Below are 55,723 nucleotides of genomic sequence, written 5' to 3'. Positions count from 1 at the left end.
GTCTGGCAGACCCTGCGCAACCTGGTGGTCCGCGCAGCCCAGGCGCCATTCAAGCTCATCGGCGGGCTGGTGGCCGGCGGTGGCTCGGAAGACCTGGGGAGCGTGGCATTCGCACCGGGGTCCAGCGAATTGAGCAAGGAAAACGAAAGCGTGCTGCTCAAGCTGTCCGAAGCCTTGGGCAAGCGTCCCGAACTGCGCCTGGAAATCGAAGGCACCGCCGCCGAAAGCAGCGACGGTCCGCTGCTCGCCGGCCAGCGCCTGGAACGCGAATACCAATACACCTATTACAAGATGCTGCAGCGCCGGGGCGACAAAGTCCCGGCCAAGGCTTCGTTGCTGCAAGTACCGGAAGATGAAAAACCTCCCCTGCTGGAAGGAATCTACCGCACTCGCCTGAAAACCCAGCCACCGGCTGAATGGACGCAGTTGGACAAGAAGGCCCGCATCGAGAAACTCCGGGAAGGGGTCATCACGTTCTGGAGCGGCAGCGACCTGCTGTTGCGTGAACTGGGCCAGGAGCGCGCCAGCAGCATCAAGGATTTCCTGGTGGACAAAGGCAAGCTGGCCGATGACCGGGTGTACTTCATCGACGCGAGCCTGGGCCAGGCCGAAAAAGACGGTACCGTCATCACCCCAATGCATTTGGATGCGGAATGAAATGAAGTCTCTGTACGGACTCAGCCTGAGCCTGCTGCTACTCGCAGCCGGCCAGGCCTCGGCCGCCGATACATTGCGTTGCGGCAGCCAGTTGATCAGCGTCGGGGATCGTTCGAGCGAGGTGCTGCAAAAATGTGGTCAGCCTGCGGCGCGTGATGACCTGGGCTACAAACGCAGCGTCAACCGCCGGGAAGAATATCCGGTGGAGGAATGGACCTACGGGCCCAACAGCGGGATGTACCAGTATTTGCGCTTCGAGGGGAACCGGCTGGTGCAGATCACCAGCAAGCGTGGGCGGTGATGGGCTGGGCTATTCCAGGATATCTGCAGCGACAGTGCCGACGCCTTCGCGAGCAGGCTCGCTCCCACAGGGGCCGGGTTGTTTCTGGAAGAAAGCGATCAAATGTGGGAGCGAGCCTGCTCGCGAAAGGGACTACCCGGTTTCCCTGACTGGCTCACATGCTCTCTCCCAGAATAGAACAGGCCCCCGGCACGAATGCCGGGGGCCTGTAATGGCCACGTCCGTGTGGCCTTTCGCATGAACTCCAAAGCGACGGCAAAGCGTATAACCCGGCCCGCTTGCCGCGCCTTCTCCCGTCCAGGCGAGAAGCCTTTCCTTATTCGGATTTCAGGCCAACAGCCGATACGGCTTTGACGCCTTTGATTTTCTTGGTGATCGCGACGGCGGTGTCTTTCTGCGCATCGCTCAAGACAGTGGTCGAAGACAGCGACACAACACCCTTGTTGGTTTCAACCTTGATGTCGGAGCCTGGAATGCCTTTCTCGGTGACCAGGTCGGCTTTGACCTTGGTGGTGATCCAGGTATCGGAAACGTCTTCCTTAGCCTCTGTCACTTCGCCCGCAGCCAGCATCATCGGGGCCTGAGTTGCTTGAGTGGTCTCGGCGAAAGCGCTAGCCATGGTCAGGGTCAGTGCAGTGGCAGCAGCGGCAGTGATAGCGAACTTCTTCATACGAGTAACTCCTGTTTTTCTCAGAAACTGCCGAAAGTGCATCGCGGCAGGTTGTCAGGAGTAGTGCGAAGGCTGTGCCAGTTTTGAAACAAAAGAAATTTCCTGATAAATCAAATAGTTAAGCGAAGCGGTTGTTTTCACAATCATGCAAATTGCATGACCGGGGATTTTGGTACATGCAACTTGCGGGTTTAAGCCGTTCGCTAACGTTATGAATTAACAAGATTTTCCGTGGCGAGGGAGCTTGCTCCCGCTGGGCTGCGTAGCAGCCCTTAATGTAAGCCAGACGGCGCAAGCAATCTTGCGCCATGGTGACGGACTTGAGCCTCAGGTGGATGAGGTATTTACGGTGCAGCCGCTACGGTGCAGCCGCCCGCTGGCAAGAACTCTTCAGCAACATTAGAAGCACAGGTCCAGGCGCCCGTTCCGGCACGACTGAGAGTGATCGTTTTACCAACAATGGAAGAAGGCGCTTCCTTGATGGTGCAAGTGACGGTGGCGGTCCCGGCAGCAGCATCACCTGAGACAGCCATTGTGCAATTATTGCTTGATGCCGGTACGCCCGTGTTGGCAGCGGTTGGCGTCGTACCTTTATTCAGAAGGTCTTCAACCGGCACCTTCAACGAAGAAGCCTCCGCCAACCCGACCGTCACCTTCGCCCGCGCCTGATACTTCGAATACTGCGGCAACGCAAACGTCGCCAGGATCCCAATGATCGCCACCACGATCAGCAGCTCGATCAGCGTAAAACCCTTTTGCTTGTTCATAGACATCTCCCATGCATGAGTCGGAATCTCATGACCTGAAACGGCCGTTGCAGGGCACATGCCAACCCTGGAAAGCCCAGCCACACAAGGCCTTCCCCGCCGCAAAGGACCAATGTCCTACCCCAACAACCGCACTATCTGACGCTTTTTGTCACCTCTGCTCGCTGGTCAGCCGCCTATGCTTGACTAGGCTATAAATCATGAACAGCCCGCGTCCGGTATCCCCATGAATGACATCGCCCTCAGCGGCCTGGCCAAGCAATTGGTGCTGGCCGAACTGATCACCGAACAAAGCGCGCAGCAGGCTTTTCAACAGGCCCAGCGCAATCGAGTGCCCCTGGTCAGTTACCTGGTGCAGAACAAACTGATCCAGAGCCGGCAGGTGGCGGAAATCGCCTCGGAGCATTTCGGTATAGCCCTGCTGGACCTCAACAGCCTCGACAAGGACAACCAGCCCGCTGGCCTGGTCAGCGAAAAACTGGTGCGCCAGCATCACGCCCTGCCGCTGTGGCGGCGCGGCAACAAGCTGTACGTGGGCATTTCCGACCCCACTAACCATCAAGCCATCAACGACATCCAGTTCAGCACCGGCCTGACCACCGAAGCCATCCTGGTGGAAGACGACAAGCTCAGCGATGCCATCGAGAAATTCTTCGAGTCCAGCAGCACCGGCCTGGAAGGCATGGCCGATGTCGACCTCGACGGCCTGGACATCGAGTCGACCGATGACCGCAAGCAGGACAGCATCGTCGGACAGGACGGCGACGATGCGCCGGTGGTGCGCTTCGTCAACAAGATGCTGCTGGATGCCATCAAAGGTGGCTCTTCCGACCTGCACTTCGAACCCTATGAAAAAACCTACCGGGTCCGGGTGCGCACCGACGGCATGCTGCGGGAGGTCGCCAAGCCCCCCATCCAACTGGCCAACCGTATTGCCGCGCGCCTCAAGGTCATGGCCAGCCTGGACATTTCCGAGCGGCGCAAACCCCAGGACGGTCGCCTGAAGATGCGCCTGTCGAAGACCAAGTCCATCGACTTCCGGGTCAACACCCTGCCCACGCTCTGGGGCGAAAAAGTGGTGATCCGGATCCTCGACCCCTCCAGTGCGCAAATGGGCATCGACGCCCTGGGCTACGAGCCGGAACAGAAAGACTTGTACATGGCCGCCCTCAAGCAGCCGCAGGGGCTGATCCTGGTGACCGGGCCGACCGGGTCGGGCAAGACCGTGTCGCTCTACACCGGCTTGAACATCCTCAACACCGTGGACATCAATATTTCCACCGCCGAAGACCCGGTGGAAATCAACATGGAAGGCATCAACCAGGTCAACGTGAACCCACGCCAGGGCCTGGATTTCGCCCATGCCTTGCGCTCCTTCCTGCGCCAGGACCCGGATGTGATCATGGTCGGCGAGATCCGCGACCTGGAAACCGCCGAAATCGCCATCAAGGCCGCCCAGACCGGGCACCTGGTGCTGTCCACCCTGCACACCAACAGCGCCGCCGAAACCCTGGTCCGCCTGCATAACATGGGCATCCCAGGGTTCAACATCGCCACGGCGGTGCACCTGATCATCGCCCAGCGCCTGGCGCGAAAATTGTGTACGCATTGCAAGAGAGCCATCGAGGTTCCTGAGGAAACCCTGCTCAAGGAAGGTTTCCCCCGGGAACGCATCGGCTCATTCACGATCTATGAGCCGGTCGGTTGCGAACAGTGCAACAACGGCTACAAAGGTCGCGTGGGGGTATACGAAGTGGTCAAGAACACGCCGGAGCTGCAACGGTTGATCATGGCCGAGGGCAACTCCCTGGAAATCGACCTGCAAATGCGCAAGGACGGCTTCAACGACCTGCGTACGTCGGGGCTGGCCAAAGTGATGCAAGGCATCACCAGCCTCGAAGAAATCAACCGGGTCACCAAGGATTGAACATGGCGGTCAAGGCAGTAAAAACCGACGTCTACGTGTGGGAAGGCAAGGACCGCAAAGGCACGAAAATGTCCGGCGAACTGACCGGCCAGAGCCCGGCGCTGATCAAGGCGCAACTGCGCAAACAGGGTATCAATCCAGGCAAGGTGCGCAAGAAATCCACTTCGATATTCAGCAAGGGCAAGCGCATCAAGCCGTTGGACATCGCCCTCTTCACACGCCAGATGGCGACGATGCTCAAGGCTGGCGTGCCGTTGCTGCAAGCGTTCGACATCATTGGCGAAGGCTTCGACAACGCCAACATGCGCAAGCTGGTGGACGAGGTGAAACAGGAGGTCGCCGCCGGCAACAGCTTTGCTGCGGCGTTGCGCAAATGCCCGCAGTATTTCGATGAGTTGTATTGCAACCTGGTGGACGCCGGCGAGCAGGCCGGTGCACTCGATACGCTGCTGGACCGGGTCGCGACCTACAAGGAAAAAAGCGAGGCCCTCAAGGCCAAGATCAAGAAAGCCATGACGTATCCCGCGGCCGTGGTAGCTGTCGCGGCCGTGGTCACGAGCATCCTGCTGATCAAGGTCGTGCCGCAGTTCGAGTCGGTATTCGCAGGCTTTGGCGCAAAATTGCCGGCCTTCACGCTGATGGTCATCGGCCTGTCGGAATTCTTGCAGGAATGGTGGTGGATACTGCTGGGTGGGTTGGTGGGTGGATTTTTCGGCGTGAAATATGCGCTGAAGCGCTCCCAGGCATTCCGTGACTGGCGGGACAAGTGGCTGCTCAAGCTGCCCCTGGTGGGCACCCTGATGTACAAGTCCGCCGTGGCTCGCTATGCCCGTACGCTGTCCACGACATTCGCCGCCGGCGTGCCGCTGGTCGAAGCCCTCGACTCGGTGTCGGGCGCCACCGGCAACGTGGTATTCAAGCGTGCGGTGCTTCGCATTCGACAAGACGTCTCGACCGGCATGCAGCTGAATTTTTCCATGCGTGCCTCCGGCATCTTCCCCAACCTGGCGATCCAGATGACGGCCATTGGCGAGGAATCCGGCGCGCTGGATGACATGCTCGACAAGGTGGCGAGTTTTTACGAAGCCGAAGTGGATAATCTGGTGGACAACCTCACCAGCCTGATGGAACCCTTCATCATGGTGATCCTGGGGGTGGTCGTCGGTGGCCTGGTGGTTGCCATGTACATGCCCATCTTCCAACTCGGCTCTGCGATCTGACATGCCCTTGAGCGAATTCTTCCTGCTTTACCCCTTGGCTTTCGTGCTGACGGCACTGCTGCTCGGGCTGATCATTGGCAGTTTTCTCAACGTGCTGGTTTGGCGCCTGCCGAAGATGCTTGACCGTGAATGGCGGCTACAAGCCCAGGACTTGCTCGGCCTGCCGGCCGAAGCTCCCGGCCCGGTCTACAACCTGATGCTGCCCCATTCCCAGTGCCCGCACTGCGGCCACCGCATCCGCGCCTGGGAAAATATTCCACTGCTCAGCTACCTGGCGTTGCGCGGGCGCTGCTCCAGTTGCGCCGCCCCCATCGGCAAGCGCTACCCATTGACCGAGCTGGCTTGCGGCGCCCTGTCTGCGTTCGTCGCCTGGCATTTCGGCTTCGGCTGGCATGCGGCAATGGCGATGGTGCTGAGCTGGGGCTTGTTGTCCATGAGCCTGATCGACGCCGAGCATCAATTGCTGCCCGACTCTCTCGTACTGCCCTTGTTGTGGCTGGGCTTGATCGTCAACAGCTTCGGGCTGTTCGTGTCCCTCAACCAGGCATTATGGGGCGCTGTCGGCGGTTATCTGGTGCTGTGGGTGGTGTTCTGGGTGTTCAAGTTGCTGACCGGCAAGGAAGGCATGGGCTATGGCGACTTCAAGCTGCTGGCGATGCTGGGCGCCTGGGGCGGCTGGCAAATCCTGCCAGTGACGCTGCTGCTGTCTTCGCTGGTGGGCGCCGTCGTCGGCGTCGTCATGCTGCGCATGCGCAACGCACCGACATCGACACAGATCCCCTTCGGACCCTATCTGGCGATTGCCGGCTGGATTGCCTTGCTCTGGGGTGGTCAAATAACCGACTTCTATTGGCACTCAGTCGGTTTCTAATGAACAGCTCCGCGGAAAAACCCTGGATTCTCGGCCTGACCGGAGGCATCGGCAGCGGCAAGAGCGCGGCGGCCCAGCACTTCATCGACCTGGGCGTGCACGTCATCGACGCTGACCATGCGGCGCGCTGGGTCGTCGAACCCGGACGCCCGGCGCTGGGAAAAATTGCCGAGCACTTTGGCCCGGGTGTGCTGCAAGCGGACGGCGCGCTGGATCGAGCCGCGCTGCGCACGCTCATCTTCGAGAATGCCGAGGAGCGCCGCTGGCTGGAAGCCCTGCTGCACCCGCTGATTGCCGAAGAGATCGCCCATCATCTGGCCCAGGCAAGATCGTCCTATGCGATCCTGGTGTCACCGCTATTGATCGAGTCGGGGCAGTACGCCATGACCCAGCGGATCCTGGTGATCGACGCACCTGAACAATTGCAGGTCGAACGCACCTTGCAGCGCGACCAGACCAGCGAGCAGCAGGTCCAGGCGATCCTCAAGGCCCAATCAAGTCGACAGGATCGCCTGAGCCATGCCGACGATGTGGTGGTCAACGACCGCGACCTCGCCTGGCTGTACAGCGAGGTCGAGCGCCTGCATCACTTTTACCTTACCTTGCGTGGAGGCCAATCATGAGCCAACCCCCAATCGTTGATTGCCCAACCTGTGGCGCCCCGGTCGAATGGACCCCTGAAAGCAAATTCCGGCCGTTCTGCTCGGATCGCTGCAAGCTGATCGACCTCGGCGCCTGGGCATCGGAAGAACACAAGATTCCGGTGGCCCCGGACGCCGAGGATGAGTTGTTCAGCGAAGACTTCAATCCCCGCTCGCATCACTAAGGCCTGGCCTGAATCATTGTGGCGAGGGGATAAATCCCCTCGCCACAGAGTCATCGGGCAGCATTCACCCCCTAAGGCCGCATGAACCCGTAATCCTGGCTGTCGTCGAGATTTTCCGCGAGGAAACTCAACTCATCGGCCAAATCGTCGACACTGCGTACGGTCTTGCTCTGCTGCACGATTGCGCTGAGCAAGGCCCGCAGGCTCAAACCCGGGTCAAAGCCGATCTCCATGGCCGCGTCGTGACTGCGCCGGATTTCTTGCCTCGCCCACTCATAAACACTCATGGTTGCACTCCTGGAAATTTTCCAAAGCATGCAGCGCGGCAGGCGGTGCAGCCTTGACGTGAATCAAGGCTTGTCCTCATCGTTCCAGGGCGCCGACAGGTAGCGCGTGCGGTTGAAGGTCTCCAGCCATTCGGGACTGAACACCACCAGCGCGCTGACCACCATGCCGTTGATGAAGGCCTCGGGGAAGATGATCAGCCAGAGGTAACCGATGAAGTCCTCCAGCCAGTACGGCATGACGAAGATGCCGTCGTACCAGAGCAGGCCAAGCCCCAGCAACAGGCACCCCAGCGCCGAAAGCGCGGCGGCGAGAAACCCGGAACAGAAGATATACACAAACAGATTGCGCGGCTGGGCACGCTCCACCAGGACGGCGCAACCTTCAGTGATCAGCACCGGCAGGAGAATCAACAACGCGCCATTGATGCCGACCGCCATCATGTCCTGACGGCCCAGCAGCACCAGCGCGAGCTGCGCACAGAGCCCACCGAGGATCGCCAGCGGCCAGTCCAGCAGCAAGGTGACGGCGGTCATGCCGAGGAAGTGATACGAGACGCCCGTGTCGAAGTCTCGCCGCACCAGCCATAACAGGAACAACGCCAGCACCGTGCCGAACAGCAAATGCTGGCGACGGCTGTCAGTAAACAACTCGACCCACCGCGCCCGCGCCACTGCCCAAGCCAGCACCGGCACGTAAACCAGCCAGCCGACCGTCAGGGTCTGCGGTGAGAGCAGTTCGGCACCGATCATGGCAACTCCTGCGAAGGCGTGAACGTGGTACAGCGCGGGTTCGAGCACCGGTTCAACAGGCAGCTCGTTCGCTATTCAGTAACGATGCTCCCAGGCTGTTGCACCAATGCCATTGCAAACTTGCCGAAGCCCACCGACCAATCCGAATAGTCATTTTCGTGCATGAAAATGAACACGTCTTGCGGGCGAACCTGGGCTTGGCCGGCGAGATTGTCAGCGATGCCTTTATAGAGGTCACGCTTCATCGCATCGCTGCGGCCTCTGCGCATCGTAATCTCAATCACGATCAAATTGTCTGAACGAGCCACACCATTGAAAGTTCGGCTGTAGAAGAACTGTTGCGGATCATAGTCCGTCACCAGGTTGAACAATTCATCCTGGGGCATACCAATGCCGTCGACCAACGCTTGGTGTATGCCATCGACGATGCGTTGGCGCTGTTGCTGGCTGGTGCTTTTGGTGACAGCTGTACGTACAAACGGCATGTGAGTTGCTCTCAATTGGATTCTCGAATAGTCCACCACCTGAACAGTGTGCGGATAAGCGCAAGCCCAGCGATTTTGCGCAAACCTCACGTTCGCCGATAACGATTTATGCGGCCGGAGTATTTGAGTTAAAGTCACTTCATGAGACGTCGCCTGCCCCCATTGAATGCGTTGCGTACCTTCGAGGCTGCGGCTCGACTCGGGAAAATGACGTCCGCTGCCGAAGAGCTTTCCGTCACGCCCGGCGCTGTGAGTCGCCAGGTACGCCAGTTGGAACTGAGCCTTGGCGTCGATCTGTTCGAAGGGCCCAAGAACAAGCCGCAGCTCACCACGGCCGGCAAAGAACTCTTGCCTCAATTGACGGCCGCGCTGGACCAGATCGAGGCGGCAGTGGGCCGGGTCCGCGATACCGCGACAGGCACCCTGGACGTCTCCTGCTTCAGCACGTTTACCGTCAAGTGGTTGATACCTCGCCTGTTCGACTTCAACTCGACTTACCCGGATATCAAGATTCGCTTGAGCTCACCGGTCGCTGGGGCCGATCCGGGCCGGGATCGCTATGACGTGATGATCACCGCGGAGCAGGACGTCATTGGCGAACCAGAAAATACGGTCCTGCTGTTTCCTGAACGACTGGGCATCGTTTTGTCGCCGGCATTAGCCGCACGCCTGCAACTCACCGATCTGAGCTCGATCTTCAGTCATCCGCTGCTGCATACCCGAACGCGTCCAGACGCCTGGGCAAACTGGGCCAACGCGGTTGGCTACCGGGACACGCCCCCGACCGGACTGGAATACGAGCACTATTACTTTACTTTGGAAGCGGCAATTGCCGGCTTGGGGATTTGCGTCGCCCCTTGGCATCTGGTGGCCGACGATATTCGCCTTGGCCGCCTGGTGGCACCGTTTGGCTTTTATCCGAGCCGTTATGTCTACCTGGCGAAGCGAAGCGGGCAACACAGCAAGAAACTGGAGCTGTTCTGCGCCTGGCTGGCGCATCAGGCTGAACAGGACGGCCCGCCAGGCCCTGCCTGAGCGATAATTTGCCCTCAGCGACACGCTTTATTTTTTATCAACACATTTGAACGCTAAGCTTGGGCTCATGGATGATTCCGATTATTTACGCCTGCTGACGATCGCTGCCGAGCAGGCCAACGCCTTTCTCTCCAATGCCCGCAAATGGGAGCGTGAGCGTTGGGTCTGCCAGCGCCTGCTGCAAGGGCTGAACGTGCCCTATCGCGCCGACGAGTTTGCGCCGGCCGGGGAGCCGCCAGACGTCTTGTTCCGCGATGCCAACTTCGAAGTGTTCTTTGTGCTCGACGAAGGCCGTCGCCTCAATGACGAATGGCGCGATGAACTACAGCGTCGCCGCAGCGCCTTCTCCCTGAGCCAACTGGTGCGCCGCGAGGCCAAGCCCCGGCGGATCCCCGCCAACGAATTCCTGATGCGGCTGGCGCCGACCCTGCGCAAGAAAGCCCACAACTACACCGAGCGCGGCATGGACCTGGGAGAGTTGGACATCATCGCGTTCGCCAGCCTCAAGCGCGAAGTGCTGGACCTCAACAGCCACTTTCCGCCGCCGACCGAATACCTGCGCCAGGGTTGGCGCTCCTTGTCGCTGGTGGGGCCGACCTTCGCCCGCGTACTGTTCGCCCATCCCGATGCGCCGGATTTCCTGCGGGGCAACCTGGGTCGCAGCATCGTCTTCGATGTCGGGATCAGCCTGTGAGCCCCTTGCAGGAACTGATCGCCGCCGTGCCGCAACAGGGCCGCGTGCGCTGGATCGGTGTGCGGCCCCAGGGTCACGCGCCGATGATCGAGCTGGACGCCGTGGAGGCGCGCCTGGAGGCCGGTCTCACCGGCGATCATGCGCGCCCCGGCGTGCGCAATGCGCGGCAGGTGACGTTGATCCAGTGGGAGCACCTGGGCGTGATCAGCTCGCTGATGGGCCGTCCCGACGATCAGCCCATACTGCCGCAAGAGCTGCGGCGCAATATCGTAGTCAGCGGGATCAACCTGTTCAGCCTCAAGGGCCGGCGCTTTCGCATTGGCCAGGCCATTTTCGAAACCACCGGCTGGTGCCAGCCCTGCGCACGGCTGGAGCGAAATCTTGGCGAAGGCACGTTCCAGGCGGTACGCGGCCATGGCGGAATCACCGCCCGAGTGTTAAAAAGTGGAATCATTCGCCTGGACGACAGCCTGATCGTCGAACCCGTTCCGGCGAGCGGCTACGCGGCTTTCAATGCCGGCTAGCCGGACGCTGTAACGTCTTCACATCCCGCAACGTCTACCTGACGAGGCCTTTATGACCAGTCGCCTGAACCCAGATGACCAGAAGCATGTCGAAGAGTACCTGCAACTGTCCCAGCACCGAGTCGAGCGCCGGCCTTTTCGGCCGTGGATGCTCCTGGTGGTGGTACTGGCCGTGACCATCGGCCTGGGCCTGTTGAGCCGACTGATCAGCTACCTGACGCTATGAGCCGCTTTTTGTCGCTGATGCTCGCGCAGGTAACGGCACCGAATTCCTTTAGCCTTGCGAGATATCCCCATGACTCATCGTATTGTCATCGTTGGCGGCGGCGCCGGCGGCCTGGAGTTGGCTACCCGTCTGGGTAAGACTCTGGGCAAGCGCGGCACGGCCAGTGTGATGCTGGTCGACGCGAACCTGACCCACATCTGGAAACCCCTGCTGCACGAAGTGGCTGCCGGTTCCTTGAACTCCTCCGAAGACGAACTCAACTACGTCGCCCAGGCGAAATGGAACCACTTCGAGTTCCAGCTCGGGCGCATGAGCGGCCTGGATCGCGAGAACAAGAAAATCCAACTGGCCGCCACCTATGACGAGGCGGGTGTGGAGCTGTTACCGGCCCGGGAGCTGGGCTACGACACACTGGTAATCGCAGTGGGCAGCACCACCAACGACTTCGGCACCGAGGGCGCGGCGCAACACTGCCTGTTCCTTGATACTCGCAAACAGGCCGAGCGCTTCCACCAGCAATTGCTCCACCACTACCTGCGCGCCCATGCCGGGCAGACCGATATCGTCGAGCGCATCAGCGTCGCCATCGTCGGCGCGGGCGCGACGGGCGTCGAACTGGCGGCCGAACTGCACAACGCCGCCCACGAATTGCATGCCTACGGCCTGGACCGGATCAAACCGGAAAACATGCACATCACCTTGATCGAGGCGGGTCCACGGGTCTTGCCAGCGTTGCCTGAGCGTATCGGCGGACCGGTGCACAAGACCCTGGAAAAACTCGGGGTCAACGTCATGACCAACGCTGCCGTCAGCCAGGTGACCGCTGACAGCCTGGTTACGGCGGATGGCAAAGTGATCGACGCGAGCCTGAAGGTTTGGGCGGCCGGGATTCGTGCGCCGGAATTTCTCAAGGACATCGATGGGCTGGAGACCAACCGGATCAATCAGCTGCAGGTGCTGCCGACGCTACAGACCACGCGCGACGAGAACATCTTTGCCTTCGGCGACTGCGCCGCCTGCCCGCAACCGGGCAGCGACCGCAACGTTCCACCCCGCGCCCAGGCCGCGCACCAACAAGCCTCGCTGCTAGCGAAATCGCTGAAATTGCGGATCGAAGGCAAGGCCCTGCCGGAATACAAATACACCGACTACGGTTCGCTGATCTCGCTGTCGCGCTTCTCGGCGGTGGGTAACCTGATGGGCAACCTGACCGGTAGCGTGATGCTCGAAGGCTGGCTGGCGCGGATGTTCTACGTGTCGCTGTATCGCATGCACCAGATGGCGCTGTACGGGATGTTCCGCACGGCGATGCTGATGCTGGGCAGCAAGATCGGGCGCGGGACTGAGCCGCGGTTGAAACTGCACTGAGGATAAAAAGCGAAGCGCCAGCCGCGTGTGGTGGCGCTGAGCTATAGAGATGCATCGCCTGTTCCATGGTCTTCGCGAGCAAGCCCGCTCCCACAGGAGATCGAGTAGTTCACGAGTACGCGATCAACTGTGGGAGCGGGCTTGCTCGCGAAGGCGGCCGTGCAGTCAACAGTATCCAAACGATAAAACTCAATCTGCGCGGCCAATCATTCAAACCTGAAACCGCTGCACCATCGTGCGCAGTGAATTCGCCAGTTGCGACAGCTCGTGGCTGGACGCGCTGGTCTGGTCCGCGCCGGTGGCCGAGCGCACAGACAGATCACGAATATTGACCAGGTTACGATCCACTTCGCGGGCCACTTGCGCCTGTTCCTCGGCCGCGCTGGCGATCACCAGGTTGCGCTCGTGGATTTGATGCACCGACGCTGTGATGGTCTGCAATGCCTCGCCTGCCCGCTCCGCCATCGCCAACGTGCTCGCCGCGCGACTGGAACTGGCCTGCATGGAATCCAGCGCCTGGGTGGCGCCGTTGCGCATGCCCTGGACCATCTGCTCGATCTCCTGGGTCGATTGCTGCGTGCGATACGCCAGCGCTCGCACTTCGTCGGCAACCACGGCAAAACCACGACCGCTCTCCCCCGCCCTGGCCGCTTCGATGGCCGCGTTGAGCGCCAACAGATTGGTCTGCTCGGCAATGGCCCGGATCACATCCAACACCTTGCCGATGTCCTGGGACTGGCTCGCCAGCGACTGCACCAGGCCACCGGTCACTTGTACATCACTGGCAAGCGCGCTGATGGCCTCGACGGTGTCGCTGACCCGCTCCTGGCCCAACGTCGCCGATTCGCTGGATTGGCGAGTGGCATCGGAGGTGGACACGGCGTTGCGCGCGACTTCTTCCACGGCAGTGGTCATTTCCGTGACGGCGGTGGCGGCCTGTTCGATTTCGTTGTTTTGCTGTTGCAGGCTCTGGGTGCTGTCGAGGGTGACGGCGTTCAGCTCATCGGCAGCGGTCGCCAATTGTGTTGCCGAGCCGCTGATGCTCTGCAAGGTTTGCCGAAGGTTCTGTTGCATGGTCGCCAGAGCCTTGAGCAAGCGGCTCACTTCATCGTTGCCGTGGGTCTCGATAGGCCGGGTCAGGTCGCCCCGGGCCACGTTCTCGGCCGCATTCAACGCCTCGCCCAGAGGCTTGACGATGCTGCGCGTCAACAACATCGCCAGCACAACGGTGGCCAGGGCAGCCAGCACGACGAACAGGCTGACGATCATTCGCGAATTGACGTAATGCTCCTGGGATTTCTGGCTCTCGATGGACACTTGCTTGGAGAACAACTCCGCAAGGTCGTTGAGCTGCTTGCCCGAGCCATCCACCACGGTTTTCATGTCCACCAACAACAGCTTGATCAGTTCATCCCGACGGCCCTGCTCCGCCAGGATGAACGATTGCGCGATACCGGCACGGTAAGCGGCAAAGGTTTGCTTGAACTGATCATAGAGGGCCTTGCCTTCAGGCGTCACAACGAGCTTTTCGTACGCCGCGATTTTTTCGCTCAGTTCCTTGTCGCGCGTGTCCATTTGTCCGCGGTACACAGCAACGTTCTTCGGGTCCTGATCCAGGGCCATGCGCAGGGAAATGGTACGGATCCGCAGCATCCACTCGCGGATTTCGTCACCCCCGCGAATGCTCGGCAGCCATTGAGTCTCCACCGCGACCTCACTGTCGCGAATGCTCGACATCTGCCCCAACGCAAACACCCCGAGCAACGCCACCAACAGGGCGATCAAGGCAAAACCCAGCGCGGCACGGGGTGCGATATTCAATTGACGAAGAAACATAACGGGCGCCTTTCTTGTTGTTAGCCAAAAGTAAGGGCGTCGGTCCATGCCCTCTCGGCGGGTTATCGGCAGGTTGTACGACGACTTGATGCCATCGGCACTTTTCGCAGGCAAAAAAAATCCCCGTATCTTTCGATACGAGGATTTTCAATATGGTCGGGGTAAGGGGATTCGAACTCCTGACATCCTGCTCCCAAAGCAGGCGCGCTACCGGACTGCGCTATACCCCGGTAAAAAAAAGGCGACCCTTGCAAGTCGCCTTCCTCGATCAGCGCTTTTGGCCTCTGATCTTAAGATTCGATTCCAGCGAACTGGTTTCAAAAATGGTGGGTCGTGTGGGATTCGAACCTACGACCAATTGGTTAAAAGCCAACTGCTCTACCAACTGAGCTAACGACCCAAATATGGTCGGGGTAAGGGGATTCGAACTCCTGACATCCTGCTCCCAAAGCAGGCGCGCTACCGGACTGCGCTATACCCCGATTGAAATGGCTCCGTGACCAGGACTCGAACCTGGGACCCAATGATTAACAGTCATTTGCTCTACCGACTGAGCTATCACGGAACTGATATTTCAAGTTACTGCATTGAAGCTAGCTTCAACCTCTTCTACCCGTCTGCATCGCTGCGTTCGTGTGTCTGAGGCGCGCTATTCTACAATTTTCAAAACCTCTGTCAACCCCTTAAATTGCTTTCAAGACAATGATTTGCAACTTATTTTGGGTTGCCTCTCGCTGAGAAGTGACCCCGGGGGTGACGTACTGCGGGGCGCACTTTACAAGCCTTTTCCTTTGAGTTCAACGACCTGATGAAAAAAATGGCCTCGTAAGTCGAGGCCATTCCAATATCCGGCTGTGCCGGCCTTCAGTTGAAGACGATTTCGTCGTTCTCCACCGTACCGGTCACGGTTTCGCCCGGCATGAAGCGACCGGACAGAATCAACTGCGCCAGCGGGTTTTCGATCCAGCGCTGGATCGCTCGCTTGAGCGGCCGCGCGCCGTAGACCGGGTCGTAACCCACCGCGATCAGCTTGTCCAACGCCTCGTCGCTCAGTTGCAGCTTCAGCTCGCGCTCGGCGAGGCGGCTGCGCAGGCGCCCCAGCTGGATCTCGGTGATACCGGCGATCTGATCCCGGGCCAACGGCTCGAAGATCACCACTTCGTCCACACGGTTGATGAACTCCGGCCGGAAGTGGGTGGAGATCGCATCCATCACTGCGGCACGTTGCGCCTCGCGATCGCCCACCAGCTCCTGGATCTGCGTCGAACCCAGGTTGGAGGTCATCACGATCACCGTGTTGCGGAAATCCACCGTACGGCCGTGGCTGTCGGTCAGGCGACCATCCTCCAGCACTTGCAGCAAGATGTTGAACACATCCGGGTGCGCCTTCTCGACTTCATCGAGCAGGATCACCGAGTACGGCTTGCGACGCACGGCCTCGGTCAGGTAGCCGCCCTCTTCATAACCGACATAGCCCGGTGGAGCGCCGATCAGCCGCGCCACGGAGTGCTTCTCCATGAACTCGGACATGTCGATGCGCACCATGGCTTCCTCGGTATCGAAGAGGAATTCGGCCAGCGCCTTGCACAATTCGGTCTTACCCACGCCGGTCGGGCCGAGGAACATGAACGAGCCGCTCGGACGATTAGGGTCAGACAACCCGGCGCGGGACCGGCGCACGGCGTTGGACACCGCCACCACCGCTTCTTCCTGGCCGATCACACGCTGATGCAACAGGCTTTCCATCTTCAGCAGCTTGTCGCGCTCGCCTTCGAGCATCTTCGAGACCGGAATGCCGGTCCACTTGGACACCACTTCGGCGATTTCTTCCTCGGTGACCTTGCTGCGCAGCAACTGGTTTTCGCTCTTGCCGTGCTGGTCGACCATCTGCAGGCTGCGCTCCAGGTCCGGGATCACCCCATACTGCAGCTCAGCCATGCGGTTGAGGTCGCCCTTGCGGCGAGCCGCTTCCAGTTCCTGGCGGGACTGTTCGATCTTCTGCTGGATCTGCGCCGAACCCTGGACTTCGGCTTTTTCCGAGTTCCAGATCTCCTCGAGGTCGGAGTATTCACGCTCATGACGAACGATTTCTTCCTGCAACCTTTCCAGGCGTTTCTTCGCCGCTTCGTCGCTTTCCTTCTTCAAGGCCTGGGACTCGACCTTGAGCTGAATCAGGCGCCGCTCCAACCGATCCAGCACTTCCGGCTTGGAGTCGATTTCCATGCGGATACGGCTGGCGGCCTCGTCGATCAAGTCGATGGCCTTGTCCGGCAACTGGCGGTCGGTGATATAGCGATGGCTGAGCTTGGCCGCCGCGATGATCGCGCCATCGGTGATCGCCACTTTGTGGTGGACTTCGTAGCGCTCCTTGAGGCCGCGCAAGATCGCGATGGTGTCTTCCTCGCTGGGCTCCTCCACCAGCACTTTCTGGAAGCGCCGCTCCAGGGCCGCGTCTTTCTCGATGTACTGGCGATATTCGTTCAGCGTGGTCGCACCGACGCAATGCAGCTCGCCGCGAGCCAGCGCAGGCTTGAGCATGTTACCGGCGTCCATCGAGCCTTCACCCTTGCCCGCGCCGACCATGGTGTGCAGCTCGTCGATGAACAGGATGATCTGGCCTTCCTGCTTCGACAGTTCATTGAGCAGAGCCTTGAGCCGTTCTTCGAATTCGCCGCGGTACTTGGCGCCGGCAATCAGTGCCCCCATGTCCAGGGACAAGAGTCGCTTGCCCCGCAGCCCATCGGGCACTTCGCCGTTGATGATGCGCTGGGCCAGGCCTTCGGCAATGGCGGTCTTGCCCACGCCAGGCTCACCGATCAGCACCGGGTTGTTCTTGGTACGACGTTGCAGCACCTGGATGGTGCGGCGAATTTCATCGTCGCGACCAATCACCGGGTCGAGCTTGCCTTCCTCGGCGCGCTTGGTCAGGTCGACGGTGTATTTATCCAGGGCCTGGCGGGCTTCCTCGTGGTTCGGATCGTTGACCGCATCGCCGCCACGCAGGTTATTGATGGCATTTTCCAGGGCTTTCTTACTCACACCCTGGCCGAGTAACAATTTGCCGAGCTTGCTGTTCTCGTCCATCGCGGCGAGCAGGACCAACTCGCTGGAGATGAACTGGTCGCCCTTCTGCTGGGCCAGGCGATCGGCCTGGTTGAGCAGCCGCGCCAGATCCTGGGACATGTTCACGTCGCCGGTGGGGTTCTGGATCTTGGGCAGTTGGTCGAGTTCCTTGGCCAACTCTTTGCGCAGGCTGTTGACGTCAAAGCCCACCTGCATCAGCAGTGGCTTGATCGAGCCGCCCTGCTGTTCGAGCATGGCTTGCATCAAGTGCGCCGGTTCGATACCGGGATGGTCCAGGCCGACGGCCAGGGACTGGGCATCGGACAGCGCCAATTGCAATTTGCTGGTTAAACGATCAATACGCATGGGTCACCTTCCTAATGAGCAGGCCGGACCTAGAGAAACATCCTGAATGAAGAAACCTGCCAGATACCGTTATAGATGTGGTCGATTCTGGAAGATTCAAGCAGCGCGCTGTTGATACAGATCAGGGGAGTCTAGCGTTCAAGCCAGATCAGGGAGGCGAAACGACCGGTGCGGGGATTGCGCCGGTAGGAATAGAAGCGAGGATCGGTCACGGTGCACAAACCGCCACCATAGACGGCTGTTACGCCGCGTGCCACCAGGCGTAGTCGTGCCAACGCGTAGATATCGGCGAGAAATTTGCCGGCATTGGGGCTTGGCGCAAAGGCCTGGTCCGCCGAAGGCAGATGGGCGATGAAGGCTTCGCGCACTTCCGGGCCGACCTCAAAGGCTTGCGGGCCAATGGCCGGGCCGAGCCAGGCGAGTATCTCTTCGCTGGGTTGCTGCAGGCTGTCGAGCGTAGCTTCCAGCACACCGTTGGCCAGCCCCCGCCAACCGGCATGGGCTGCCGCGACATGGGTGCCGGCACGATTGCAGAACAATACCGGCAGGCAATCCGCCGTCATCGCCGTGCAAGCGATGCCCGGCGTGGCGCTCCAACTGGCATCGGCAGTGACGACCCGAGTCGGATCAGCCTCGACCACGTCAATTCCATGGACTTGCTGCAACCAGGCCGGACGCATGACGAACCGATCAGTGAGGCGACGACGGTTTTCGGCAACAGCCGCAGGGTCGTCGCCCACATGATCGCCCAGGTTGAGGCTGTCGAACGGCGCCAGGCTGACGCCGCCCTCGCGGGTGGTGACGCAGGCCTTGACCCGGGCCGGCGCGGGCCAGTCGGGTATCAGCCAGTCGTTCATCCGATGAACGCCTCGCGGTCCTGCTTCAGCAAGGTCAGCAGCCAGACGAAATCATCCGGCAACGGCGACTCCCAGCTCATGCGCTTGCCGGTCGTCGGGTGATCCAGTTCGAGGAAACGTGCGTGCAGCGCCTGGCGCGGGAAATTCTTCAGCGATTCGACCATGGTCTGGCTGGCAGCCGGCGGAATGCGGAAGCGACCACCGTAGGCCGGGTCGCCCACCAACGGGAAGTTGATGTGGGCCATGTGCACGCGAATCTGGTGGGTCCGACCGGTTTCCAGCTTGACCCGCACGTGGGTATGGGAACGGAAACGCTCCAGCACGCGGTAATGACTGACCGCCTGCTTGCCGCCTTCCATCACCGCCATGCGCTGGCGCTGCTGGCCGTGGCGACCGATCGGCGCGTTGATCTTGCCACCCGCGGTGACCACGCCGATCACGATGCATTCATAGATGCGGCTGACACTGCGGCTTTGCAACTGCGTGACCAGTTGTGTCTGCGCCTGGATGGTCTTGGCGACCACCATCAGGCCGGTGGTGTCCTTGTCCAAACGATGCACGATACCGGCGCGGGGGACATTGACGATGTCCGGCACGTGGTGCAGCAAGGCGTTCAGCAGGGTGCCATCGGCATGACCGGCCGCCGGGTGCACCACCAGGCCCGCGGGCTTGTTGATCACCAGGATGTCGTCATCTTCATAGACGATGTCGAGGGCGATGTCTTGGGCGACCCATTCTCCCTGGGCCTCCTGCTCGGCGGTCAGCTCGAGGATGGCGCCGCCATGGACGATGTCGCGCGGACGGATGACCGCCCCGTCCACCCTCAGGCGGCCGTCCTTGATCCAGGCGGAAAGGCGCGAGCGCGAGTGCTCTGCGAAGAGTTGGGCGGCGACTTGATCGAGGCGTTGGCCGCCCAAATCGGACGGCACCTCTGCGCGAAGTTCTATTTTATCGGACATGCTCGGACTGGGCGTCGGCACAGCCTTTGGTTTCGGCTGCGCGCTTGTGGTTAAATACGGCGTCTTTTGCCCCGAGGCTTTTCAACGGGGCGCTCATCATAACAGGACGGCCCCGCCCAAGACAGCGGCCGTCATAGGGACGCAAGCCGCCATGCAAGTGAAACACCTGCTGCTGATCGCCATCCTCGCATTGACTGCTGCTTGCTCGTCGAAGGAAGTCGTAGACGAAAACCTGAGCGAAGTCGAACTGTACCAACAGGCGCAGAACGACCTGGACAACAACAGCTATACCAGCGCCACCGCCAAATTGAAGGCGCTGGAGTCGCGGTATCCGTTCGGTCGCTACGCCGACCAGGCGCAACTGGAGTTGATCTACGCCAACTACAAGAACGCCGAGCCGGAAGCGGCCAAGTCCGCCGCCGAGCGCTTCATTCGTCTGCACCCGCAGCACCCGAACGTCGATTACGCCTACTACCTCAAGGGCCTGACCTCCTTCGACCAGGACGTCGGCCTGCTGGCGCGCTTCCTGCCGCTGGACATGACCAAGCGTGACCCGGGCGCCGCGCGCGACTCCTACAACGAGTTCGCCCAGCTGACCAGCCGCTTCCCCAACAGCCGCTACTCGCCTGATGCCAAGCAGCGCATGATCTACCTGCGCAACCTGCTGGCTTCCTACGAAATCCACGTGGCCGACTACTACCTGACCCGCCAGGCCTACGTTGCCGCCGCCAACCGTGGCCGCTATGTGGTGGAAAACTTCCAGGAAACCCCATCGGTGGGCGACGGCCTGGCGGTGATGACCGAAGCCTACCAGCGCCTGCACCTGGATGAGCTCGCGGCCACCAGCCTGGAAACCCTGAAGCTGAACTATCCGGACCACCCTTCCCTGGTCGACGGCCAGTTCACGCCGCGCGTCGATGAGGCGGACAACCGTTCGTGGCTGAGCAAGGCGACCCTGGGCATGATCGAATCCCGTCCGCCGCTGCCGCCGGGCGAAACCCGCGCCAACCAGGACGTACAGCGCCAGTTCCAGGACGCCAAGGAAGCCATTCCGAACGAGCTCAAGCCAAAGGACGAAAACGGCGACGTGATCGAAGAACCGGAGCCTGAGAACGAGTCCGGCGACCGCTCCTGGTTCAGCTACATGACATTCGGCCTGTTCGACTGAGACTTGGCCTGACAAAAAAGGAGACCTGCGAGTCTCCTTTTTTGTGCCTGGGTTTTATTGCGCTGTGCGCCGTTCCAGTCCTTGGCTAAACTGCCTGATCTCTAGCCAAAAAGCCGCCCATCATGCTTCGTCTACTGTTCTGGATCGCCCTGATTGCCGCCGCGGTATGGTTCTGGCGCAAATTCAAGGCCAGCACTTCCGCGCCCAACGCAACCCGTGAACAGGACGCGCCGCCCATGGTTCGTTGCGCCCATTGCGGCGTGCACCTGCCACGGGATCGCGCATTGCCCCTCCAACAGCAATGGTATTGCAGCCAGGCTCACCTTGAGCAAGGCCCAGGCACTCGTGAGCGCTGAAGCCCCGCTCCCTCGCGTCAAACAGGCGCAGCGCCTGCTGCGTCTGTATCACCTGTACCGCCTCAGCATCGGCATCACCCTGGTGCTGCTGATTTCCAGCAACATGGATAACCGCCTGCTGGAGTTCGCCAACGACGATCTGCTGCGCAGCGGCAGCTGGTTATACCTGGTACTGAACATCCTGCTGGTGGTGTTCCTGGAAAACACCCGTCGTCCTGCCCAGTTGTTCGGCCTGGCCTTGACCGACGTCCTGTTGCTGTCGTGGCTGTTCTTCGTCGCGGGCGGCGCCCCCAGCGCCATTGGCAACCTGATCATCGTCTCGGTGGCGATCAGCAATACCTTGCTGCGCGGCCGGATCGGCCTGTTGATCGCCGCCGTCGCCACCCTGGGCATCGTTGGCTCGACGTTCGTGCTCGGTCTCAGCGATTCGAGCCGACCCAGCAGCTATCTGCAAGCAGGCACCCTGGGCGCCCTGTGCTTCGCCGCCGCGTTGCTGGTGCAACGCCTGACCCGACGACTGGAAGCCAGCGAAACCCTGGCCGAGCAAAAAGCCAGCGAAGTGCTCAGCCTCGAAGCCCTCAATGCGCTGATCCTGCAGCGCATGCGCACCGGCATCCTGGTCCTGGATCGCCAACGCCGGGTTCAGTTGGCCAACGAAAGCGCCTTGAACCTGCTGGGCATGCATGACCTGGTCGGCCAACGGATCGACGATTATTCCAGCGCCTTGGTCGAGCGATTGCAGGGGTGGTTGAACAACCCCAGCCTGCGCCCGCAAAGCCTGACCATCAGCAGCACGGGCCTGACCCTGCAACCCAGCTTCATCGCCCTCGGGGCAGAGGATCAGCAACAGATCCTGATATTTCTCGAAGACCTGGCCCAGGTGGCCCAACACGCCCAGCAATTGAAGCTGGCATCGTTGGGGCGTCTCACCGCCGGTATCGCCCATGAAATCCGCAATCCGCTGGGGGCAATCAGCCACGCCGCGCAATTGCTGCGCGAGTCCGAGGAACTGAACGACGCGGACCGGCGTCTGACGCAGATTATTCAAGATCACTCCCAACGAATGAATCGCGTCATCGAAAACGTCCTGCAACTGTCCCGTCGCCAGCAAACCGCCCCCCAACGCCTGGATCTGCGTAGCTGCCTCGAGCAATTCGTCCGGCAGGCCCGCGAAAGCGCGGAAGGACACCAACAACTGCACCTGAGCATCGACCCCGGCGACTACATCACGCTCATGGACCCCGACCAACTGACCCAAGTGCTCGACAACCTGTTGCGCAACGCCTGGCGCCACAGCGCGCTGGCCCATGACAAGGCCGAGGCCTGGTTGAAGCTGTTCATCGATCCCCATAGCCAACTGGCCACGCTGGACATCATCGACAACGGCCCTGGCGTAACGCCGGACCAGCAGGCGCACCTGTTCGAACCTTTTTTCACCACCAGCAGCCAAGGCACCGGCCTTGGGCTCTATCTGTCCCGTGAGCTGTGCGAAAGCAACCAGGCCCGCCTAGACTTCAAACCACGCCAAGGCGGCGGTTGCTTCCGCATCACCTTTGCTCACGGACGGAAACAGATTTGAATACACGCTCACGGCAACGAATCCTGATCGTCGATGACGAGCCGGACATCCGCGAACTCCTGGAGATCACCCTGGGCAGGATGAAACTCGACACCCGCAGCGCCAAGAATCTCAGCGAGGCCCAATCCCTGCTGGCGGCCGAAGCCTTCGACCTGTGCCTAACCGACATGCGCCTGCCCGATGGCACGGGCCTGGAGCTGGTCAAACATATCCAGCAACGGTATTCCCAACTGCCCGTGGCGATGATCACCGCCTATGGCAGCCTGGAAGTCGCCATCGATGCCCTCAAGGCAGGCGCCTTCGATTTCCTGACCAAGCCAGTCGATCTAGCTCGCCTGCGGGAATTGGTCGGCAGCGCCCTGCGCCTGTCACCGGGCACCACGCCCGGCGCGACCGTCGAACGCGTTCTACTGGGGGATTCGCCGCCGATGCGCGGCGTGCGCAAGCAAATCGAAAAACTGGCCCGAAGCCAGGCGCCGGTCTATATCAGCGGCGAGTCGGGCTGTGGCAAGGAATTGGTCGCCCGCCTGATCCATGAACAAGGGCCGCGCGCCAGCCAGCCTTTCGTGCCGGTCAACTGTGGGGCAATTCCCACTGAACTGATGGAAAGCGAGTTTTTCGGCCACCGCAAAGGCAGCTTCAGCGGCGCCATCGAAGACAAACCCGGGTTGTTCCAGGCCGCCCACGGCGGGACGCTGTTCCTCGACGAAGTGGCCGACCTGCCGCTGGCGATGCAGGTCAAGCTCTTGCGCGCCATCCAGGAAAAAGCCGTGCGCGCCGTCGGCGGCCAGCAGGAAGAAGTGATGGACGTGCGAATTCTCTGCGCCACTCACAAAGACCTCGACGCCGAAGTCGCGGCCGGGCGCTTTCGCCAGGATCTGTATTACCGACTGAACGTCATTGAACTGCGCGTCCCGCCCCTGCGCGAACGTCGTGAAGATATCGAGCCGCTGGCCAACTACATGCTCCAGCGCCTGGCCGCGAGCACCGGTAACCCGGCGGCGAAGCTGCATCCTGCGGCACTCGATGCCCTGCGCAATTACCGCTTCCCCGGCAACGTGCGGGAGCTGGAGAACATGCTGGAACGGGCCTATACCCTTTGCGAACACCATCAGATCGAGGCCGATGACCTGCGCCTTGCCGAGAGCAACGTGGCTGGCGATGTGGCTAACCCGGATCTGGTGCGGGTCGACAACCTGGAGGATTACCTGGAAGACGTCGAACGCAAGGTTATCCTCCAGGCGCTTGAAGAGACCCGCTGGAATCGCACGGCGGCGGCACAGCGGTTGAAGTTGTCGTTTCGGTCGATGCGGTATCGGTTGAAGAAGTTGGGGTTGGATTGAGTGATCATCGAGATTTAGCTCAATCAGAGCCGGAGCCGTACAAAACTTTGTGGCGAGGGGATTTATCCCCGCTGGGCTGCGAAGCGGCCCCCAAACTCACATATCGGTGCATCAGGTTGATCGAGTTGTTGCTTTTGGGGCTGCTGCGCAGCCCAGCGGGGATAAATCCCCTCGCCACGGAACAGTATTTCTACCCGACGATTTCTCTAGCCCACCGGCACCTGCTCATCCAGCACACGATTGGCGAGCAGTTCACCCAGTTCAATCAGTTGCTGTACGCCCAGGGCAATTTGTCGTCGTGAGCCTTCAAGGTCGAAGGCCAGGTCGCTGATGGTGGCGTTGGCTGAGGCCAGGGTTTCGCTGAGGTTGGTGAGGAGGGATTCGGTGTCAATGCCCTCCGCGACGGTGAATAGTTGGTTCGGAGCTGGTTTCTTTTGGGTTTCAGGTTTTGGATCAAGGTAAGAGTCAATGGTGCGTTTGGTGGCTTCATTGAGCTGGGGGTGGTCAGGATCGTTCTGTGTTGATGAATGATCTGTTTCGGGGGGATTGGGTGTAACTTTGACCATTTTGCATCTCCAAGTTTTTGGAGCTGTCACCGGTCGCCGCGACGCGATTGGAGGTGGCAGCTGTACGCAGGTTCGCGGACCGAGAACTTGAAAACCCGGCATACCCGAAGGTATCCCACGCACAGCCAGCCATGACACAACGACAGGTACCGGAGCACCGTCGTCGGCTGGAATTATGCACCAAGTTAGCGGGCCGCGACGCCCGGACGCTGAATTGGCAGCGACGGGGAAAGGTTAACGAGAGTTCTTCTCACACGGCAACCGCCAGAACTCGTCGGAAAATTCGGCTTGAGTCCGGGGGTTGTCCGACCATTCCCACAAAGGCTGGCTGGGAGGCGGTGTGTATATCCGTTTCTGCGGTAACGGCTGCTTAGGGTTCCGCTCTTACAGCGGGTCACTTTTGGAAGAGCGCCAAAAGTAACCAAAAGCGCTTTGCCCCACCACTCGGCACCTCGCCTAGGCTCGGTGTGCCCTCACTCCTGCATTGCTCCGTGGGCCCGCCGCGATGGGCCATCCATGGCCCTGCGCGGCTATCCCGGCATCCATGCCGGGATGCCCACTGCGCAATGCCTGCGTTCGGCCAGCGTGGTTTAACGGGGCGCCAAGATCAAGATCAAGATCCAAAGCAAGAGCAAGAGCAAGAGCAAGAGCGCGGCGTCAGCCAGGATTTATTTAGCTGAACCACCGCTTTCGCGAGCAGGCTCGCTCCCACATGGTTTTGCAGGTATTCACACATCTGCACACAACCCAAAAACCTGTGGGAGCGAGCTTGCTCGCGAAGAGGCCGGCACATTCAACATCTTCATCGATTGTGAGAATGCTTTCGCGAGCAAGCTCGCTCCCACAATTGGGTCTGAGTATAGGTGCAGTATCAAAACCGAACCTTACAACCGCCCCGCCGGCGCATAAGGCACAGGGTCAATCACCGGCTCCCGCCCCAACATCACATCCACAAACAACCGACACGAAGCCGGCGCCAGCACCAGCCCATTGCGATAATGCCCACAGTTCAACCAAAGCCCCGCAAACCCCGGCACTTCGCCGATATAAGGAATCCCCTCCGGCGACCCGGGCCGCAACCCCGCCCAATGCCCTACCACCTCGGCATCGGCAAGCTCGGGAATAAGCGCCACCGCCGAAGCCTTGAGGCTTTCCAACGCGACATCGGTCGGCGTCTTGTCGAAGCCCTCGCGCTCCAGCGTACTGCCGACCAGGATGTGCCCATCACGACGCGGGATCGCATAGCGCCCCTTGGCCAGGACCATGCTCGACAGAAAATCCTCCGCGCATTTGTACAAGATCATCTGCCCCTTCACCGGCTCGACCGGCAGCTTCAAGCCTAGCGTCTTGAGCAAATCACCACTCCAGGCGCCAGCGGCCAATACCACCTGATCGCCGCGAATCTCACCGGCAGAGCTATTCACCCCTACTACGCGCTCACCGTCGCGAATGAATCCGCTGACTTCACAGTGCTCGTGAAGCGTGACATCGGGCAGCGCCAGCAAGGCAGCCTTGAGGGATTTCACCAGCCGGGGATTACGCACGTTAGCCACATCGGCCATGTAGATCGCCCGGGAAAATCCCGAACCCAGCACCGGCACCGCATCGTGGACCGCCGAGATATCCACAGCCCGCAGCGGGCGCCCTTCCCGTTTGGCCCAGGCCAGCGCTTCTTCCTGGTCGTCGAGGTCCAGCCAATACAGCCCGGTGACATGCACCTGCGGATCAATGCCCGTAGCGGCGAACAAGCGCTCGCCCAGTTGTGGATAAAAATCCTGCGACCAATGGGCCAACGCGGTAACCGCCGGGCTATAGCGCCAGGGATAAAGGGGCGAAACGATACCGCCACCCGCCCAGGAGGCCTCCTGACCGACGCCGGAGCGATCCAGCAGCACCACGCGCTGCCCTTCCGAAGCGAGGTTGAATGCGGTCAGCAGGCCAATGACTCCGCCGCCGACAATCACCATTTGCTGTTGCCTGGTCATGTTCTGTTTCGACTCATAAGACAATGGACGCAAACTACGTCCGGAAAAAAATCAGCGGCCCCAGCAATCCTTGGCGGTCACGCCAGCGGCGGCGTTCTCCACATTTCGTACGCCGGTATTGGTGATCACGAAGTCACCACATTTGTCCGCCGCCATGGGCGAGCCGCCCTTGCGCACTGCCTTCAAGATGAAGCTCTGGTCCGTCAGCGTCGTCGGAGTAATGGTGTACGAATCATTACCGGCGCTCAGGCCAGTCGCGTTGGTGTAGGCGTTGTTCCTCGAGTAGTAGCGCTCGAGGATCTGCGCCTGCTCCGACAACAGCGAGGCGATCTCGGTGCGCCGGGCCTTTTTCATGTATTCGGTCAGGCTCGGATAGCCGACGGTGATCACAATACCGATGATCGCGATGACGATCATGATTTCGATCAAGGTGAAACCTCGGTTGGATTTGTGCATGCCTTACCTCACTGTATTTGCCGCCACATGATACGACGGCTGCCACCGACGGACTTGGTCAGCAGGTCGGTGATACCTCCACCGGAGTCATTCACGACCATGTTGGTTGCCCCATTGGCGCTGACGACGGCACTCAAGGTCGGGATCCCGCCCGTGAACACCACGCCAGCGGAAATCGTGTCGAGGGTATTGATCGAACCATCGTTATTGGTATCGAGCACCGCATAGTTGAGCATCTTACCGTTGAACGCATCCACTTCGATCAGCTTGCCGGTACCGAAGCTGGCGCACGGGTCGGTGGTATCAACGGCGGCGGTCGTGAAGACAACACGCCCGAGCACCAGGCTGGCTGGGTTGATGACCCGCTCCCCGGTCAAGGCGTTGTTGTACACCAGCGGCAAGTACCAGCCCTTCTTGGTGGGATAGGCGACATCGGTCTGGCTGGTGGTCACGAACTGCCCCGTCGTCCCGGAAAAAATATTGGTGATCGATTGGGCCTGAAGGCTCGCCACGGTGATTTGCCCCCCGCCGCCGATCGCATCCCAGATCGAATAGAACCCTTGCAGGTCCTTGTTGAGCTTGTCGGCCGATTCGTTGAACTTGCCAGTGCCGAAAAATACCTGGATGCCGCCTTGGGGATTGTCCGCCAACAAAGGCTGCGCAGTGATCGGCTGGGTAGCCCCACCAGGGGCGGTAAACAATGGCTGGCCAGCAAACGCCAGGCCCCAGGTGGTCGGGGAGGTGCCACTGAGGTCGAACTTCCACATCCGCCCTTTCAAGTCACCGCCGTAGGCGGCTTGCACCACGTTCTGGGAATTGACCCGCAGCTTGACCGACGACAGGCCGTTATCGGTTTCGCTGCTGTTGACGACAATTTTGCGAATCAGCGAACCGTCGCGAATGTCCACCACGTACAACGCCGCCACGCCGCTATTGCTGCCATAACCGTTGGAAATGAACGCGGCCCAGCGACCGTCCGCCAGGCGCGCCACTTCAGGCCGTGCGTAGGCGTAGCCCAGGTCGTTGAAGGGATGGCCCGTGTTGGCGATGGCTGGCGCGCTGATTTCCCAAAGTGCCCGGATCGCGTTACCCGCCGACGCATCGAACAATTGCACCGCATAAAACGCCCGGCCACCGGCACCGGTGCCGCCCAGGGCGAGGGTTTTCCAGACGCTGCCCAGTTGCGCATCGAATACACCGACCTGCCCGTCCACCAAAAACTTGTGGCTCACGCCATTGATATAGGTGGGATCAGCGATCATCTCCAGCGAAGGCAGCACGCTCGACGGCATGTAGGCATAACGCCGGGTTCCATTCGTGCTGTTGATCACGCTGAAAAAACCGTCATTGCCGTTCACCACCAGGCTGGCGCTCATGTTTGTCGCCTTGGTCGCCAGGTAGGTGCTGTAGCTGGTGTCGCCCACCAGGTCCGAGGCGGTCTGGTCGTTGGGTGAGGCCAGCACCAACGGGGAGTTGATAATGTCCCCGAGCAAGACGCTGCGTATTTTCAAGCCCGTCTTGTTGGTGCCCTTGCTCCACTCCACCAGGTCGTTGCCGGTGATACCGGTGGGCAAGCCTTGGCTCAGGCTGGTCTGCTGGGCCGGCGAGAAGTTGCCGTAGGCCAGCGTGATCGGCACGTTGGTGGCGGTGTTCCAGGACTGATAGATCGGCGCCGTGGCGCCGGGCACGATGGCCGTGTCGGTGGTCCATTGCATCGCCGCCGTGTTGACCGTACCGGTCGAGGTAAAGCCGAACGCCTTGATGGTGCCACGCCAATCCTTGGGGTCGTAGGTGGTCTGGTAGTAACTGGAGGTGCTGGACAGCGTCGCGCCATTGCTGGTGCCGCCGCCCCCCGAGCCGGCCTTGGAGGTGATGTCGCTCAAGGCGGATGACAACGCGGAGTTCAGGCCCTCGCTGTCGGTGGCCTGGTAATACTTGCCCGCACCGTAGCGGGCCGCGTCGGACAACATCTGGTTGGTGGCGGTGAATCCGACGGTGTAGGTGTTGAGGTATTGGCGTCGGAAGTCGGCCGATTCCCAGCTTTTTCCGGTGACGTCGGTGCCGGTGGTGCGCATGTCGATGTCGAAGGCGAATTTGGCGATGTCGTCCAGGTAAAGCGTGTCGCCTTCGCCGTCACCCGCAGGATCGGCACCATCGTTAGTGCTGATGCCATCCCAGTTCGGCAAACGACTACCGCCCAACGGGTCATTGGTGGGGAACGTTCGGTCGTAGGTGGGCAGGCCATCGGTAATGACCACACCGAAATTCTTCTGGCATCGATACTGGATCGGGCTGGTGTAGGTGCTGGGTGTAACGTTGTAAAACGGCGCCATGCCTCGGAAATAGCGGGTGACTTCATAGTAACTTTCGGCCAGCGGGGTATTGGCAACGGCCCCCAAGGCATTGATGGCGTTGATCAGGGCAGTGTAATTGGCGTTGGCCTGGGTCTGGGTGACACTGCCGCTGACTGGCGACAAGTCGCTGATGGCCCGGGCGATATAGCCACCTGGACCGGAGTTGCTACTGTTGGGCGGGTTGAAAGTGGCAAGGCCGATGCGCAGGGCGCGGTTGTTGGCGACAAGATCAGTCGAGACATCCCGTGCCACGTTGACTCGGTAGTCGTTCGGAATCGTGCCAGTGGTGAAGTCCCGGCTGGAGCCGTTGGCCAGGGTCACCAAATACGCCAGGTACCTCGCGGTGTAACGAGTATTGCCACCGCCCACTGGATCTGGCAGTCGCAGACAGACGCGCCCGATACTGGCTCGATAGAAACCGTACCAGCCAGACGAGCAACCGCCCCGCAAAAGACTCACCAACAGGATGTTCGAATCGTCCAGGTCCAGCTCATATCGGTCATTGCAACTGCTGCTGGAGTTGCATGCAAATGTGCGCGTTTGCGTCGCAGCCGGATCAAACCCCGCCGCCCAGATAATGTTATTCATGCTCCCCGAGTCATCGATCAGCAGCATCACGTTGGGCGTCACCGCCGCCGCGCTCAACAGTGGCGATTCCGAAGGCGTGAAGCCATAGACCGGCGCCGCCAGGTAAAGGCTGAGCAACGCCCCCCACACCGCGCCCAGCAGCGCCCTAATATTTCGCATAGATGCTCTCCACCACGCTGCGCTGGTTGTTGCCCACCACAGCCACCGCGGTGATCCGATACAGCGTCGCCGAGGTATTGATCGGCACGTTGACCGCCGTAAGCGTCGTGCCGATGTTCTGCACGCCATAAAACCCACCGGCGGCGGCCACCCAGAGCACGCCCGACGCCGAGTTGCGCCCTGCCGCCGTTACCGTCGCCGACTCCGCCGGCGGCGCACATTGGGCCGTGGTGGTACAGACCGGCAATGAATACGTCTCGACCTGCACGGCGCTTTCTCCCACCCGCAGCGCAGCCTCGGCCAGCTGGAATGACTGGTTGCGCTGCATGACGCTGCTGGTCATTTTTTCCTGGAGCGTGGCGCTCTGCATGGACGAAAGGCCGATCAACGTCAGCAGCAACAAAAAGACCAGGCTGACCAGCAATGCCATGCCGCGCTGGCCGTGTCGGTGCCCTATCGAAATCATCGATCGCCCCTTCATAGCAGCCGGTTCCGCAAAGCGGCGACCACATTGAAGGTCTGGTCGCGCACGGTGTTCCGCGGATCGAACAGCGTCAGGGTCAGGCGTACGCTGCGGATCAGCGCCGGGTCGCTCGGGTTGGCGCTGTAGCTGGTGGCAGCGGTGTCCGTCGCACTGCCGGCCATGCCGAATGTCACGTTGAATGCCCGTACATTGTCCACCAGCACCGCCATGGTCGGAGTGCCGGGGCCTGTGCCCAGCAGTAGCTGATTGTTGTTGAAGCCGTAGATCAGTCGGCGAATCGGGAAGGCCAACTGACCCGTCGCGGGCGCACGGGCGTTGGAATAGGCCGTTGCCGAGGTGCGGCAATCGGAGACCACGGTCCAGGTCGGTGCGTTACCGCCACTGCCAATGTCCGCCGTCACCAGGGTCAACCTGCGGTTCGCGTTGTCCCAGCGGATCGGCGTGATCTGGCTGGCCGCGAAACTGTTATCCGTGGAAGCATCGATGACGGTCGCCAGGCAACCGAACATGCCGACCATGCGAATCTCCTGAACCATCTTGCTCAAGGCAAACCGTGCGTCCTCCTGCATGACGGCGGCAGCGTTCTGGCTGACGTAGGTGTTCTTCGCCTCGATGAAAACCTGCACGACGCCCAACACCACGATGAGGCTGATGACCAGCGCGATCATCAATTCGATCAGGCCGAAGCCGCGGCTGCGTCCGTTCATGGCGTCGCCGCCACCGGATCGACGGCGACACGGCTGGTCAGCACGAAGCTGCGCCGCGCCTCGGCCGCGTTGGTCGTGTTGGCGGCCCGGGCATCGTCCCAGGAAATGGTGATGGTGTAGACGCGCTGGTTCAGTGCCACAGTGCCCGTGGCGGTGGCGCCGCCGAAGGCAACGATGTTGGTCTTGAAGTCGTACAAGTCCTGGTCCCGGGCCACGTTGAGATTGGGTGAGCCGGGTGGAGCGATGGTGTAGTCGGCGCCAGAATTGGCGCGGATGCGGTCCAGCAGGTCATAGGCAATGAAACTGGCCTGGCTGGTCATGCGCGAGCTGTCGGTGTATTTGAGCGCATTGAGCTGGATCATCGCCGCGCCCAGCAAGCCCACCCCGAGGATCAGCACTGCCACCAGCACTTCGATCAGCGTCATGCCCTCCTGCGCCTTTTTACTGCAACCCTTCATCCGCAATTTCCATTCAATACGATTCGTCCATTGAGGCAAACATTCAGCGTCCTGCTTTGCGCCCCCCTTACGTAATTGAAGCTCACCGGCACGGCCAGGCCCGATAATCCGCCGAGGTTGTTGAAATCGATACTGGTCACCTCTGAGGTTAGCGTCAGAGTCGCGCCGCTGCCCATCGCTGGAACAACCCGCAATACATTCGGGCTGGGCGGATTGCCAGTGTTGTCATACACGATCAATTCGCCGTTCCAGGCACCACCCTGCGTGGTCGGGCGAACGCGCGTGGTGATGCCACGGTTGATCGCTTCCATTCGGGCGAAATTCAAGGCCCGCTGCAGGTCACCGATTTCGGTATCGGCCTTGGTGCTTTGCAGCGAACCGGTGAACGACGGCACCGCCATGGTAATCAGCAGCAGCAGCACGCCAAGGGCCACCAGCACCTCGATCAGCGTGAAACCTTTTGTACGAAGATCCATCGATGCCCTCCGTTGCCGTCGGCTATACCTGCCATTACACGCTAGAACAAACCACCGCCGTGTGGGTGGTTGTTTCAATCAGGACGCCAGGATCGCGTCGTTTTCGTACTCCAGGGAGGAGACGTCATGGATCAACAGGGCTTCAGCCTGATCGAACTGCTCATCGGACTGGCAATTGCCGCAATTGTTCTGCCGTTGGCCAGTACAAGCTACACCCAACTGATCGAATCCATCGAACGCGAGGACACTGCGCAGCTACTGCTCAGCGGATTGCGCAGCGCCCGCAGTGAAGCCATCACGCGTAATCGCCGGGTGTTGATACACGCAATAGACAACGATTGGAGCAACGGCTGGCGGATCACGCTGGACGACAAGGAGAAGGCCTTGCTGAAAGAGCGCAGGAGCAGCGCTCGGGTAGTTGGCAACTCGACGGTCAAGCGCAGGATCAGGTTCGGCAGCCAGGGAGAGGCCCTGCATTCCAATGGCTCATTCCAGGCCGGCACGCTGCATGTGTGCGCCAAACGCGGACCGATCAGCCATCACCAAGTGATATTGGCGCCGTCCGGCCGCGTCCGCCTGGAAAGTATCGAGGCCGAGCAGGCCTTGTGTGCAAAAGGACTCAAAGCAGGGAGCGGACGCGCAGTTCCTTCGGCATCGAAAACGTGATGTTTTCCTCGCGACCGGCCAACTCGTCAGCCCCGGTTGCACCCCAGGCCTGCAATTGCTGGATCACGCCGCGCACCAGGACTTCCGGGGCGGAGGCACCGGCGGTAATGCCGATCCGCTCGACGCCGTCGAACCAGCTGCGCTGCATGTCTTCGGCGCCGTCGATCAGGTAGGCCGGGGTGGACATGCGCTCGGCCAGCTCACGCAGACGGTTGGAATTGGAGCTGTTCGGGCTGCCGACGACCAGGACCACGTCGCATTCGTCGGCCAGTTGCTTGACCGCGTCCTGACGGTTCTGGGTCGCGTAGCAGATGTCGTCCTTGCGCGGTCCGCCAATGGCAGGGAAGCGCGAACGCAAGGCATCGATGACCCGGCTGGTGTCATCCATGGACAGGGTGGTCTGGGTGACGAAGGCGAGCTTCTCCGGGTTGCGCACCTGCAGGGCCGCCACGTCTTCCTCGTCCTCGACCAAGTAGATTGCGCCGCCGTTGCTGGCGTCGTACTGGCCCATGGTGCCTTCGACTTCCGGATGACCTTCGTGGCCGATCAGGATGCATTCGCGGCCGTCACGGCTGTAGCGCGCGACTTCGATATGGACCTTGGTGACCAGCGGGCAGGTGGCGTCGAACACTTTCAGGCCACGGCCGGCGGCTTCGGTACGCACCGCCTGGGAAACACCGTGGGCACTGAAGATCACGATGACGTCGTCCGGCACCTGGTCCAGTTCCTCGACGAAAATAGCCCCGCGGCTGCGCAGGTCCTCGACGACGAACTTGTTGTGCACCACTTCATGGCGCACGTAGATCGGCGGCCCGAACACTTCCAGGGCGCGGTTGACGATTTCGATCGCCCGGTCCACGCCGGCGCAGAAGCCACGGGGGTTGGCGAGTTTGATTTGCATGCTGTGCCTCGTGTCTTGCGCGCAAGAGATTGAATCAATGCAATCCAGTGTGGGAGCGAGCTTGCTCGCGATGGCGGTATATCAGCCAACGTCAATATTGACTGATCCGACGCCATCGCGAGCAAGCTCGCTCCCACAGTGAATCGGGTGGCAGCAGGAACTGCCTGTTAAATCCTAAACCGCCTTGACCTCAAGAATTTCCACTTCGAAATTCAAGGTCTTGCCCGCCAGTGGATGATTGAAATCAACGGTCACCTGGGCATCGTCAAATGCCTTAACCACACCCGGCAATTCGGTATTGGCCGCGTCATTGAAGATCACCAGCAAGCCCTCCGACAGTTCCATGTCCTGGAATTGCGAGCGTGGCATGGTCTGCACGTTTTGCGGGTTGGGCTGACCAAAGGCATTTTCCGGCGGAACGACCACGGTTCGCTTGTCGCCGGCCTTGAAACCGAAGATTGCCGCTTCGAAACCGGGCAGCAGGTTGCCGTCGCCGACCTTGAACACCGCCGGAGCCTTGTCGAAGGTGCTGTCAACGGTGTCGCCGTTTTCCAGGTGCAGGGCGAAGTGAAGCTTCACTTCGGTGTTTTGAGCGATACGCTGCTCAGTCATGGACGGCTTCTCCGGTTTTCTTGCTCTTGAACATATCCAGGGCGAGCATCACGGCGCCCACGCTGATGGCGCTGTCGGCAAAGTTGAACGCCGGGAAATACCAGCGGTTCTGCCAATGCACCAGGATGAAATCGATCACATGGCCCAAGGCAATCCGATCATAGAGGTTGCCCAACGCGCCGCCGAGGACCAGCGCCAGCGCCACGGCCAGCCAGGTTTCGTCACGCCCCAGGCGCTTGAGCCAGACCACCAGCACGGCACTGACCACCACGGCAATCAGCGCGAACAGCCAGCGCTGCCAGCCCGAACTGTCGGCCAGGAAGCTGAACGCCGCGCCAGTGTTGTAGGCCAGGGTCCAACTGAAGTAGTCGGGAATGACCACGATCTGCTGGTACATGGTCAACGCGTTCTCGAAGTAGTACTTGCTGGCCTGGTCGATGACCAGCACCAGCAAGCTCAACCAGAGCCAGCCCAACCGACCGAAACGGCCCGCTGCATTAGGCATAGTGGCGAACCTCGCCGCTACCGCTGATGTTGTCGACGCAACGACCGCAGATTTCCGGATGCTCCGGGTTCACGCCGACGTCTTCACGGCAGTGCCAGCAACGGGCGCACTTGGTGTGGTTCGACTTGACGATCTTCAGCTTCAGGCCGCTGACTTCAGTGATCACCGCATCGGCCGGCGCCTGCACGAAAGGTGCAACGCTGGCGGTGGAGGTGATCAGCACGAAGCGCAGTTCGTTGCCCAGCTTGGCCAGGTCGGCGCTCAAGGCATCTTCGGCATAGAGGGTCACTTCGGCTTGCAGGTTGCCGCCGACGGCCTTGGCCGCCCGCTGGATCTCCATTTCCTTGTTGACCGCAGCCTTGACCGCCATCACGCGATCCCAATACGCACGGTCCAGCTCGAAGCCTTGCGGCAGCTCGGTCAGGCCTTCGTACCAGGTGTTGAGCATTACCGATTCGTTGCGCTCGCCCGGCAGGTATTCCCACAGCTCATCGGCAGTGAACGCCAGGATCGGCGCGATCCAGCGCACCAGCGCCTCGCTGATGTGGAACAGCGCAGTCTGGCAGGAACGACGGGCCTTGCTGTTGGCGCCGGTGGTGTACTGGCGATCCTTGATGATGTCGAGGTAGAAACCACCCAACTCCTGGACGCAGAAGTTGTGGATCTTGGAATACACGTTCCAGAAACGGTACTCACCGTAGTGTTCCTGCAATTCGCGTTGCAGCAACAGGGTACGGTCCACGGCCCAGCGGTCCAGCGCAAGCATGTCTTCGGCCGGCAGCAGGTCGGTGGCCGGGTTGAAGCCGGTCAGGTTGGAAAGCAGGAAACGCGCGGTGTTACGGATGCGCCGATAAGCGTCTGCACTGCGGGTCAGGATTTGATCCGACACGGCGATCTCGCCCGAGTAATCGGTCGAAGCAACCCACAGACGCATGATGTCGGCGCCGAGGGTGTCGTTGATCTTTTTCGGCTCGATCACGTTTTTCAAGGACTTGGACATCTTGCGGCCGGACTCGTCGACGGTGAAGCCGTGGGTCAGCAGCTCGCGGTACGGCGCGTGGTTATCGATGGCGCAACCGGTCAGCAAGGACGAGTGGAACCAGCCACGATGCTGGTCCGAACCTTCCAGGTACAGGTCGGCGCGCGGGCCGGTCTCATGACCCATCGGGTGCGAACCGCGCAGTACGTGCCAATGGGTGGTGCCGGAGTCGAACCAGACGTCCAGGGTGTCGCTGATCTTGTCGTACAGCGGTGCTTCGTCGCCCAGCAGCTCGGCGGCATCGAGCTTGAACCAGGCTTCGATGCCTTCGGCTTCGACGCGCTTGGCCACGATTTCCATCAGTTCGACGGTGCGCGGGTGCAACTCACCGCTTTCCTTGTTCAAGAAGAACGGGATCGGCACGCCCCAGTTACGCTGGCGGGAGATGCACCAATCCGGACGGTTGGCGATCATCGAGTGCAGGCGCGCCTGGCCCCAGGCCGGCACGAACTGGGTTTCTTCGATGGCCTTGAGCGAACGCTGGCGCAGGGTGTCGCCGCTGGTGGGCTGCTTGTCCATGCCGATGAACCACTGCGCGGTGGCGCGGTAGATCAGCGGGGTCTTGTGGCGCCAGCAGTGCATGTAGCTGTGTTCGATGACGGTGGTGTGCAGCAACGCACCGACTTCGGTCAGCTTGTCGACGATGGCCGGGTTGGCTTTCCAGATGAACTGGCCGCCAAAGAACTCCAGCGACGGCGCGTATACGCCATTGCTCTGCACCGGGTTGAGGATGTCGTCATTGACCATGCCGTATTTCTTGCAGGTCACGAAGTCGTCGACGCCATAGGCCGGCGCGGAGTGAACCACGCCGGTGCCTGCGCCCAGTTCCACGTAATCGGCCAGGTACACCGGCGACAGGCGGTCATAGAACGGATGGCGGAAATTGATCAGCTCCAGCGCCGAACCCGGGGCGGTGGCGATCACCGAACCGTCGAGGTTGTAGCGGGCCAGGCAGGATTCGACCAGCTCTTCGGCCAGCACCAGAAGCTTGTCGCCGACATCGACCAGGGCGTAGTTGAATTCCGGGTGGACGTTCAGCGCCTGGTTGGCCGGGATGGTCCACGGGGTGGTGGTCCAGATCACGATCGAGGCCGGCTTGGCCAGCTTGCCCAGGCCGAAAGCCGCGGCGAGCTTGTCTTCATCGGCGATCGGGAACGCGACGTCGATGGTCGAGGACTTCTTGTTCTCGTACTCGACTTCCGCCTCGGCCAGGGCCGAACCGCAATCGAAGCACCAGTTTACCGGCTTGAGGCCCTTGAACACGAAGCCGCCCTCGACGATTTTCGCCAGGGCACGGATTTCGCCGGCTTCGTTCTTGAAGTCCATGGTCTTGTATGGGTTGGCGAAGTCGCCCAGCACGCCGAGGCGGATGAATTCGGACTTCTGCCCTTCGATCTGCTCGGTGGCGTAGGCACGGCACAGCTCGCGGGTCTTGTCCGCGCCCAGGTTCTTGCCGTGGGTCACTTCGACCTTGTGTTCGATCGGCAGGCCATGGCAGTCCCAGCCCGGGACATACGGCGCGTCAAAACCCGACAGGGTCTTGGAGCGGATGATCATGTCCTTGAGAATCTTGTTCAGCGCGTGACCGATGTGGATGGTGCCGTTGGCGTACGGAGGGCCGTCGTGCAGGACGAACTTCGGACGATCCTTGCCAATCTCGCGCAACTTTCCGTACAGGCCAATGCTGTCCCAACGCTGCAGAATCTGTGGTTCGCGCTGAGGCAGGCCGGCCTTCATTGGGAAGGCGGTGTCCGGAAGGTTTAGCGTGGCTTTATAGTCGGTCATTTAAGGCTCTTCATTAGCGATTGGCGCTGGTTGCGACAAGGGCACGGGCGGCGGCGATATCTGCATGGATCGCCGTCTTGAGCGCCTCCAGAGAGGCAAAACGCTGCTCTTCACGCAGCTTCTGGTGGAAAACCACCGTCAAACGCCGGTCATACAGATCGCCGGCAAAATCCAGAATGTGTACTTCGAGATGGGCCTTGCCATCCCCCTGCACCGTAGGACGAACGCCAATGTTGGCGACGCCGGGCCAGGTCTTGCCGTCGATGTCGACACTCACCAGGAACACCCCGGTCAACGGCACGCGACGGCGCTTGAGTTGCACGTTGGCCGTTGGCGTGCCCAATTGGCGCGCCAGCTTCTGCCCGTGCAGGATCCGCCCGGCAATCCGGTACGGCCGACCGAGCAAGCGCTCGGCCAATGCGAAGTCGGCAGCCGCCAGGGCGTTGCGGACCTGGGTGCTGCTGACGCGCAAACCATCCATCTCGACGGTCTGCGCCGCTTCGACGGTGAAGCCCCGGGCGACGCCGGTCTGTTGCAGGTAATCGAAATCGCCTGCCCGGTCGCAACCGAAACGGAAATCGTCACCGACTTCCAGATGCTTCACGTCGAGGCCATCCACCAGGATGGTATCGACGAATTCGGCGGCACTGAGCTGGCTCAGGCGCTGGTTGAAAGCCAGGCACAGGACCCGGTCGACGCCTTCGGCCGCGAGCAATTGCAGTTTGTCCCGCAACCGGGCCAGACGGGCCGGAGCGGTGTCCGGGGCGAAAAACTCCCGGGGCTGCGGCTCGAAGATCACCACGCAACTGGGCAGGCCCAATTCCAGCGCACGCTCGCGCAGCCGCGCCAGGATAGCCTGGTGGCCACGGTGAACACCGTCAAAGTTGCCAATAGTGGCGACACAGCCCCGATGCCGGGGACGCAGGTTGTGGAGGCCTCGAACCAGCTGCATAACGCGCTTCTTGCTCATAAAGTGGCCGATTATAACCACACCCGGCGGTCGGTGACAGGCAACACCGTAACCCAAAGTGATCGAACCGACAAAACCGCCGCCCGCCCCTGGATTATCAGGGGCAACCTGTCAGCTCAAGGCCTTGCGATTGAAGTCGCGCAAACGGAAGCCCATCAACAGCAACATGCCGAAATACGCCACCACGCCCGCCACGACCAGCACACCCAGGCGCAGGAAACGCTCGAGCATCACGCCTTCGCCCCAAGCCGGCATGAAATGCATCCCGACCAGCAGCACCGCCGACATCACCGCCACGGCGACCAGCAACTTGAGCCCGAACTTGCCCCAGCCCGGCATCGGTTGATACATCTTCTGCTTGCGCAGTTGATAGAACAGCAGCCCGGCGTTGAGACAGGCACCCGCGCTGATCGCCAGGGCCAGGCCGGCGTGGGCCAGCGGACCGATGAGCAGCAGGTTGAACAGTTGGGTCATGCACAGGGTAAAGATGGCGATTTTCACCGGCGTACGGATGTTCTGCTGGGCGTAGAAGCCCGGCGCGAGGACTTTGATCACGATGATCCCGAGCAGCCCCACCGAGTAGGCGATCAGCGCCCGTTGGGTCATCAGGGCATCGAATGCATTGAATTGACCGTACTGGAACAGCGAAACCGTCAGCGGCTCGGCCAGGATCCCCAGCGCCAGGGCACAAGGCAGGACCAGTACGAAACACAGGCGTAGGCCCCAATCGAGGATCCGCGAATACTCATGGCGATCCTGGCTGGCGTAGGTCTTGGCCAGGGTCGGCAGCAGGATCGTGCCCAGCGCCACGCCCAGCACGCCGGATGGCAATTCCATCAAGCGGTCGGCGTAGTACATCCACGACACCGAGCCCGCCACCAGGAACGAGGCAAAAATGGTGTTGATGATCAGGGAAATCTGGCTCACCGAGACGCCGAGGATGGCCGGCAGCATCTGCTTCATGACCCGCCACACGCCGCTGTCGCGCAAGTTCAGCCGCGGCAGCACCAGCATGCCGATCTTCTTCAGGTGCGGCAGTTGGTAGAGCAACTGCGCCAGGCCGCCCGCCAACACCGCCCAACCCAGCGCCATCACCGGCGGATCGAAGTACGGCGTCAGGAACACCGCGAAGATGATCATGCTGACGTTGAGCAGCGTCGGCACGAAGGCCGGCACGGAGAAACGGTTCCAGGTGTTGAGGATCGCGCCGGCCAGGGACGACAGGGAAATCAGCAATATATAAGGAAAGGTCACCCGCAACAGGTCAGAGGTGAGCTGGAATTTTTCCGGCGTGTCGGTGAAACCTGGTGCAGTGGCCCAGATCACCCAGGGCGCGGCGAGCATGCCGGCGGCCGTGACCAAGGCCAGCACCAGCGTCAGCAGACCGGTGACGTAGGCAATGAAGGTACGGGTCGCTTCGTCGCCCTTCTGGCTTTTATATTCCGCCAGGATCGGCACGAAGGCCTGGGAAAACGCCCCTTCGGCGAAGATCCGCCGCAACAGGTTGGGCAACTTGAACGCAATGAAGAAGGCGTCGGTGGCCATTCCGGCACCGAATATCCGGGCGATCAACGTATCGCGAACGAATCCCAGGATGCGGGAAAGCATCGTGATAGAGCTGACGGCAGCCAACGATTTGAGCAGGTTCATGAAAAGAGTTTTTGCCTGTCGATAAACAGCAGGCGAACAATGCGCCCACTTGTGCGATACTCCGCGCCGCTAAACAGCACAGCGCCAAAGCCCGCGAGTTTACAGGTCGCACGCCGGAAAGAAATCATTCGGTGCGCCGCACCTGCCATTCAGCGGAACGTGTCACCCGCCCTTGACAAGACCTCAACTCATCGGCATGATTCGCGGCCTATTTTGTTTGCTATTTCCTAAAAAGTCTTTCGAGGAGCTCGACGGTGGCCAACACACCTTCCGCCAAAAAACGTGCAAAACAGGCTGAGAAGCGTCGCAGCCACAACGCCAGCCTGCGTTCCATGGTCCGTACCTACATCAAGAACGTAGTCAAGGCCATCGACGCAAAAGACGCTGAAAAAGCACAAGCTGCTTACGTTCTGGCTGTGCCAGTTATCGACCGCATGGCCGATAAAGGCATCATCCACAAGAACAAGGCTGCTCGCCATAAGAGCCGCCTGAATGGCCACGTAAAGGCCTTGAACGTTGCCGCTGCTGCCTAAGCGACGCGCTCATTAAAAAACCGACCTCAGGGTCGGTTTTTTATTGCCTGGGATTTACCAGCCGCACCTCAAATTAAAACTGTGGGAGCGAGCCTGCTCGCGAATGCGATCTGCCAGTGACATTGATGCCAGCTGACACACCGTATTCGCGAGCAGGTCGGATTGCCGCACCATCGCTCCCACACAAGGGCATTTAGTGCAGGTTATTGAGCCCGAGCCCAAGGCAAGATCGGAATAGCGGTCACCGCATTTTGCGGACTGCCCTCGATCACCCGGTCGCTGTAGACCAGGTAAACCAGGGTATTGCGCTTCTTGTCGAGGAACCGCACCACTTGCATGGTCTTGAACACCAGCGAAGTGCGCTCGCGGAACACCTCCTCGCCATCCTTGAGCTCACCCTTGAAGCTGATGGGCCCAACCTGGCGACAGGCGATGGACGCCTCGGCGCGATCCTCGGCCAGGCCCAGGCCGCCTTTTACACCCCCAGTCTTGGCTCGCGACAGGTAGCAGGTCACGCCATCGACCTTAGGGTCGTCGAACGCCTCGACCACGATCCGATCGTTCGGCCCGACAAACTTGAACACGGTCGAGACCTGACCGATTTCTTCGGCCGAAGCCAGCAGCGGCACTGCCAACAGCAAGCCGATCAATCCTTTTGCCAAACCCATGATTTTTCCTTAGACGAGGATCAGGTTGTCACGGTGAACCAGCTCGGGCTCCGCCATGTAACCCAACAAGCCGACAATCGCATCAGACGACTGACCGATGATTTTCTGCGCCTCCAGCGCGCTGTAGTTAGCCAGGCCACGGGCGATCTCGCGACCGTCCGGCGCCACGCACACGACCATTTCACCGCGGCGGAAACTGCCCTGGACGAGCTTCACACCTACCGGCAGCAGGCTTTTGTTGCCTTGGGACAAGGCCGACACGGCACCCGCGTCCAGCACCAACGTGCCACGGGTTTGCAGATGCCCAGCCAGCCATTGCTTGCGCGCCGCCAGCATGCCGCGCTCTGGCGAGAGCAAGGTGCCGATGCGCTCGCCTGACTTCAGGCGATCCAGCACCCGCTCCAAGCGCCCGCCGACAATGATGGTATGAGCACCGGAACGGGCCGCCAGACGCGCAGCGCGCAGCTTGGTCTGCATGCCACCGCGCCCCAGCGCCCCGCCCGTACCACCGGCAACCGCATCCAGCGCCGGGTCGTCGGCACGGGCTTCGTAGATCAGCCTGGCGTCAGGGTTGTTGCGCGGATCGGCATCGAACATGCCGTCGCGGTCCGTGAGAATCACCAGCAGGTCCGCCTCCACCAGGTTCGCCACCAATGCAGCCAGGGTGTCGTTGTCACCAAAACGGATCTCGTCGGTGACTACGGTGTCGTTCTCGTTGATCACCGGGATGACTTTCAGCTCCACCAGCGCTCGCAACGTACTGCGGGCATTGAGGTAGCGCTTGCGGTCGGACAGGTCGTCATGGGTCAGCAGGATCTGCGCCGTGTGGCGGCCATGCTCGGCAAAGCTCGACTCCCAGGCTTGGACCAGGCCCATCTGGCCGATGGCGGCAGCAGCCTGCAGCTCATGCATCGCGCTGGGTCGCGACGTCCAGCCCAGGCGACTCATACCGGCGGCCACGGCCCCGGACGAGACCAATACCAGTTCGACGCCAGCCTCATGCAAGGCCACCATCTGCTCGACCCACACCGCCATTGCCTGGCGATCCAGGCCTTTGCCATCCGCTGTCAGCAGTGCACTGCCGATCTTCACGACCCAGCGCTGCGCACCCGTCACCTTGCTCCGCATTTTCTTCAACCTTTGCCAGCGAACGGCGCGACCCAGCGCCGCCCATGGGATTATTCGTATTTGCGTTCTACAGATACCAAAACGCCGCTCGATTGAGCGGCGCCTTGGAAACCGGCTGGTTACGATGATAACACCGCACCGAAACACTTGAACCTGTGGGAGCGATGGTGCGGCAATCCGACTTGCTCGCGATTGCAGGGGTCAGCAATATTGATACCGGCTGTCACACCGCTATCGCGAGCAAGCTCGCTCCCACAGGCCTTGGTTTCAACTGAGTAGCATCAGTCGCGGACGTAGATAATTTCCGGACCGTCCTCGTCATCCACATCTTCTTCGTCCCAATCGTCGTCGCCGATGTCATGGACCGACTTGACGCCACTGCGGCGCAACGCACGCTGGTCGTCCAGCGCCTGCAACTGCGCGCGAGCCTCGTCTTCGATGCGCTGGTCGAGCTCTGCCAGCTCTTCCTTGTAGGCCGGGTCGTTGGCCAGGCGGTCGGCGCGATCTTCCAGGTAACGCATGATGTCGTGGCACAGGCGCTCGGTGTTTTCCTTGGCAATGGCCGAGATCACATAGACCGGACCTTCCCACTCCAGGCGATCAACGATTTCCTTGACCCGCTCCTCGTGCTCTTCTTCGAGGATCTGGTCGCACTTGTTCAGCACCAGCCAACGGTCGCGCTCGGCCAGGGCCGGGCTGAACTTGGTCAGCTCGTTGACGATGACTTCGGCAGCATCGGCAGCACTGGTTTCATCCAGCGGCGCCATGTCGACGAGGTGCAGCAACAGGCGGGTACGAGACAAATGCTTGAGGAAGCGAATCCCCAGGCCCGCACCTTCGGAAGCCCCTTCGATCAACCCCGGGATGTCGGCGATCACGAAGCTCTTCCAGCGGTCAACGCTGACCACACCCAGGTTCGGCACCAGGGTCGTGAACGGGTAATCGGCGACTTTCGGCTTGGCTGCAGAGACCGAACGGATGAAGGTACTTTTACCGGCGTTCGGCAAGCCCAGCAGGCCCACGTCGGCCAACACCTTCATTTCCAGCTTCAGGTCGCGCTGCTCGCCGGGCTTGCCTGGCGTAGTCTGGCGCGGCGCACGGTTGGTGCTGGATTTGAAACGGGTGTTGCCCAGGCCGTGCCAACCGCCATGGGCGACCAGCAGACGCTGACCGGCCTTGGTCAGGTCGCCGATGACTTCCTGGGTGGCGGAGTCGATCACCGTGGTGCCAACCGGCACGCGCAGGATCAGGTCTTCACCTTTCTTGCCGGTGCAGTCGGTGCTGCCGCCGTTGGAGCCGCGCTCGGCATCGAAGTGCCGGGTGTAACGGTAGTCCACCAGGGTGTTGAGGTTTTCGTCGGCGAGCATGTAGATCGAGCCGCCATCACCCCCGTCACCACCGTTCGGACCACCATTTTCAATGAATTTTTCCCGACGGAAACTCATGCAGCCATTGCCGCCGTCGCCAGCCTTTACTCGAATCGATACTTCATCAACAAACTTCATGACACACGCCTCTCGCCGTACGGACGAGCCGAAAAAAACAAGACATAAGACTCTTGCAAAAATGAGCGCAGCGACCTCAAAAAACGCCCAACAGCAGCGCCGACAGCCCATACAAACAGTTTTGCAAGAGACTCACCCCACAAACGAAAAAGCCCCGTCGCAAGACAGGGCTTTTCCAGCGGTCTCGCAATTAAGCTGCGATAACGCTTACGTAACGACGACCGAAGGCGCCTTTTACTTCGAACTTGATCACGCCTTCGACTTTAGCGAAGAGGGTGTGATCCTTACCCATGCCAACGCCGTAGCCAGCGTGGAATTGGGTGCCGCGCTGACGCACGATGATGTTGCCCGCTTTGATAGCCTGGCCGCCATACATCTTCACGCCAAGGCGTTTGGCTTCTGAGTCGCGACCGTTACGGGTACTACCACCAGCTTTTTTGTGTGCCATGAGTTCAATTCTCCTAGTGAGGAATTAGGCTGAAATTAAGCCTGAATACCGGTGATTTTGATCTCGGTGTACCACTGGCGGTGGCCCATACGCTTCATGTGGTGCTTACGGCGACGGAACTTGATGATGCGGACTTTATCGTGACGACCTTGGGAGATCACTTCAGCCACAACGGTAGCGCCAGCAACGACTGGAGCGCCGATATTCACGTCATCGCCATTGGCGACCAACAGAACGCGATCAAAAGTCACGGATTCGCCGGTAGCGATTTCCAGTTTTTCGATCTTCAGGTATTCACCTGGGGCGACCTTGTATTGCTTGCCACCAGTAACAATTACTGCGTACGACATGGTATTTCTCCGATAATCCTGCTCACCCAGCGCTTTATAAGAAGAGGTATTGGCTGGCATGGCTGCATGGGCTGGAAGGCCCGGATGCAATTGCGTAAGGCAGGTGCTGCCCAGGAAGTTCAGGGTGCGCGATTGTACGCAAGCTGACCGAGCCTTGCAAGTAGCCGCCCCGCACTGCAGAAGCATGCGCCTTGACAGGCCAGGACGTGGGTCCTAGCATGCCGCGCAACCCTTCTGGAGCGCCTGTCGCTGATGCAACCCCAAGCTTTCTACCGCGCAGTGGCGGACGATTTTAGTGCCGTCGACGGTATCATCAAGAAGCAGCTGACTTCCCGCGTGCCGCTGGTATCGAAAATCGGCGACTACATCACTTCGGCTGGCGGTAAGCGCCTGCGTCCTTTATTGGTGCTGCTGTGCGGCAAGGCCCTGGGTCGCGAAGGCGACGACATGCGCCTGCTGGCCGCCACCATCGAGTTCCTGCACACCGCGACGCTGCTGCATGACGACGTCGTCGACATGTCCGGCATGCGCCGTGGCCGCTCGACCGCCAACGCCATGTGGGGCAACGCCCCAAGCGTGCTGGTGGGCGACTTCCTGTACTCGCGCTCGTTCGAAATGATGGTCGAGCTGGGTTCGATGCCGGTGATGAAGATCCTGTCCCAGGCCACGCGCATCATCGCCGAGGGCGAAGTGCTGCAGCTGTCCAAGGTGCGCGATGCCAGCACCACCGAAGAAACCTACATGGAAGTCATTCGCGGCAAGACCGCGATGCTTTTCGAAGCCTCGACCCACAGCGCCGCAGCCCTGGCAGGCGCCACCGCCGAGCAGAGCGAAGCCCTGCGCACCTTCGGCGATCACCTGGGCGTTGCGTTCCAACTGGTAGACGACCTGCTGGACTACAAGGGCGATGCCGAGACCTTGGGCAAGAATGTCGGTGACGACCTGGCCGAAGGCAAGCCGACCCTGCCGCTGATCTACACCATGCGCGAAGGCACGCCGGAACAAGCAGCGCTGGTGCGCCAGGCGATCCAGAAAGGCGGGATCGAAGACCTGGAGCGTATCCGTGCCGCGGTCGAAGCCTCCGGCTCGCTGGAATACACCGCGACACTGGCCCGGGACTATGTCGCCCGCGCGATCAAGTGCCTCGATGCGCTGCCGGCCAGCGAGTATCGCGATGCACTGGTGGAACTGAGCGAGTTTGCGGTCGCCCGTACTCACTGACACACCGGCCTTTTTTGTGGCGAGGGGATTTATCCCCGCTGGGCTGCGAAGCAGCCCTAAAAGCTACATTCCGGTGTTCCAGGTAGATTGGTTTGAGCTCTCTTGGGGCTGCTGCGCAGCCCAGCGGGGATAAATCCCCTCGCCACAGGTTCTCCGAACGCAGTACCCCCCCTCTTTCGCGACAAAACCCTATACAATGTGCGCCCTTTTGCCCTCCTGATACTCAAGGAACCCTAGTGAGCACGTTGCCTCCCTGCCCTAAATGCAATTCCGAATACACCTACGAAGACGGCACCCAGCTGGTCTGCCCGGAGTGCGCCCACGAATGGTCCGCCAGCGGCGAAGCTGAAGCGCCTTCCGACGACACCGTGAAGAAAGATTCGGTCGGCAACGTCCTGCAGGACGGCGACACCATCACCGTGATCAAGGACCTCAAGGTCAAGGGCACATCGCTGGTGGTCAAAGTCGGCACCAAGGTGAAGAACATCCGCCTGTGCGATGGCGACCACGACATCGACTGCAAGATCGACGGCATCGGCCCGATGAAGCTGAAATCCGAGTTCGTCAGAAAAGTCTGATCCTGCTGTAATCCCATCCCGCGCCCCGCGTGGGATGGCTCCCCCCTTCTCGCTTAAAGCCCTATCTTGCGCAAGCTTGGCCAATCCGCGCCAATTCGCGCTATCACGACCCATCGTCAGAAAAACAATCGCCACGCCAATAGAGACTTGCTATTTAGCGAATAAGAATTATTCTCATCAAACCCATCAAGGAGATGAGAACCATGACTTATTTGATCGATGCCTGGCTGGACCGCCCACATCCCTACCTGAGGATCCTGCATCGGGAAACCGGGGAAGTCTGTGCGGTACTTGAAGAAGAAGCCTTGAATGAGCTGCAGGACCAGGGAGACCTGGACCTCAACAGCCTCAACTCCAGCGAACCGCTGGTGCTCAAGGAGTTGGTGCGAAACCTGTTCCTGTTCTGCTATGCCAGGGCGTTGCGCCCGACGGGCGATTTCAGCGGCAGGTTCCATGGATGAGCATAAATAACCTGTGGGAGAACCTGTGGGAGCGATGGTGCGGCAATCCGACTTGCTCGCGATCGCGGTGCGTCAGCAACGAGGATGTCGACTGACTATCCGCTTTTGCAGCAAGCTCGCCCCCACAGTTTTTTGTCCGGCTGTAAAACCGGGCAGGGTCTTACAGTACGTCCAGCAGCTCGACGTCAAACACCAGCACGCTGTGCGGCGGGATGCTGCCAACGCCTTGAGCGCCGTAGGCCAGCTCGCTCGGCACGTACAGGCGCCATTTGCTGCCGGCGTTCATCAGTTGCAGCGCTTCGGTCCAGCCTGGGATCACGCCGCCTACCGGGAACTCGGCTGGCTGGCCACGATCGTAGGAGCTGTCGAACACAGTGCCGTCGATCAGGGTGCCGTGGTAATGAGTGCGCACTTGATCCTCACGGGTCGGCTTGGCGCCTTCACCTTGGGTCAGCACTTCGAATTGCAGGCCGGAAGCCAGGGTGGTGATGCCTTCACGCTTGGCGTTTTCGGCCAGGAACGCACGGCCTTCGCCCGCAGCGGCTTCAGCCTTGGCGGCGGCTTCGGCCTGCATGATTTCACGAATGACCTTGAAGCTGGCGGACATCTCGTCCTGGCCCACACGGCTAGGCTTGCCGGCGAACGCGTCGGTCAGGCCAGCCAGGATCGCGTCCAGGCTCACACCCGGTGGCGGGTTGTCGCGCAGTTGGTCGCCCAACTGACGGCCAATGCCGTAGCTGACGCGGGTTTCGTCGGTGGACAGGTTAACTTCGGACATGATGCTGCTCCGCTGTGCGGACGGCTCGAGAGTTGCCGTGTGTGCCACAGCGCCTCCCGGAGCGCCCGGAACCAAAAGGGCGAGCAGACTAGCACAGATGCCATGGCGCGGACGAACCGCTCACGCGCCCTCCCCTCCAAACGACAACGCCCGCCTGTTTCTCGACAGGCGGGCGCTGCGTCGGCACTGAGGATGGCTCAGTGCTTGGTCAGTTTGTCCAGGTAGCCCATGGCAAACGCCGACACCACGAAGGTCATGTGGATGATCACGTACCACATCAGGTGTTCGGGATCGACGTTTTTGGCGTCCATGAAGATACGCAGCAAGTGGATCGAGGAAATGGCCACGATCGACGCGGCGACTTTCATCTTCAGCGAAGACGAGTCCATGGTGCCCAGCCAGTTGAGCTTTTCCTTGTCATCGCCGATATCCAGTTGCGAGACGAAGTTCTCGTAGCCGGAAATCATCACCATCACCAGCAGGCCGCCCACCAGCGCCATGTCGATGAGCGACAACAGCACGAGGATCAGGTCCGACTCGGCCATGGAAAAGACGTTGGGAATGACGTGAAAGACTTCCTGGAAGAATTTCAGCGCCAGGGCCAGCAAGCCCAGGGACAGCCCGAAGTAGATCGGCGCCAGCAGCCAACGGGAGGCATACATTGCATTTTCGATAAAGCGTTCCATTGAATCTCATACCAGGGCTGAAAAAACGCGGCGAGTATATCAGCCACGATCCGCCCCACAAACGCCGCCCCCTCCCTCGGGGTCCGGCGCTTGTGTCAATTTTTTACTGCCCAGGCATGCGTCACTGAAGCGGACGGTACTCGAAGCCGCCGACGTTGCGACAACGGCCTCCGTTGATTTCCCGCAGTTGTGCCTGCATATGCAGGGACCAGATCTGCGGATCATCCGCCAGCTCATAGCCATGGGTCGTCAGGCTCTGGACGATGGTATCGAGGATGGTTTCAGCGGCTGTCGGACCGGGGAACGGCCCTTGGGCCTTGATGGCGGAGGGTTGCTCACCGGCCATTCCGGCGGCGAAGAGCACGGTCCACATGCCGGTGTCGCCGGCAAGGGGGCGCACGGCGCATTCGATGCGGGTGACAAGCCCGAGGCATTGACGAGTAAGGCAAAGGTTGCGCGACATGGCGGCGCCCCTCGGTAGATCCGGTATTCAGCCCGGGAGGGGCTGTTTCGATCCAATGATGGCTCTCGTTATCCTTGAACTGAGGATAGGAGAAAAGTTCCGGCACCGAAGGATTTCGAGACCAGAATACGCCGAGCGGTCACAGTGTGAATATTGACGCCAAAGTGGTGACACTTTTTAAGGAAGCCACAAGAACTGTGGGAGCGGGCTTGCTCGCGAAAGCGGTGTGTCAGCCAACGACAATGTCGACTGACAATCCGCTTTCGCGAGCAAGCCCGCTCCCACAATTAGATCGCCATCAGAACATCAAGCCGGCTTGGCTTCCACCAGCGCCTGCTGCGCCATTTCCTTTTCCGCTTCCTTGATATCGTCTTCGCTGATCATTTCCGCGATGACCCGGAGTCGTTCCACCACGCGGGCATTGACGCTGCCCTCCGGGAACTCGCCGTTCTCGTCCGGTTCGCCAGCGGGCTCGCCCACCAGCAGGCTCAGGGCTTCGTCGGCCTGGCGCACGGCATAGACATGGAACTGCCCGGCGCGCACGGCCGCCAGCACTTTCTCGTCGAGCATCAGGGTCGCGACGTTGGCCTGGGGAATGATCGCCCCTTGCTCGCCCGTTAGCCCGCGGGCTTCGCAGAGGCGGAAGAAGCCTTCGATCTTCTCGTTGACCCCGCCCACCGCCTGCACTTCACCGAACTGGTTGATCGAGCCGGTGATGGCGAAGCATTGCTTCAACGGGGTCTTCGACAAGGCCGAGATCAGTGTGCAAGCCTCCCCAAGGGACGCACTGTCGCCGTCCACATAACCGTAGGATTGCTCCAGGGCGATACTGGCTGAAATCGCCAGCGGGAACTCCTGGGCATACCGGCTGCCCAGGTATCCGGTCAGGATCATCACCCCCTTGGAGTGAATCGGCTGGCCTAGGTTGACCTCTCGTTCGATGTCGACGATACCGCTGCCGCCCGGGTACACCGTGGCGGAAATCCGCGCTGGCACGCCAAACGCCGAGTCGCCCACTTCCAGCACCGTCAACCCGTTGCACTTGCCCACGGCCGCGCCGTCGGTGTCGATGAGAATGATCCCCGCCAGCATGTCGTCGAGGATTCGCGCCGAAACGCGCCCGGTGCGGGTGGCCTTGGCCTTGAGCGCACGTTCGATGTGGCCGGCGTCGGTCATCTCGTCACCGGCCAGTTGGCGAATGAAATCCGCCTCGCTGACCAGCTGGAACAGATCGCCAATCCGCGCCGACAAGCGCCCCTGATGCTCGGCCAGGCGTGCACTGTAGGTGGCCAGGCGCGCCACCGCATCAGCGGTCAGCGGTGCCATGCCCTCTTCCGAGGTTCGGGTCTTGAGCAACTGGGCAAACTGCTCCAGGCTCTCGTCGCCCATCGGGATGTCTTCGTCGAAATCCACCAGCACGCGAAACATCTCCTGGAAATCCGAATCCAGGTCCTGCAAAGCGTAATAGAGCTGGCGCGCGCCGATGATCACGACCTTGACCTGCAACGGAATGTGTTGCGGCGTCAGGGTCACCGTGGCCAAGCGACCCAGCTCGCCCAGCGGCGATTCCATTTTCAGCTTGCGCGACTGCAGGGCGCGCTTGAGCGCATCCCACACGAACGGCTCGCCGAGCATTTTTTCCGCTTCGAGGATCAGGAAACCGCCGTTGGCACGGTGCAGGGCACCCGGACGCAACTGTCGATACGTGGTGTAGAGCGCACCTTGGTCGGTGCTGTACTCGATTCGGCCAAACAGGTTGTCGTAGGTCGGGTGCGGCTCGAACACCACCGGGGCGCCACCGCTCGCCGGATGGCCGACGACCAGGCTCGGCGCGTATTGCTCTTCCAGCAGCTTGCGGGCGACGGCGTCGGTCTTGCTGTCATCCACCAACTGCTCGACCACGGTCTTGAGCAGATAGACCTGCATGGCTTGCAGATAACCGCACACGGCGGCGTTCTCGGCGTATTTCTCCGACAACGGCGCCAGCAATGGTTGCAAGGCCAGGGTGATGGTTTCTTCGTTGAGGTGACGCAACTGGTTGTTGGACTCGCGTTTCCACTGCGGCAGGCTGGCGAGTTCTTCGTTCAGACGCTCCTCCAGGCCGGAAATATCCTCATGGAATCGCTCGCGCTCGGCCTCTGGCAACTGGGCGAACTCCGCCTCGTCCAGGGCCTTGCCCTCGCTCATCGGGGTGAAGGCGATGTTGCTGCTGTCACGGTACAGCGCGACATCTTTTTCCAGCGCCAGCCGCTCGATTACATCGAGGGCACGGTCGTAGCGCTGGTTGAAGGCGCGGTCGATGGCGCTTTTTTTCTGTTGATAGGACGGATGCTCGAACACCGCCGGAAACGTCGCCAGCAGGTTGTCGATCAGGCCATTGATATCGCCAATGAAGGTGCCGGCGGTGCCCGACGGCAGCTCCAGGGCGCGCGGCTCGCGGGGTTCATCGAAGTTATTGACATAGACCCAGTCCGACGGGGTCTGCATGCGCTTGCCTTCGGCCTTGAGGTAGCGTTTGACGAACGAGAACCGGCCGGTGCCGGGCTCCCCCATGACAAATACGTTGTAGCCGGGGCGTGGCATCGCCACACCGAACTGCAATGCTTCGACCGCACGTTCCTGGCCAAGCACACCGCGGAAGGGCTCCAGATCATTGGTGGTAGAGAAGCTGAACTGTTCAGCGGAAAACGGACGGGTCAGCGCTTCGGGCGCTAGACGCAAGCTGGCAGCAACAGGATCAGGCATCGGGCTTCCTTACATCAGGCGGGGCAGATAGCGGCATTCTGGCGCTGCCCGTACCTGACTGGCAAGGAGCGCCTGAGGCCAAAGCATAGTCGAGGGACCAACCCAGGGCAGAGCCCCGCAAGCAACGGGTTTGCAGTAATGTTTTTGCAAAATGCCACGGAACCCTCGGATCGTGCCTAAACTCCAAACTGCGCGGCTGGAACAATAACCGGCCCACTGGCTGCTGTAGGGGCCAGACCCTGTCCATTGGTATGCACATAAAGAGAACATAGCTATGAAACGGATTCTTCTCGGTACTCTCTTCACCGCTGTATCCATCAACGCCATGGCTCAGGCGCCGGGCGGCCCGGATTGCGGTTGGGGCAACATGCTGTTCGAAGGTCAGCGTGGCACTCCGGCCCACTTCCTCGCATCCACCACCAACGGCACTTCCGGCAACGCCACCTTCGGCATGACCTCCGGCACCAACGGCTGCTCGACCAACGCAGCGCTGACCTACGGTGGCAAGTCCTGGCTGGCCATGAATGGCATGATGAACGAGCTGTCCGAAGACATGGCCAAGGGTCAGGGCGAAGCGCTGACCACCTACGCCGTGGTACTGGGTGTGGCGCCGGAAGATCGCGCACACTTCTCCGCTGTGACCCACGAGCACTTCCAGCAGATCTTCAGCAAGGCTGACGTGACGGCAGAAGACGTGCATACCAATACCCTGGCCGTGCTGAAAAACGACCCTCGCCTGGCCAAGTACGCAACTCAAGCTTAAGCTCGACACCACTCGCTCCTTTCGGGGAGCGGGTTTTCTTTTTGGGGCCCCTCCGGTCTTTATTTTTCGACTTTCCAAGTAGCCGACTATGCTCAAACGCCTTGCCTGGCTGGCGCTCTGTGTGTGCGCCCCGCTGTCCGCCGCGCCTCATGTCGACCCTCAACGTTTGCAGCAACTGGCCAATGACCGCTTCTGGATTTCCCTGGGTCACTACGAAACCGCCAAGCTCGGTGGCTGGCGCAGTTACATCAGCGACAAGAAATTCTTCCTCGCACCCGACGGCAACGAACATCCCGACCGCGAGCTGACCGCCACGCTGCAAGCCCTGTACGGCCCGGCCAGCGCTGGCCAGCAACACGCCCAATGCGTGTACCCGGCGCGCACCCGCTGGCTGAAGGCGCAGCTCGGCCTGACGAACCTGCCTGCGGTCAACTGCAGCGATTACATCCAGTGGTTCAAGGACGTTTCGCCCCACAGCGCGGTGATGATCTTCCCCGCTGCCTACCTGAACAGCCCGTCCTCGATGTTCGGTCACACCTTATTGCGTATCGACCAGGCCGACGTGCAAAGCGACAAGACCGCGCTGCTCAGCTACGCGATCAACTTCGGCGCCTACATCGAAGGCTCGGACAACAGCATCCTTTACGCCTGGAAGGGTCTGATGGGCGGTTATCCCGGCCTGTTCGCCCTGGTGCCCTACCAGGAGAAACTCTCCGAATACCGTAGCCTGGAGAACCGCGACCTGTGGGAATACCGCCTCAACCTGAGCCAGGCGGAAACCGAACGCATGGTCGAGCATGTGTGGGAACTCAAGCAGATCCAGTTCGACTACTTCTTCTTCGACGAAAACTGCTCCTATCGCCTGCTTGAACTGCTGCAAGTCGCGCGCCCCAGCCTGCGCTTGACCGAACAGTTCCCGCTGACGGCGATTCCCACCGACACCGTCAAGGCAGTGAAAGAAGCCGGGCTGGTGGAAAGCATCCAGTATCGACCGTCCCGCGAACGAGAGCTGCTCAGCCGCGCCGAACCGCTCAGCGATGACGAACAACAATGGGTACTGCAGGTCAGCGCCGACCAGCAGCAGCTGCAACGACCTGAATTCAAGGCGCTGCCGCGCGATCGCCAGGCGCTGATCATCGACGCGGCCTACCGCCTGGAGCGTTATCGCGCCAACGGCCAGGAGCGTGATCCCCAGCGTGCCCAACGCAGCTTCGAACTGTTGCGGGCGATCAACCAGAACCCCGCGCCGGAACTGGACATCGCGCAACCGGGCCTGCCCGAAGACGGCCACGAATCGCGCACCTGGCAAGCAGGCCTGGGCACGCGGGGTGACCGGGCGTTTGGCGAGTATGGCCTGCGCATGGCCTATCACGACCTCAATGACAACGCAGAGAGTTTCCCGCTAGGGGCGCAGATCGAAATCCTCCAATTGAAACTGCGCCAATACGAGGGCAACGATTGGCAAGTGCAGCAATTGGACCTGGCGACCATTCGCTCCTTGACCCCACGCAACGAGCTGTTGCAGCCGTTGTCCTGGCAAGTCACTGGCGGCTTGGAACGCGTGCCAGGCAAGCACGACGATGAAACGCTGGTCAGTCACGTCAATGGTGGTGGCGGCGGCACTTGGGCGTTGGGGGAGGATGTGTTGGGCTTTGCCCTGGGCACCGTACGGGTCGAGCACAATAACGATTTCGCCCAGTTCATCGCCCCGGCCGCCGGATTCAACAGCGGGGTGCTGTGGAAAAACCCGCTGGGCAACCTGAGCCTGGAAGCCAAGGGCGATTATTTCTTCAACGGCGAAGTGCGCCGCAGCCTGAGCCTGAACCAACAATGGGAATTGTCCCGCAACCTCGGCCTGCGCCTGAGTGCCCAGCGCGAATTCAGCCAACTGGCTTCGCCGGAGAATGAGGTAATGCTTGAAGTGAAGTGGTATCACTACTGAGCGAACGGATTAATCACCGCGCTTTCACACCGTTCTGACGAATCCGCTTCTAGACTTCTGTCATGAGTGGATCGGGCAGGAACGCAAAACATGTGGCGCGCGGCGGTGGTACTGGGTGTGTTGGTGTTGCTCGGTGGCTGTGAAACCACCCATGAAGATTTGATCGCCCGAGGTTATCCGCCGGCCTTCGCCGACGGTTTCGACGATGGCTGCAGCAGCGGCCGACAAGCCGCCGGCGCGATCACCGGCCAGTTCAGGAAGGACGTGCCGCGTTATCTCAAGGACCCGCGCTACGCCGAGGGCTGGAGCGACGGCTTTCGCCAATGCCAGGCCATGCGCGAGAGTGAAGAACGTGACGCCTATCGCGAACGCCACTGGGACGACCGCGAACGTGCCTGGCAACAGGAAAAAGATCGCGACGCCGCCCGGGCTTATCGCTCGCAGTGAGTCGCTCAGAGACATTCGTCGAAACCAAAACCTTGCGACCATGGCCCAAACTCCAACAGAGGAGAACCCTATGAGTCGCGCTTTCGTCAACGAAGACAACGCCGCCGCCCAGGCCGATCAACCGGTCGAACGCCAGATCAGTGCGCAACCCAACTACGTCACACCCACCGGGCTTGTCCAGCTCCAGGCCCGGGTCGCTGAGTTGCAGGCCTTGCACAGCCAGCAGGCGATCCAAGGGGATCTGGCGGACAAGCAGCGGATCGCCGACCTTGAACGGGATCTGCGCTATTTCAAGCAGCGCCTGCAAAGCGCCCAGGTCGTTGCGCCGACTTCGTCCGAACAAGTGCGAATCGGGCACTGGGTGACCTTTGTCGATGAACAGGATCACGAACAGCGAGTGCAGTTAGTGGGTGAAGACCAGGCCGATGCGGCCAAAGGATTGATTAATTGGGGCTCGCCACTGGGGCGGGCGTTGCTGGGGGCCAAGGTGGGGGATGAGGTGGTGTGGAAG

The 55,723-nt window shown here is 60.7% G+C and carries 57 protein-coding genes, 4 tRNA genes and 1 pseudogene (1 of these 62 cut by a window edge); 25 read left to right on the top strand and 37 right to left on the bottom strand.

The window, feature by feature from the left end:
• Positions 1-657, top strand: partial view of a DUF748 domain-containing protein gene (locus Q7C33_RS24680; RefSeq protein ID WP_407684298.1) — the 3' portion only. It extends 2,277 nt beyond the left edge of the window; 657 of the gene's 2,934 nt are visible here — the last part of the coding sequence; its start codon lies off the left edge, out of view; it ends in the stop codon at positions 655-657.
• Position 658: 1 nt separating this feature from the next.
• The gene (locus Q7C33_RS24675; protein ID WP_030140249.1) at positions 659-958 is read left to right on the top strand and encodes a DUF2845 domain-containing protein; all 300 of its coding nucleotides are present in this window, start codon (positions 659-661) and stop codon (positions 956-958) included.
• Positions 959-1,274: 316 nt separating this feature from the next.
• Here the strand turns inward: Q7C33_RS24675 and Q7C33_RS24670 are convergent, their stop codons facing one another.
• Together Q7C33_RS24670 and Q7C33_RS24665 are read right to left on the bottom strand one after the other, a co-directional pair.
• The gene (locus Q7C33_RS24670) at positions 1,275-1,628 is read right to left on the bottom strand and encodes a BON domain-containing protein (protein WP_407684297.1); all 354 of its coding nucleotides are present in this window, start codon (positions 1,626-1,628) and stop codon (positions 1,275-1,277) included.
• 344 nt (positions 1,629-1,972) lie between these two features.
• Positions 1,973-2,395, bottom strand: coding sequence for a pilin (locus tag Q7C33_RS24665; RefSeq protein ID WP_030140251.1), 423 nt, complete (start codon positions 2,393-2,395; stop codon positions 1,973-1,975).
• Positions 2,396-2,621: 226 nt separating this feature from the next.
• On the opposite strand from Q7C33_RS24665, the gene pilB reads away from it, so the two are divergent.
• The 5 genes from pilB to yacG are packed head-to-tail and all read left to right on the top strand — an operon-like array spanning position 2,622 to position 7,239.
• Positions 2,622-4,322, top strand: coding sequence for a type IV-A pilus assembly ATPase PilB (gene pilB / locus Q7C33_RS24660; RefSeq protein WP_217860358.1), 1,701 nt, complete (start codon positions 2,622-2,624; stop codon positions 4,320-4,322).
• 2 nt (positions 4,323-4,324) lie between these two features.
• Positions 4,325-5,542 (top strand): type II secretion system F family protein, encoded by a 1,218-nt coding sequence (locus tag Q7C33_RS24655; protein ID WP_030140253.1) that lies wholly within the window; start codon positions 4,325-4,327, stop codon positions 5,540-5,542.
• A gap of 1 nt (position 5,543) precedes the next feature.
• Positions 5,544-6,413, top strand: a complete 870-nt coding sequence (locus tag Q7C33_RS24650; RefSeq protein WP_030140254.1) for a prepilin peptidase — start codon at positions 5,544-5,546, stop codon at positions 6,411-6,413.
• On the top strand, positions 6,413-7,036 hold the full coding sequence (coaE, locus tag Q7C33_RS24645) for a dephospho-CoA kinase (protein ID WP_030140255.1): 624 nt from the start codon (positions 6,413-6,415) through the stop codon (positions 7,034-7,036). The genes Q7C33_RS24650 and coaE overlap by 1 nt, the downstream gene beginning before the upstream one ends.
• A complete protein-coding gene (gene yacG / locus Q7C33_RS24640; protein WP_030140256.1) occupies positions 7,033-7,239 on the top strand; it encodes a DNA gyrase inhibitor YacG in 207 nt (68 codons plus the stop codon). Before coaE ends, yacG begins: the two co-directional genes overlap by 4 nt.
• 71 nt (positions 7,240-7,310) lie before the next feature.
• On the opposite strand, the gene Q7C33_RS24635 is transcribed toward yacG, so the two are convergent.
• The 3 genes from Q7C33_RS24635 to Q7C33_RS24625 form a co-directional block, all read right to left on the bottom strand.
• The gene (locus Q7C33_RS24635) at positions 7,311-7,526 is read right to left on the bottom strand and encodes a hypothetical protein (RefSeq protein WP_030140257.1); all 216 of its coding nucleotides are present in this window, start codon (positions 7,524-7,526) and stop codon (positions 7,311-7,313) included.
• A 63-nt stretch (positions 7,527-7,589) separates the two neighbouring features.
• A complete protein-coding gene (locus tag Q7C33_RS24630; protein WP_030140258.1) occupies positions 7,590-8,276 on the bottom strand; it encodes an energy-coupling factor ABC transporter permease in 687 nt (228 codons plus the stop codon).
• Between the two features lie 71 nt (positions 8,277-8,347).
• Positions 8,348-8,761, bottom strand: a complete 414-nt coding sequence (locus Q7C33_RS24625; protein ID WP_030140259.1) for a tautomerase family protein — start codon at positions 8,759-8,761, stop codon at positions 8,348-8,350.
• Positions 8,762-8,902: 141 nt separating this feature from the next.
• Here Q7C33_RS24625 and Q7C33_RS24620 point away from each other — a divergent pair, with 141 nt between their 5' ends.
• From Q7C33_RS24620 to Q7C33_RS24600, 5 genes are all read left to right on the top strand, one after another.
• Complete coding sequence (locus tag Q7C33_RS24620; RefSeq protein WP_030140260.1) at positions 8,903-9,796, top strand: LysR substrate-binding domain-containing protein; 894 nt, start codon at positions 8,903-8,905, stop codon at positions 9,794-9,796.
• 67 nt (positions 9,797-9,863) lie between these two features.
• The gene (locus tag Q7C33_RS24615) at positions 9,864-10,490 is read left to right on the top strand and encodes a DUF1780 domain-containing protein (RefSeq protein WP_030140261.1); all 627 of its coding nucleotides are present in this window, start codon (positions 9,864-9,866) and stop codon (positions 10,488-10,490) included.
• Positions 10,487-11,014, top strand: a complete 528-nt coding sequence (locus Q7C33_RS24610) for an MOSC domain-containing protein (RefSeq protein ID WP_030140262.1) — start codon at positions 10,487-10,489, stop codon at positions 11,012-11,014. The genes Q7C33_RS24615 and Q7C33_RS24610 overlap by 4 nt, the downstream gene beginning before the upstream one ends.
• Before the next feature lie 52 nt (positions 11,015-11,066).
• Positions 11,067-11,240, top strand: a complete 174-nt coding sequence (locus tag Q7C33_RS24605) for a DUF3094 domain-containing protein (protein ID WP_003185543.1) — start codon at positions 11,067-11,069, stop codon at positions 11,238-11,240.
• A 69-nt stretch (positions 11,241-11,309) separates the two neighbouring features.
• Positions 11,310-12,608, top strand: a complete 1,299-nt coding sequence (locus Q7C33_RS24600; RefSeq protein WP_030140263.1) for an NAD(P)/FAD-dependent oxidoreductase — start codon at positions 11,310-11,312, stop codon at positions 12,606-12,608.
• A 210-nt stretch (positions 12,609-12,818) separates the two neighbouring features.
• Here Q7C33_RS24600 and Q7C33_RS24595 read toward each other — a convergent pair whose 3' ends face one another.
• The 9 genes and pseudogenes from Q7C33_RS24595 to rluD all read right to left on the bottom strand — a co-directional run bounded on the left by Q7C33_RS24595 (position 12,819) and on the right by rluD (position 19,689).
• Positions 12,819-13,682 (bottom strand): methyl-accepting chemotaxis protein, encoded by an 864-nt coding sequence (locus Q7C33_RS24595; RefSeq protein WP_375154625.1) that lies wholly within the window; start codon positions 13,680-13,682, stop codon positions 12,819-12,821.
• Positions 13,674-14,444, bottom strand: a pseudogene (locus Q7C33_RS24590) (MCP four helix bundle domain-containing protein); the annotation flags it as partial. The gene Q7C33_RS24595 and the pseudogene Q7C33_RS24590, both read right to left, overlap by 9 nt.
• A gap of 153 nt (positions 14,445-14,597) precedes the next feature.
• Positions 14,598-14,674 (bottom strand) — tRNA-Pro (locus Q7C33_RS24585).
• A gap of 94 nt (positions 14,675-14,768) precedes the next feature.
• Positions 14,769-14,844 (bottom strand) — tRNA-Lys (locus Q7C33_RS24580).
• A gap of 5 nt (positions 14,845-14,849) precedes the next feature.
• Positions 14,850-14,926: transfer RNA gene (locus Q7C33_RS24575), tRNA-Pro, on the bottom strand.
• A gap of 7 nt (positions 14,927-14,933) precedes the next feature.
• Positions 14,934-15,009 (bottom strand) — tRNA-Asn (locus tag Q7C33_RS24570).
• 299 nt (positions 15,010-15,308) lie between these two features.
• On the bottom strand, positions 15,309-17,873 hold the full coding sequence (gene clpB / locus Q7C33_RS24565; protein ID WP_198798125.1) for an ATP-dependent chaperone ClpB: 2,565 nt from the start codon (positions 17,871-17,873) through the stop codon (positions 15,309-15,311).
• Positions 17,874-18,004: 131 nt separating this feature from the next.
• Positions 18,005-18,730: a peptidoglycan editing factor PgeF gene (gene pgeF / locus Q7C33_RS24560; RefSeq protein ID WP_407684296.1), complete on the bottom strand. Its 726-nt coding sequence runs from the start codon at positions 18,728-18,730 to the stop codon at positions 18,005-18,007.
• Complete coding sequence (gene rluD, locus Q7C33_RS24555) at positions 18,727-19,689, bottom strand: 23S rRNA pseudouridine(1911/1915/1917) synthase RluD (protein WP_407684295.1); 963 nt, start codon at positions 19,687-19,689, stop codon at positions 18,727-18,729. The genes pgeF and rluD overlap by 4 nt, the downstream gene beginning before the upstream one ends.
• 151 nt (positions 19,690-19,840) lie before the next feature.
• Here rluD and Q7C33_RS24550 point away from each other — a divergent pair, with 151 nt between their 5' ends.
• The 4 genes from Q7C33_RS24550 (at position 19,841) to Q7C33_RS24535 (ending at position 24,135) form a co-directional block, all read left to right on the top strand.
• A complete protein-coding gene (locus Q7C33_RS24550) occupies positions 19,841-20,857 on the top strand; it encodes an outer membrane protein assembly factor BamD (protein WP_030140268.1) in 1,017 nt (338 codons plus the stop codon).
• Between the two features lie 122 nt (positions 20,858-20,979).
• Entirely contained in the window at positions 20,980-21,213 is a 234-nt protein-coding gene (locus tag Q7C33_RS24545; protein WP_030140269.1) for a PP0621 family protein, read from the top strand.
• Positions 21,203-22,792, top strand: coding sequence for a two-component system sensor histidine kinase NtrB (locus tag Q7C33_RS24540; protein ID WP_198798123.1), 1,590 nt, complete (start codon positions 21,203-21,205; stop codon positions 22,790-22,792). Before Q7C33_RS24545 ends, Q7C33_RS24540 begins: the two co-directional genes overlap by 11 nt.
• On the top strand, positions 22,789-24,135 hold the full coding sequence (locus Q7C33_RS24535; protein WP_030140271.1) for a sigma-54-dependent transcriptional regulator: 1,347 nt from the start codon (positions 22,789-22,791) through the stop codon (positions 24,133-24,135). Before Q7C33_RS24540 ends, Q7C33_RS24535 begins: the two co-directional genes overlap by 4 nt.
• 206 nt (positions 24,136-24,341) lie before the next feature.
• On the opposite strand, the gene Q7C33_RS24530 is transcribed toward Q7C33_RS24535, so the two are convergent.
• The 8 genes from Q7C33_RS24530 to Q7C33_RS24495 form a co-directional block, all read right to left on the bottom strand.
• Complete coding sequence (locus Q7C33_RS24530; protein ID WP_407684294.1) at positions 24,342-24,701, bottom strand: DUF6124 family protein; 360 nt, start codon at positions 24,699-24,701, stop codon at positions 24,342-24,344.
• Between the two features lie 884 nt (positions 24,702-25,585).
• Entirely contained in the window at positions 25,586-26,686 is a 1,101-nt protein-coding gene (gene thiO, locus Q7C33_RS24525) for a glycine oxidase ThiO (RefSeq protein ID WP_407684293.1), read from the bottom strand.
• 51 nt (positions 26,687-26,737) lie between these two features.
• Entirely contained in the window at positions 26,738-27,142 is a 405-nt protein-coding gene (locus Q7C33_RS24520) for a type IV pilin protein (protein ID WP_198798121.1), read from the bottom strand.
• An 8-nt stretch (positions 27,143-27,150) separates the two neighbouring features.
• Positions 27,151-30,243 carry a pilus assembly protein gene (locus tag Q7C33_RS24515; protein ID WP_407684292.1) on the bottom strand — a complete coding sequence of 1,031 codons (3,093 nt, stop codon included), beginning with the start codon at positions 30,241-30,243 and terminating at the stop codon, positions 27,151-27,153.
• Positions 30,230-30,709 carry a pilus assembly PilX family protein gene (locus Q7C33_RS24510; protein ID WP_217860369.1) on the bottom strand — a complete coding sequence of 160 codons (480 nt, stop codon included), beginning with the start codon at positions 30,707-30,709 and terminating at the stop codon, positions 30,230-30,232. The genes Q7C33_RS24515 and Q7C33_RS24510 overlap by 14 nt, the downstream gene beginning before the upstream one ends.
• A gap of 11 nt (positions 30,710-30,720) precedes the next feature.
• Complete coding sequence (locus tag Q7C33_RS24505; RefSeq protein WP_407684291.1) at positions 30,721-31,434, bottom strand: PilW family protein; 714 nt, start codon at positions 31,432-31,434, stop codon at positions 30,721-30,723.
• On the bottom strand, positions 31,431-31,892 hold the full coding sequence (pilV, locus tag Q7C33_RS24500; RefSeq protein WP_217860371.1) for a type IV pilus modification protein PilV: 462 nt from the start codon (positions 31,890-31,892) through the stop codon (positions 31,431-31,433). The genes Q7C33_RS24505 and pilV overlap by 4 nt, the downstream gene beginning before the upstream one ends.
• On the bottom strand, positions 31,889-32,368 hold the full coding sequence (locus Q7C33_RS24495; RefSeq protein WP_407684290.1) for a GspH/FimT family pseudopilin: 480 nt from the start codon (positions 32,366-32,368) through the stop codon (positions 31,889-31,891). The genes pilV and Q7C33_RS24495 overlap by 4 nt, the downstream gene beginning before the upstream one ends.
• A gap of 126 nt (positions 32,369-32,494) precedes the next feature.
• On the opposite strand from Q7C33_RS24495, the gene Q7C33_RS24490 reads away from it, so the two are divergent.
• The gene (locus Q7C33_RS24490) at positions 32,495-33,034 is read left to right on the top strand and encodes a GspH/FimT family pseudopilin (protein ID WP_407684289.1); all 540 of its coding nucleotides are present in this window, start codon (positions 32,495-32,497) and stop codon (positions 33,032-33,034) included.
• On the opposite strand, the gene ispH is transcribed toward Q7C33_RS24490, so the two are convergent.
• The 6 genes from ispH to murJ form a co-directional block, all read right to left on the bottom strand.
• Positions 32,988-33,935 carry a 4-hydroxy-3-methylbut-2-enyl diphosphate reductase gene (gene ispH / locus Q7C33_RS24485; protein ID WP_030140280.1) on the bottom strand — a complete coding sequence of 316 codons (948 nt, stop codon included), beginning with the start codon at positions 33,933-33,935 and terminating at the stop codon, positions 32,988-32,990. The genes Q7C33_RS24490 and ispH overlap by 47 nt on opposite strands.
• A 174-nt stretch (positions 33,936-34,109) precedes the next feature.
• Entirely contained in the window at positions 34,110-34,547 is a 438-nt protein-coding gene (fkpB, locus tag Q7C33_RS24480) for an FKBP-type peptidyl-prolyl cis-trans isomerase (protein WP_030140281.1), read from the bottom strand.
• A complete protein-coding gene (gene lspA / locus Q7C33_RS24475) occupies positions 34,540-35,052 on the bottom strand; it encodes a signal peptidase II (protein ID WP_198798117.1) in 513 nt (170 codons plus the stop codon). The genes fkpB and lspA overlap by 8 nt, the downstream gene beginning before the upstream one ends.
• Positions 35,045-37,876 carry an isoleucine--tRNA ligase gene (gene ileS / locus Q7C33_RS24470; RefSeq protein WP_258648301.1) on the bottom strand — a complete coding sequence of 944 codons (2,832 nt, stop codon included), beginning with the start codon at positions 37,874-37,876 and terminating at the stop codon, positions 35,045-35,047. Before ileS ends, lspA begins: the two co-directional genes overlap by 8 nt.
• Positions 37,877-37,889: 13 nt before the next feature.
• Entirely contained in the window at positions 37,890-38,828 is a 939-nt protein-coding gene (gene ribF, locus Q7C33_RS24465) for a bifunctional riboflavin kinase/FAD synthetase (RefSeq protein WP_198798115.1), read from the bottom strand.
• A 129-nt stretch (positions 38,829-38,957) separates the two neighbouring features.
• Complete coding sequence (gene murJ, locus Q7C33_RS24460; RefSeq protein WP_030140285.1) at positions 38,958-40,496, bottom strand: murein biosynthesis integral membrane protein MurJ; 1,539 nt, start codon at positions 40,494-40,496, stop codon at positions 38,958-38,960.
• 254 nt (positions 40,497-40,750) lie between these two features.
• Between murJ and rpsT the strand changes: the two genes are divergently transcribed.
• On the top strand, positions 40,751-41,029 hold the full coding sequence (gene rpsT / locus Q7C33_RS24455) for a 30S ribosomal protein S20 (protein ID WP_003185593.1): 279 nt from the start codon (positions 40,751-40,753) through the stop codon (positions 41,027-41,029).
• 203 nt (positions 41,030-41,232) lie between these two features.
• On the opposite strand, the gene Q7C33_RS24450 is transcribed toward rpsT, so the two are convergent.
• From Q7C33_RS24450 to rplU, 5 genes are all read right to left on the bottom strand, one after another.
• A complete protein-coding gene (locus Q7C33_RS24450; protein WP_030140286.1) occupies positions 41,233-41,697 on the bottom strand; it encodes a CreA family protein in 465 nt (154 codons plus the stop codon).
• Positions 41,698-41,706: 9 nt separating this feature from the next.
• Positions 41,707-42,825 carry a glutamate 5-kinase gene (gene proB, locus Q7C33_RS24445; RefSeq protein ID WP_198798113.1) on the bottom strand — a complete coding sequence of 373 codons (1,119 nt, stop codon included), beginning with the start codon at positions 42,823-42,825 and terminating at the stop codon, positions 41,707-41,709.
• 281 nt (positions 42,826-43,106) lie between these two features.
• Positions 43,107-44,330 carry an Obg family GTPase CgtA gene (gene cgtA, locus Q7C33_RS24440; RefSeq protein WP_039593902.1) on the bottom strand — a complete coding sequence of 408 codons (1,224 nt, stop codon included), beginning with the start codon at positions 44,328-44,330 and terminating at the stop codon, positions 43,107-43,109.
• Between the two features lie 190 nt (positions 44,331-44,520).
• A complete protein-coding gene (gene rpmA / locus Q7C33_RS24435) occupies positions 44,521-44,778 on the bottom strand; it encodes a 50S ribosomal protein L27 (protein WP_003205738.1) in 258 nt (85 codons plus the stop codon).
• A 35-nt stretch (positions 44,779-44,813) separates the two neighbouring features.
• A complete protein-coding gene (rplU, locus tag Q7C33_RS24430; protein WP_003176051.1) occupies positions 44,814-45,128 on the bottom strand; it encodes a 50S ribosomal protein L21 in 315 nt (104 codons plus the stop codon).
• A 252-nt stretch (positions 45,129-45,380) separates the two neighbouring features.
• Between rplU and Q7C33_RS24425 the strand changes: the two genes are divergently transcribed.
• The 3 genes from Q7C33_RS24425 (at position 45,381) to Q7C33_RS24415 (ending at position 47,388) form a co-directional block, all read left to right on the top strand.
• A complete protein-coding gene (locus Q7C33_RS24425; protein ID WP_030140289.1) occupies positions 45,381-46,349 on the top strand; it encodes a polyprenyl synthetase family protein in 969 nt (322 codons plus the stop codon).
• Positions 46,350-46,585: 236 nt separating this feature from the next.
• Positions 46,586-46,927, top strand: a complete 342-nt coding sequence (locus tag Q7C33_RS24420) for a zinc ribbon domain-containing protein YjdM (RefSeq protein ID WP_030140290.1) — start codon at positions 46,586-46,588, stop codon at positions 46,925-46,927.
• Between the two features lie 203 nt (positions 46,928-47,130).
• Entirely contained in the window at positions 47,131-47,388 is a 258-nt protein-coding gene (locus Q7C33_RS24415) for a PA4570 family protein (RefSeq protein ID WP_003205743.1), read from the top strand.
• A 160-nt stretch (positions 47,389-47,548) separates the two neighbouring features.
• On the opposite strand, the gene Q7C33_RS24410 is transcribed toward Q7C33_RS24415, so the two are convergent.
• The 4 genes from Q7C33_RS24410 to Q7C33_RS24395 form a co-directional block, all read right to left on the bottom strand.
• Complete coding sequence (locus Q7C33_RS24410; protein ID WP_003205746.1) at positions 47,549-48,166, bottom strand: FKBP-type peptidyl-prolyl cis-trans isomerase; 618 nt, start codon at positions 48,164-48,166, stop codon at positions 47,549-47,551.
• 197 nt (positions 48,167-48,363) lie between these two features.
• Positions 48,364-48,852 carry a TIGR00645 family protein gene (locus Q7C33_RS24405; protein ID WP_003205748.1) on the bottom strand — a complete coding sequence of 163 codons (489 nt, stop codon included), beginning with the start codon at positions 48,850-48,852 and terminating at the stop codon, positions 48,364-48,366.
• A 121-nt stretch (positions 48,853-48,973) separates the two neighbouring features.
• Entirely contained in the window at positions 48,974-49,315 is a 342-nt protein-coding gene (locus tag Q7C33_RS24400; RefSeq protein ID WP_030140291.1) for a PA4575 family protein, read from the bottom strand.
• Positions 49,316-49,621: 306 nt separating this feature from the next.
• The gene (locus Q7C33_RS24395) at positions 49,622-52,060 is read right to left on the bottom strand and encodes a Lon protease family protein (protein WP_202334965.1); all 2,439 of its coding nucleotides are present in this window, start codon (positions 52,058-52,060) and stop codon (positions 49,622-49,624) included.
• A 274-nt stretch (positions 52,061-52,334) separates the two neighbouring features.
• Between Q7C33_RS24395 and Q7C33_RS24390 the strand changes: the two genes are divergently transcribed.
• From Q7C33_RS24390 to Q7C33_RS24375, 4 genes are all read left to right on the top strand, one after another.
• Positions 52,335-52,823 (top strand): DUF3015 domain-containing protein, encoded by a 489-nt coding sequence (locus Q7C33_RS24390; RefSeq protein WP_030140293.1) that lies wholly within the window; start codon positions 52,335-52,337, stop codon positions 52,821-52,823.
• An 88-nt stretch (positions 52,824-52,911) separates the two neighbouring features.
• A complete protein-coding gene (locus Q7C33_RS24385; protein WP_407684288.1) occupies positions 52,912-54,765 on the top strand; it encodes an Lnb N-terminal periplasmic domain-containing protein in 1,854 nt (617 codons plus the stop codon).
• 90 nt (positions 54,766-54,855) lie between these two features.
• Positions 54,856-55,212, top strand: a complete 357-nt coding sequence (locus Q7C33_RS24380) for a hypothetical protein (RefSeq protein ID WP_407684287.1) — start codon at positions 54,856-54,858, stop codon at positions 55,210-55,212.
• Positions 55,213-55,282: 70 nt separating this feature from the next.
• A partial coding sequence (locus tag Q7C33_RS24375) for a GreA/GreB family elongation factor (protein WP_407684286.1) occupies positions 55,283-55,723 on the top strand: 441 nt, incomplete at its 3' end.

Source organism: Pseudomonas sp. BP11-1-1, from assembly GCF_052112105.1.
In the GTDB taxonomy this organism is placed as follows: Bacteria; Pseudomonadota; Gammaproteobacteria; order Pseudomonadales; family Pseudomonadaceae; genus Aquipseudomonas; species Aquipseudomonas alvandae.
The sequence above is the reverse complement of the archived record's forward strand: the minus strand, read 5'-3'. Positions and strand labels throughout refer to the sequence as shown.

Excerpts from the sequence above, each read along its gene's own strand:
- Q7C33_RS24675 (WP_030140249.1), top strand. The coding sequence starts at position 659 with ATGAAGTCTCTGTACGGACTCAGCCTGAGCCTGCTGCTACTCGCAGCC.
- Q7C33_RS24670 (WP_407684297.1), bottom strand. The coding sequence starts at position 1,628 with ATGAAGAAGTTCGCTATCACTGCCGCTGCTGCCACTGCACTGACCCTG.
- Q7C33_RS24665 (WP_030140251.1), bottom strand. The coding sequence starts at position 2,395 with ATGAACAAGCAAAAGGGTTTTACGCTGATCGAGCTGCTGATCGTGGTG.
- pilB (WP_217860358.1), top strand. The coding sequence starts at position 2,622 with ATGAATGACATCGCCCTCAGCGGCCTGGCCAAGCAATTGGTGCTGGCC.
- Q7C33_RS24655 (WP_030140253.1), top strand. The coding sequence starts at position 4,325 with ATGGCGGTCAAGGCAGTAAAAACCGACGTCTACGTGTGGGAAGGCAAG.
- Q7C33_RS24650 (WP_030140254.1), top strand. The coding sequence starts at position 5,544 with ATGCCCTTGAGCGAATTCTTCCTGCTTTACCCCTTGGCTTTCGTGCTG.
- coaE (WP_030140255.1), top strand. The coding sequence starts at position 6,413 with ATGAACAGCTCCGCGGAAAAACCCTGGATTCTCGGCCTGACCGGAGGC.
- yacG (WP_030140256.1), top strand. The coding sequence starts at position 7,033 with ATGAGCCAACCCCCAATCGTTGATTGCCCAACCTGTGGCGCCCCGGTC.
- Q7C33_RS24635 (WP_030140257.1), bottom strand. The coding sequence starts at position 7,526 with ATGAGTGTTTATGAGTGGGCGAGGCAAGAAATCCGGCGCAGTCACGAC.
- Q7C33_RS24630 (WP_030140258.1), bottom strand. The coding sequence starts at position 8,276 with ATGATCGGTGCCGAACTGCTCTCACCGCAGACCCTGACGGTCGGCTGG.
- Q7C33_RS24625 (WP_030140259.1), bottom strand. The coding sequence starts at position 8,761 with ATGCCGTTTGTACGTACAGCTGTCACCAAAAGCACCAGCCAGCAACAG.
- Q7C33_RS24620 (WP_030140260.1), top strand. The coding sequence starts at position 8,903 with ATGAGACGTCGCCTGCCCCCATTGAATGCGTTGCGTACCTTCGAGGCT.
- Q7C33_RS24615 (WP_030140261.1), top strand. The coding sequence starts at position 9,864 with ATGGATGATTCCGATTATTTACGCCTGCTGACGATCGCTGCCGAGCAG.
- Q7C33_RS24605 (WP_003185543.1), top strand. The coding sequence starts at position 11,067 with ATGACCAGTCGCCTGAACCCAGATGACCAGAAGCATGTCGAAGAGTAC.
- Q7C33_RS24600 (WP_030140263.1), top strand. The coding sequence starts at position 11,310 with ATGACTCATCGTATTGTCATCGTTGGCGGCGGCGCCGGCGGCCTGGAG.
- Q7C33_RS24595 (WP_375154625.1), bottom strand. The coding sequence starts at position 13,682 with ATGCAACAGAACCTTCGGCAAACCTTGCAGAGCATCAGCGGCTCGGCA.
- clpB (WP_198798125.1), bottom strand. The coding sequence starts at position 17,873 with ATGCGTATTGATCGTTTAACCAGCAAATTGCAATTGGCGCTGTCCGAT.
- pgeF (WP_407684296.1), bottom strand. The coding sequence starts at position 18,730 with ATGAACGACTGGCTGATACCCGACTGGCCCGCGCCGGCCCGGGTCAAG.
- rluD (WP_407684295.1), bottom strand. The coding sequence starts at position 19,689 with ATGTCCGATAAAATAGAACTTCGCGCAGAGGTGCCGTCCGATTTGGGC.
- Q7C33_RS24550 (WP_030140268.1), top strand. The coding sequence starts at position 19,841 with ATGCAAGTGAAACACCTGCTGCTGATCGCCATCCTCGCATTGACTGCT.
- Q7C33_RS24545 (WP_030140269.1), top strand. The coding sequence starts at position 20,980 with ATGCTTCGTCTACTGTTCTGGATCGCCCTGATTGCCGCCGCGGTATGG.
- Q7C33_RS24530 (WP_407684294.1), bottom strand. The coding sequence starts at position 24,701 with ATGGTCAAAGTTACACCCAATCCCCCCGAAACAGATCATTCATCAACA.
- thiO (WP_407684293.1), bottom strand. The coding sequence starts at position 26,686 with ATGACCAGGCAACAGCAAATGGTGATTGTCGGCGGCGGAGTCATTGGC.
- Q7C33_RS24520 (WP_198798121.1), bottom strand. The coding sequence starts at position 27,142 with ATGCACAAATCCAACCGAGGTTTCACCTTGATCGAAATCATGATCGTC.
- Q7C33_RS24515 (WP_407684292.1), bottom strand. The coding sequence starts at position 30,243 with ATGCGAAATATTAGGGCGCTGCTGGGCGCGGTGTGGGGGGCGTTGCTC.
- Q7C33_RS24510 (WP_217860369.1), bottom strand. The coding sequence starts at position 30,709 with ATGATTTCGATAGGGCACCGACACGGCCAGCGCGGCATGGCATTGCTG.
- Q7C33_RS24505 (WP_407684291.1), bottom strand. The coding sequence starts at position 31,434 with ATGAACGGACGCAGCCGCGGCTTCGGCCTGATCGAATTGATGATCGCG.
- pilV (WP_217860371.1), bottom strand. The coding sequence starts at position 31,892 with ATGAAGGGTTGCAGTAAAAAGGCGCAGGAGGGCATGACGCTGATCGAA.
- Q7C33_RS24495 (WP_407684290.1), bottom strand. The coding sequence starts at position 32,368 with ATGGATCTTCGTACAAAAGGTTTCACGCTGATCGAGGTGCTGGTGGCC.
- Q7C33_RS24490 (WP_407684289.1), top strand. The coding sequence starts at position 32,495 with ATGGATCAACAGGGCTTCAGCCTGATCGAACTGCTCATCGGACTGGCA.
- ispH (WP_030140280.1), bottom strand. The coding sequence starts at position 33,935 with ATGCAAATCAAACTCGCCAACCCCCGTGGCTTCTGCGCCGGCGTGGAC.
- fkpB (WP_030140281.1), bottom strand. The coding sequence starts at position 34,547 with ATGACTGAGCAGCGTATCGCTCAAAACACCGAAGTGAAGCTTCACTTC.
- lspA (WP_198798117.1), bottom strand. The coding sequence starts at position 35,052 with ATGCCTAATGCAGCGGGCCGTTTCGGTCGGTTGGGCTGGCTCTGGTTG.
- ileS (WP_258648301.1), bottom strand. The coding sequence starts at position 37,876 with ATGACCGACTATAAAGCCACGCTAAACCTTCCGGACACCGCCTTCCCA.
- ribF (WP_198798115.1), bottom strand. The coding sequence starts at position 38,828 with ATGCAGCTGGTTCGAGGCCTCCACAACCTGCGTCCCCGGCATCGGGGC.
- murJ (WP_030140285.1), bottom strand. The coding sequence starts at position 40,496 with ATGAACCTGCTCAAATCGTTGGCTGCCGTCAGCTCTATCACGATGCTT.
- Q7C33_RS24450 (WP_030140286.1), bottom strand. The coding sequence starts at position 41,697 with ATGGGTTTGGCAAAAGGATTGATCGGCTTGCTGTTGGCAGTGCCGCTG.
- proB (WP_198798113.1), bottom strand. The coding sequence starts at position 42,825 with ATGCGGAGCAAGGTGACGGGTGCGCAGCGCTGGGTCGTGAAGATCGGC.
- cgtA (WP_039593902.1), bottom strand. The coding sequence starts at position 44,330 with ATGAAGTTTGTTGATGAAGTATCGATTCGAGTAAAGGCTGGCGACGGC.
- rpmA (WP_003205738.1), bottom strand. The coding sequence starts at position 44,778 with ATGGCACACAAAAAAGCTGGTGGTAGTACCCGTAACGGTCGCGACTCA.
- rplU (WP_003176051.1), bottom strand. The coding sequence starts at position 45,128 with ATGTCGTACGCAGTAATTGTTACTGGTGGCAAGCAATACAAGGTCGCC.
- Q7C33_RS24425 (WP_030140289.1), top strand. The coding sequence starts at position 45,381 with ATGCAACCCCAAGCTTTCTACCGCGCAGTGGCGGACGATTTTAGTGCC.
- Q7C33_RS24415 (WP_003205743.1), top strand. The coding sequence starts at position 47,131 with ATGACTTATTTGATCGATGCCTGGCTGGACCGCCCACATCCCTACCTG.
- Q7C33_RS24410 (WP_003205746.1), bottom strand. The coding sequence starts at position 48,166 with ATGTCCGAAGTTAACCTGTCCACCGACGAAACCCGCGTCAGCTACGGC.
- Q7C33_RS24405 (WP_003205748.1), bottom strand. The coding sequence starts at position 48,852 with ATGGAACGCTTTATCGAAAATGCAATGTATGCCTCCCGTTGGCTGCTG.
- Q7C33_RS24400 (WP_030140291.1), bottom strand. The coding sequence starts at position 49,315 with ATGTCGCGCAACCTTTGCCTTACTCGTCAATGCCTCGGGCTTGTCACC.
- Q7C33_RS24395 (WP_202334965.1), bottom strand. The coding sequence starts at position 52,060 with ATGCCTGATCCTGTTGCTGCCAGCTTGCGTCTAGCGCCCGAAGCGCTG.
- Q7C33_RS24390 (WP_030140293.1), top strand. The coding sequence starts at position 52,335 with ATGAAACGGATTCTTCTCGGTACTCTCTTCACCGCTGTATCCATCAAC.
- Q7C33_RS24385 (WP_407684288.1), top strand. The coding sequence starts at position 52,912 with ATGCTCAAACGCCTTGCCTGGCTGGCGCTCTGTGTGTGCGCCCCGCTG.
- Q7C33_RS24380 (WP_407684287.1), top strand. The coding sequence starts at position 54,856 with ATGTGGCGCGCGGCGGTGGTACTGGGTGTGTTGGTGTTGCTCGGTGGC.